Annotated in this window: 53 protein-coding genes, 1 tRNA gene and 1 pseudogene (1 of these 55 running past the window's edge); 22 read left to right on the top strand and 33 right to left on the bottom strand. The window is 70.9% G+C overall.

Annotated features, from left to right (window positions below):
- Positions 1–351: 351 nt before the first annotated feature.
- From ACFYPM_RS00445 to ACFYPM_RS00480, 8 genes are all read left to right on the top strand, one after another.
- Positions 352–1,356: a LacI family DNA-binding transcriptional regulator gene (locus ACFYPM_RS00445; RefSeq protein WP_357243619.1), complete on the top strand. Its 1,005-nt coding sequence runs from the start codon at positions 352–354 to the stop codon at positions 1,354–1,356.
- Between the two features lie 368 nt (positions 1,357–1,724).
- The gene (locus tag ACFYPM_RS00450) at positions 1,725–3,104 is read left to right on the top strand and encodes an ABC transporter substrate-binding protein (RefSeq protein WP_387189653.1); all 1,380 of its coding nucleotides are present in this window, start codon (positions 1,725–1,727) and stop codon (positions 3,102–3,104) included.
- An 87-nt stretch (positions 3,105–3,191) separates the two neighbouring features.
- The gene (locus ACFYPM_RS00455; RefSeq protein WP_387189656.1) at positions 3,192–4,148 is read left to right on the top strand and encodes a carbohydrate ABC transporter permease; all 957 of its coding nucleotides are present in this window, start codon (positions 3,192–3,194) and stop codon (positions 4,146–4,148) included.
- An 11-nt stretch (positions 4,149–4,159) separates the two neighbouring features.
- Positions 4,160–5,047, top strand: a complete 888-nt coding sequence (locus ACFYPM_RS00460) for a carbohydrate ABC transporter permease (RefSeq protein WP_387189658.1) — start codon at positions 4,160–4,162, stop codon at positions 5,045–5,047.
- A 140-nt stretch (positions 5,048–5,187) separates the two neighbouring features.
- Positions 5,188–6,795, top strand: coding sequence for a glycoside hydrolase family 13 protein (locus tag ACFYPM_RS00465; protein WP_387189660.1), 1,608 nt, complete (start codon positions 5,188–5,190; stop codon positions 6,793–6,795).
- Between the two features lie 139 nt (positions 6,796–6,934).
- Positions 6,935–9,880 carry a discoidin domain-containing protein gene (locus tag ACFYPM_RS00470; RefSeq protein ID WP_387189662.1) on the top strand — a complete coding sequence of 982 codons (2,946 nt, stop codon included), beginning with the start codon at positions 6,935–6,937 and terminating at the stop codon, positions 9,878–9,880.
- 188 nt (positions 9,881–10,068) lie between these two features.
- Complete coding sequence (locus ACFYPM_RS00475) at positions 10,069–13,758, top strand: discoidin domain-containing protein (RefSeq protein ID WP_387189665.1); 3,690 nt, start codon at positions 10,069–10,071, stop codon at positions 13,756–13,758.
- A 365-nt stretch (positions 13,759–14,123) separates the two neighbouring features.
- Positions 14,124–14,978 carry a DUF2231 domain-containing protein gene (locus ACFYPM_RS00480; RefSeq protein WP_387189667.1) on the top strand — a complete coding sequence of 285 codons (855 nt, stop codon included), beginning with the start codon at positions 14,124–14,126 and terminating at the stop codon, positions 14,976–14,978.
- 30 nt (positions 14,979–15,008) lie between these two features.
- On the opposite strand, the gene ACFYPM_RS00485 is transcribed toward ACFYPM_RS00480, so the two are convergent.
- Genes ACFYPM_RS00485 through ACFYPM_RS00540 form a run of 12 tightly spaced genes read right to left on the bottom strand, consistent with a single transcriptional unit; the run spans position 15,009 to position 24,414 of the window.
- A complete protein-coding gene (locus ACFYPM_RS00485; protein ID WP_387189669.1) occupies positions 15,009–16,442 on the bottom strand; it encodes a LysM peptidoglycan-binding domain-containing protein in 1,434 nt (477 codons plus the stop codon).
- Between the two features lie 14 nt (positions 16,443–16,456).
- The gene (locus ACFYPM_RS00490) at positions 16,457–16,903 is read right to left on the bottom strand and encodes a pilus assembly protein TadG-related protein (protein ID WP_387189670.1); all 447 of its coding nucleotides are present in this window, start codon (positions 16,901–16,903) and stop codon (positions 16,457–16,459) included.
- Positions 16,900–17,367, bottom strand: a complete 468-nt coding sequence (locus tag ACFYPM_RS00495) for a TadE/TadG family type IV pilus assembly protein (RefSeq protein WP_387189673.1) — start codon at positions 17,365–17,367, stop codon at positions 16,900–16,902. Before ACFYPM_RS00495 ends, ACFYPM_RS00490 begins: the two co-directional genes overlap by 4 nt.
- Entirely contained in the window at positions 17,364–17,810 is a 447-nt protein-coding gene (locus tag ACFYPM_RS00500; RefSeq protein ID WP_387189675.1) for a TadE family protein, read from the bottom strand. Before ACFYPM_RS00500 ends, ACFYPM_RS00495 begins: the two co-directional genes overlap by 4 nt.
- 5 nt (positions 17,811–17,815) lie before the next feature.
- A complete protein-coding gene (locus ACFYPM_RS00505) occupies positions 17,816–18,037 on the bottom strand; it encodes a hypothetical protein (protein WP_357373107.1) in 222 nt (73 codons plus the stop codon).
- A gap of 26 nt (positions 18,038–18,063) precedes the next feature.
- Positions 18,064–18,933 carry a type II secretion system F family protein gene (locus ACFYPM_RS00510; protein WP_387191391.1) on the bottom strand — a complete coding sequence of 290 codons (870 nt, stop codon included), beginning with the start codon at positions 18,931–18,933 and terminating at the stop codon, positions 18,064–18,066.
- A 58-nt stretch (positions 18,934–18,991) separates the two neighbouring features.
- Entirely contained in the window at positions 18,992–19,894 is a 903-nt protein-coding gene (locus ACFYPM_RS00515) for a type II secretion system F family protein (RefSeq protein WP_387189677.1), read from the bottom strand.
- A gap of 4 nt (positions 19,895–19,898) precedes the next feature.
- Positions 19,899–21,440 carry a CpaF family protein gene (locus tag ACFYPM_RS00520; protein WP_387189679.1) on the bottom strand — a complete coding sequence of 514 codons (1,542 nt, stop codon included), beginning with the start codon at positions 21,438–21,440 and terminating at the stop codon, positions 19,899–19,901.
- Positions 21,430–22,230 carry a ParA family protein gene (locus tag ACFYPM_RS00525; protein ID WP_387189680.1) on the bottom strand — a complete coding sequence of 267 codons (801 nt, stop codon included), beginning with the start codon at positions 22,228–22,230 and terminating at the stop codon, positions 21,430–21,432. The genes ACFYPM_RS00520 and ACFYPM_RS00525 overlap by 11 nt, the downstream gene beginning before the upstream one ends.
- A gap of 2 nt (positions 22,231–22,232) precedes the next feature.
- The gene (locus ACFYPM_RS00530) at positions 22,233–22,892 is read right to left on the bottom strand and encodes an SAF domain-containing protein (protein WP_357373099.1); all 660 of its coding nucleotides are present in this window, start codon (positions 22,890–22,892) and stop codon (positions 22,233–22,235) included.
- Positions 22,889–23,854 carry a hypothetical protein gene (locus tag ACFYPM_RS00535; RefSeq protein WP_387189682.1) on the bottom strand — a complete coding sequence of 322 codons (966 nt, stop codon included), beginning with the start codon at positions 23,852–23,854 and terminating at the stop codon, positions 22,889–22,891. The genes ACFYPM_RS00530 and ACFYPM_RS00535 overlap by 4 nt, the downstream gene beginning before the upstream one ends.
- A complete protein-coding gene (locus tag ACFYPM_RS00540; protein ID WP_387189684.1) occupies positions 23,848–24,414 on the bottom strand; it encodes a hypothetical protein in 567 nt (188 codons plus the stop codon). Before ACFYPM_RS00540 ends, ACFYPM_RS00535 begins: the two co-directional genes overlap by 7 nt.
- Positions 24,415–25,263: 849 nt before the next feature.
- On the opposite strand from ACFYPM_RS00540, the gene ACFYPM_RS00545 reads away from it, so the two are divergent.
- On the top strand, positions 25,264–25,944 hold the full coding sequence (locus tag ACFYPM_RS00545) for a prepilin peptidase (RefSeq protein ID WP_387191393.1): 681 nt from the start codon (positions 25,264–25,266) through the stop codon (positions 25,942–25,944).
- A 333-nt stretch (positions 25,945–26,277) separates the two neighbouring features.
- Here ACFYPM_RS00545 and ACFYPM_RS00550 read toward each other — a convergent pair whose 3' ends face one another.
- Positions 26,278–26,907 (bottom strand): phosphatase PAP2 family protein, encoded by a 630-nt coding sequence (locus ACFYPM_RS00550; RefSeq protein WP_387189686.1) that lies wholly within the window; start codon positions 26,905–26,907, stop codon positions 26,278–26,280.
- Positions 26,908–27,077: 170 nt separating this feature from the next.
- Here ACFYPM_RS00550 and ACFYPM_RS00555 point away from each other — a divergent pair, with 170 nt between their 5' ends.
- Positions 27,078–29,477, top strand: coding sequence for a glycoside hydrolase family 65 protein (locus ACFYPM_RS00555; RefSeq protein WP_387189688.1), 2,400 nt, complete (start codon positions 27,078–27,080; stop codon positions 29,475–29,477).
- Between the two features lie 77 nt (positions 29,478–29,554).
- Here ACFYPM_RS00555 and ACFYPM_RS00560 read toward each other — a convergent pair whose 3' ends face one another.
- On the bottom strand, positions 29,555–30,019 hold the full coding sequence (locus tag ACFYPM_RS00560) for a hypothetical protein (protein ID WP_387189690.1): 465 nt from the start codon (positions 30,017–30,019) through the stop codon (positions 29,555–29,557).
- Positions 30,020–30,209: 190 nt separating this feature from the next.
- On the opposite strand from ACFYPM_RS00560, the gene ACFYPM_RS00565 reads away from it, so the two are divergent.
- The 3 genes from ACFYPM_RS00565 (at position 30,210) to ACFYPM_RS00575 (ending at position 32,424) form a co-directional block, all read left to right on the top strand.
- The gene (locus tag ACFYPM_RS00565) at positions 30,210–30,575 is read left to right on the top strand and encodes a hypothetical protein (protein ID WP_387189692.1); all 366 of its coding nucleotides are present in this window, start codon (positions 30,210–30,212) and stop codon (positions 30,573–30,575) included.
- 10 nt (positions 30,576–30,585) lie between these two features.
- Positions 30,586–31,482, top strand: a complete 897-nt coding sequence (locus ACFYPM_RS00570; RefSeq protein ID WP_387189694.1) for a GNAT family N-acetyltransferase — start codon at positions 30,586–30,588, stop codon at positions 31,480–31,482.
- A gap of 201 nt (positions 31,483–31,683) precedes the next feature.
- Complete coding sequence (locus ACFYPM_RS00575; RefSeq protein WP_387189697.1) at positions 31,684–32,424, top strand: hypothetical protein; 741 nt, start codon at positions 31,684–31,686, stop codon at positions 32,422–32,424.
- On the opposite strand, the gene ACFYPM_RS00580 is transcribed toward ACFYPM_RS00575, so the two are convergent.
- The gene (locus ACFYPM_RS00580) at positions 32,421–33,293 is read right to left on the bottom strand and encodes a LysR family transcriptional regulator (protein WP_387189700.1); all 873 of its coding nucleotides are present in this window, start codon (positions 33,291–33,293) and stop codon (positions 32,421–32,423) included. The genes ACFYPM_RS00575 and ACFYPM_RS00580 overlap by 4 nt on opposite strands.
- Positions 33,294–33,422: 129 nt before the next feature.
- Between ACFYPM_RS00580 and ACFYPM_RS00585 the strand changes: the two genes are divergently transcribed.
- Positions 33,423–34,034, top strand: coding sequence for a dihydrofolate reductase family protein (locus ACFYPM_RS00585; protein ID WP_387189702.1), 612 nt, complete (start codon positions 33,423–33,425; stop codon positions 34,032–34,034).
- The gene (locus ACFYPM_RS00590) at positions 34,031–34,978 is read left to right on the top strand and encodes a GNAT family N-acetyltransferase (RefSeq protein WP_387189705.1); all 948 of its coding nucleotides are present in this window, start codon (positions 34,031–34,033) and stop codon (positions 34,976–34,978) included. The genes ACFYPM_RS00585 and ACFYPM_RS00590 overlap by 4 nt, the downstream gene beginning before the upstream one ends.
- Positions 34,979–35,064: 86 nt before the next feature.
- On the opposite strand, the gene ACFYPM_RS00595 is transcribed toward ACFYPM_RS00590, so the two are convergent.
- The 3 genes from ACFYPM_RS00595 to ACFYPM_RS00605 form a co-directional block, all read right to left on the bottom strand.
- Entirely contained in the window at positions 35,065–36,972 is a 1,908-nt protein-coding gene (locus tag ACFYPM_RS00595; RefSeq protein WP_387189707.1) for an ABC transporter permease subunit, read from the bottom strand.
- A gap of 125 nt (positions 36,973–37,097) precedes the next feature.
- Positions 37,098–38,528 carry an extracellular solute-binding protein gene (locus ACFYPM_RS00600; protein ID WP_387189709.1) on the bottom strand — a complete coding sequence of 477 codons (1,431 nt, stop codon included), beginning with the start codon at positions 38,526–38,528 and terminating at the stop codon, positions 37,098–37,100.
- 333 nt (positions 38,529–38,861) lie between these two features.
- Positions 38,862–39,629 (bottom strand): IclR family transcriptional regulator, encoded by a 768-nt coding sequence (locus ACFYPM_RS00605; protein WP_387189711.1) that lies wholly within the window; start codon positions 39,627–39,629, stop codon positions 38,862–38,864.
- Positions 39,630–40,189: 560 nt separating this feature from the next.
- Here ACFYPM_RS00605 and ACFYPM_RS00610 point away from each other — a divergent pair.
- Positions 40,190–40,264: transfer RNA gene (locus ACFYPM_RS00610), tRNA-Lys, on the top strand.
- A 221-nt stretch (positions 40,265–40,485) separates the two neighbouring features.
- Here ACFYPM_RS00610 and ACFYPM_RS00615 read toward each other — a convergent pair.
- Both ACFYPM_RS00615 and ACFYPM_RS00620 read right to left on the bottom strand, forming a co-directional pair.
- Positions 40,486–40,986 (bottom strand): cupin domain-containing protein, encoded by a 501-nt coding sequence (locus tag ACFYPM_RS00615; RefSeq protein ID WP_357243852.1) that lies wholly within the window; start codon positions 40,984–40,986, stop codon positions 40,486–40,488.
- 60 nt (positions 40,987–41,046) lie between these two features.
- Positions 41,047–41,263 (bottom strand): annotated as a pseudogene (locus ACFYPM_RS00620) (helix-turn-helix domain-containing protein); the annotation flags it as partial.
- A gap of 343 nt (positions 41,264–41,606) precedes the next feature.
- Here ACFYPM_RS00620 and ACFYPM_RS00625 point away from each other — a divergent pair.
- A complete protein-coding gene (locus ACFYPM_RS00625; RefSeq protein ID WP_387189714.1) occupies positions 41,607–42,689 on the top strand; it encodes an NAD-dependent epimerase/dehydratase family protein in 1,083 nt (360 codons plus the stop codon).
- Positions 42,690–42,699: 10 nt separating this feature from the next.
- On the opposite strand, the gene ACFYPM_RS00630 is transcribed toward ACFYPM_RS00625, so the two are convergent.
- From ACFYPM_RS00630 to ACFYPM_RS00665, 8 genes are all read right to left on the bottom strand, one after another.
- Complete coding sequence (locus tag ACFYPM_RS00630; RefSeq protein ID WP_387191395.1) at positions 42,700–43,899, bottom strand: hypothetical protein; 1,200 nt, start codon at positions 43,897–43,899, stop codon at positions 42,700–42,702.
- An 86-nt stretch (positions 43,900–43,985) separates the two neighbouring features.
- The gene (locus ACFYPM_RS00635; protein ID WP_387189717.1) at positions 43,986–44,243 is read right to left on the bottom strand and encodes a hypothetical protein; all 258 of its coding nucleotides are present in this window, start codon (positions 44,241–44,243) and stop codon (positions 43,986–43,988) included.
- A gap of 19 nt (positions 44,244–44,262) precedes the next feature.
- Positions 44,263–45,453, bottom strand: coding sequence for an enhanced intracellular survival protein Eis (eis, locus tag ACFYPM_RS00640; protein ID WP_387189719.1), 1,191 nt, complete (start codon positions 45,451–45,453; stop codon positions 44,263–44,265).
- A gap of 59 nt (positions 45,454–45,512) precedes the next feature.
- Entirely contained in the window at positions 45,513–46,205 is a 693-nt protein-coding gene (locus ACFYPM_RS00645) for a hypothetical protein (protein WP_387189721.1), read from the bottom strand.
- Complete coding sequence (locus ACFYPM_RS00650) at positions 46,202–47,047, bottom strand: ATP-binding cassette domain-containing protein (protein WP_387189723.1); 846 nt, start codon at positions 47,045–47,047, stop codon at positions 46,202–46,204. Before ACFYPM_RS00650 ends, ACFYPM_RS00645 begins: the two co-directional genes overlap by 4 nt.
- Positions 47,044–47,382, bottom strand: a complete 339-nt coding sequence (locus tag ACFYPM_RS00655; protein WP_179781709.1) for a PadR family transcriptional regulator — start codon at positions 47,380–47,382, stop codon at positions 47,044–47,046. The genes ACFYPM_RS00650 and ACFYPM_RS00655 overlap by 4 nt, the downstream gene beginning before the upstream one ends.
- Before the next feature lie 103 nt (positions 47,383–47,485).
- Positions 47,486–48,205 (bottom strand): protein phosphatase 2C domain-containing protein, encoded by a 720-nt coding sequence (locus ACFYPM_RS00660; protein ID WP_357243871.1) that lies wholly within the window; start codon positions 48,203–48,205, stop codon positions 47,486–47,488.
- Positions 48,206–48,329: 124 nt separating this feature from the next.
- The gene (locus ACFYPM_RS00665) at positions 48,330–48,896 is read right to left on the bottom strand and encodes a helix-turn-helix domain-containing protein (RefSeq protein ID WP_387189726.1); all 567 of its coding nucleotides are present in this window, start codon (positions 48,894–48,896) and stop codon (positions 48,330–48,332) included.
- Between the two features lie 56 nt (positions 48,897–48,952).
- On the opposite strand from ACFYPM_RS00665, the gene ACFYPM_RS00670 reads away from it, so the two are divergent.
- Complete coding sequence (locus tag ACFYPM_RS00670; RefSeq protein WP_387189728.1) at positions 48,953–50,194, top strand: benzoate/H(+) symporter BenE family transporter; 1,242 nt, start codon at positions 48,953–48,955, stop codon at positions 50,192–50,194.
- Between the two features lie 67 nt (positions 50,195–50,261).
- Here ACFYPM_RS00670 and ACFYPM_RS00675 read toward each other — a convergent pair whose 3' ends face one another.
- From ACFYPM_RS00675 to ACFYPM_RS00690, 4 genes are all read right to left on the bottom strand, one after another.
- A complete protein-coding gene (locus ACFYPM_RS00675; RefSeq protein WP_357243880.1) occupies positions 50,262–50,633 on the bottom strand; it encodes a hypothetical protein in 372 nt (123 codons plus the stop codon).
- Between the two features lie 245 nt (positions 50,634–50,878).
- Complete coding sequence (locus ACFYPM_RS00680) at positions 50,879–51,130, bottom strand: hypothetical protein (RefSeq protein ID WP_238678688.1); 252 nt, start codon at positions 51,128–51,130, stop codon at positions 50,879–50,881.
- Positions 51,131–51,212: 82 nt separating this feature from the next.
- Positions 51,213–51,686, bottom strand: a complete 474-nt coding sequence (gene mscL, locus ACFYPM_RS00685; protein WP_357373373.1) for a large conductance mechanosensitive channel protein MscL — start codon at positions 51,684–51,686, stop codon at positions 51,213–51,215.
- Between the two features lie 39 nt (positions 51,687–51,725).
- Positions 51,726–52,406 carry a FadR/GntR family transcriptional regulator gene (locus ACFYPM_RS00690; protein WP_387191396.1) on the bottom strand — a complete coding sequence of 227 codons (681 nt, stop codon included), beginning with the start codon at positions 52,404–52,406 and terminating at the stop codon, positions 51,726–51,728.
- A gap of 110 nt (positions 52,407–52,516) precedes the next feature.
- Here ACFYPM_RS00690 and ACFYPM_RS00695 point away from each other — a divergent pair, with 110 nt between their 5' ends.
- Complete coding sequence (locus ACFYPM_RS00695) at positions 52,517–53,797, top strand: MFS transporter (protein WP_387189731.1); 1,281 nt, start codon at positions 52,517–52,519, stop codon at positions 53,795–53,797.
- A gap of 13 nt (positions 53,798–53,810) precedes the next feature.
- Here the strand turns inward: ACFYPM_RS00695 and ACFYPM_RS00700 are convergent, their stop codons facing one another.
- Positions 53,811–54,167, bottom strand: coding sequence for an STAS domain-containing protein (locus tag ACFYPM_RS00700; protein ID WP_151492618.1), 357 nt, complete (start codon positions 54,165–54,167; stop codon positions 53,811–53,813).
- Positions 54,168–54,331: 164 nt separating this feature from the next.
- Between ACFYPM_RS00700 and ACFYPM_RS00705 the strand changes: the two genes are divergently transcribed.
- The 3 genes in view from ACFYPM_RS00705 to ACFYPM_RS00715 are tightly spaced (each overlapping or abutting the next) and all read left to right on the top strand, a layout consistent with a single transcriptional unit that may run on beyond the window.
- Complete coding sequence (locus ACFYPM_RS00705) at positions 54,332–55,195, top strand: STAS domain-containing protein (protein ID WP_387189733.1); 864 nt, start codon at positions 54,332–54,334, stop codon at positions 55,193–55,195.
- Positions 55,195–55,605: an STAS domain-containing protein gene (locus ACFYPM_RS00710; RefSeq protein ID WP_387189735.1), complete on the top strand. Its 411-nt coding sequence runs from the start codon at positions 55,195–55,197 to the stop codon at positions 55,603–55,605. The genes ACFYPM_RS00705 and ACFYPM_RS00710 overlap by 1 nt, the downstream gene beginning before the upstream one ends.
- Positions 55,602–55,850, top strand: partial view of an ATP-binding protein gene (locus ACFYPM_RS00715; RefSeq protein ID WP_387189737.1) — the 5' portion only. Its footprint extends 171 nt past the window's final position; the window shows 249 of its 420 coding nt (coding positions 1–249); its start codon is at positions 55,602–55,604; its stop codon lies beyond the right edge, outside the window. Before ACFYPM_RS00710 ends, ACFYPM_RS00715 begins: the two co-directional genes overlap by 4 nt.

Genomic DNA, 55,850 nt, shown 5'->3' on the forward strand with positions numbered 1-55,850 from the left:
GTGCCGCCCGTGCCGTGCCGCCCGTGCCGTGCCGCCCGTGCCGTGCCGCCCGTGCCGTGCCGCCCGTGCCGTGCCGCCCGTGCCGTGCCGCCCGTGCCGTGCCGCCCGTGATCCACTCGCCCTCATGGAAGTCGCGGTGTCCGTGGCCGTTTGACACCGCGACATCATGAAAGCCGAGTGGATCAAGGCTCGGGCGGTGCGACCTGGTGTCGATGGCGCGCGGACTCCGCCGCCGAGTACCGATTCAGCCCGTCGGAATGGTGGTGGATGGGAAGAGTGCGGCAGTCGGACAGCAAACGCTGCGCATTTTGCTGTTCATTTCTTTCATCGCGGTGACGTACGATTACGACCGTGACCAAGCGGTTGACTGAAGTTGCCAAGAAGGCGGGCGTCAGCGAGGCCACCGTCAGTCGGGTGCTCAACGGCCGTGACGGGGTTTCCGAGGCTACCCGGACCGCCGTGCTGACCGCGCTCGACGTGCTCGGTTACGAGCGGCCGACCAAGCTGCGTGGCGAACGCGCCCGGCTGGTCGGGCTGGTGCTGCCCGAGTTGCAGAACCCGATCTTCCCGGCGTTGGCCGAGGTCGTCACCGGGACCCTCGCCCAGCGGGGCTACACCCCGGCTCTCTGCGCCCGGACCATCGGCGGCGTGTCCGAGATGGACTACGTGGAGATGCTCCTCGACCACCAGGTCTCCGGGGTGATCTTCGCTGGTGGCTCGTACGCGCTCGCCGACGCACGACACGACCACTACCGTCGACTGACCGACCGGGGCCTTCCCGTCGTGCTTGTCAACGCGGGCGTGGACGAGTTGGGGTTCCCACGGGTCTCCACCGACGACGCGGTCGCGGTCGAGCAGGCGTACGGGCACCTGCGTTCGCTCGGGCACGAACGGATCGGGATGGTGCTCGGCCCGGAGGGGCACGTGCCGTCCCGCCGCAAGCTGGACGCGATGATCCAGGCCGCGGGTTGGGACGAGGCCGACGCCGAGTGTGTCGAGCGGTCCAGCTTCTCCATGGAGGGTGCGCGGGTCGCCGCGACGAAACTGGTCGAGCGCGGCGTGACCGGCATCATCTGCGCCAGCGACGTACTGGCGTTGGGCACGATCCGTGCGGCCCGGCGGTTGGGGCGTTCGGTGCCGGCCGACGTGTCGGTGGTGGGCTTCGACGACTCCGCGTTCATGACGTGCACCGACCCGCCGCTGACCACGGTGCGGCAGCCGATCGAGACGATGGGGCAGGCTGCCGTGGACCTGCTGGTCACCCAGATCGAGGGTGCCGGCGTGCTGCACGACGAGTTGCTGTTCGAGCCCGAGTTGGTGGTCCGCGGCTCGACCGCCCCCGCCCCCGGCCGCTAACGACCGCCCTGCCCCGCTGCCCACTCCTGGTCAGCGAACGTTTCACCCGACGCCTTCGGCCGTCGACCGCTCCGGGCGGTCGGCGGCCGTTCTCGTCGCTGTGAACGTCGAGCAGCATCGACCTGTCCGAATGCCCCCTCATAACGGGTCAAAGGCCGGTATTTCTGGCTGCTTTCACGACCTTGCCAACATCTGCCGTAATCACGTCGTGTCCTTTCGGAACAGGGTCGATACCTTGCTGAAATGAGTCCCCCTCGCTACAGTGACTCCACTCACACCTGGCTCCGACGCAGCTACTGGGCGTCAGGTCGTATCACCGCAGATCAGCGAAGGTCATTGGAGTCACCCGTTCCCGAAGGGATGGACAGATGTCCGTACCGCAATACCGAAAGGCTGCGGCGGTTGCGCTCGTGGCCGGCCTGGGGCTCAGCCTCACGGCGTGCTCCACGAAGAGCGACGACAAGGACACGACCGCCGGCGGCAAGGTCACCATCACGGTCGACTGCCAGCCGGTCGGCGCCCAGAAAGAGCTGTTGAAGAACTGGAACGACGACGTCGCCGAGTTCCAGCGGCAGAACCCGGACATCGTCGTCAAGAGCGTCAGCGTCGGGGAGCAGTGCAACAACCCGCCGGACTTCACCGCCCGCCTCGCCGGTGGCACCGTGACCGACGTGTTCTACGGCTACATGACCGACCTCCAGCAGGTGCTGGACTCGGGTCAGGCGATGGACATCACCCAGTACGCCAACAAGGACAACATCTCCACCTGGGACAGCGTCGACCCGGCGCTCAAGGAGGTCTTCACCGACGGCGGCAAGCTCTACGCCGTGCCGGTCAAGAACTACTCGATGGGTCTGGTCTACAACAAGGCCCTGTTCCAGCAGGCCGGGCTCGACGCCAACAACCCGCCGAAGACCTGGGCCGACGTCCGGGCCGCCGCCAAGAAGATCTCCGCACTCGGCAACGGCATCGCGGGCTACTCGGAGTACAGCGCCGGTAACACCGGCGGCTGGCACTTCACCTCCCTGCTCTACTCGCAGGGTGGCCGCGTGCTGACCGAGGACGGCAAGAAGGCCGACTTCAACAACGCCCAGGGCAAGCAGGTCCTGCAGAACATCAAGGACATGCGGTACGGCGACAACAGCATGGGTGCCCGTCAGCTGCTGCAGTGGGGCGACCTGCTGACGAACGCCGGCGCGGGCAAGGTCGGCATGTTCATCGGCGCTCCGGACGCCACCCAGGCGATCGTCACCCAGTTCCAGGGCAAGTTCCAGGACTGGGCGATGAGCCCGCTGCCGGGCCAGGACGGCGCGGCGAAGGGGACGCTCGGTGGCGGCGAGGGCTACTTCTTCAAGAAGGACCTCTCCCCCGAGCAGGTCAAGGCCGGCATGAAGTGGGTCGCGTACCAGAAGCTCACCCCGGGCAAGGGTCAGTTCGACTACGTCCGGGCCAAGCCGCAGAACTACCCGGTGGGTCTGCCCCAGCCGCTGCTCTTCGCCAACGGCACTGAGGCGCAGAAGCAGGAACTGGAACTGCGTAAGGCGAATGCCAACGTCGACACCGCGAACTTCGCGCTCTTCGAGGCCACCCCGGTGCCGATCAAGGGTGAGCCGCGTAACGCACAGGCGGTCTACGCGGTGCTCGACGCTGCGATGTCCGGTGTGCTGACCAACCCGAACGCGAATATCGACGCGCTGCTCAAGACCGCCGAGCAGAAGGTCAACCAGCTCCTCGCCGCGGAGAGCTGACCGATCGTGTGGGGGCCGGGACGCCGAGCCGGCCCCCACGCCATCCGCGGAACATCGTCGACGTCACCGACTCACCCAGGAGTTGCCTTGGCGATCACCACCGTCCCGGAGACCACCAGGAAACCGGGCCGCCCGCCGTCGCCGTACTCGGCGAGGCCGCAGCGCACCAGCCTCGGCCGCAAGGTACGGGACAACCTCACCGGGCACGCGTTCCTGATCGGCGCGGTGCTCTGCTTCGTCGTCTTCTCCTGGTACCCGATGGTCCGCGGCGTCGTGATGAGCTTCCAGCGGACCCGGCGCGGCGAGACGACCTGGGTGGGCTGGGACAACTACTCCCGCATCATCGCCGACCCCAGCTTCTGGACGGCCTGGCAGAACACCTTCTACTTCACGGTGCTCGCGCTCGTCCTCGGGTACGCTGTGCCGTTCTTCGTGGCGGTCCTGCTCAACGAGTTCCGGCACGCCAAGGGGTACCTGCGCATCCTGGTCTACCTGCCGGTGATGCTGCCGCCCGCCTCCGCGCTCTACCTGTTCAAGTTCTACGCGTACGACCCCAGCGAGGCCGGGCTCTTCAACGCGATCCTCAAGGCACTGCACCTGCCCACCTCGCAGTGGATGCAGTCGCCCGACATGACGATGCCGGCGACGGTGATCGCGTCGACCTGGATGAACATGGGCGGCGCGGTGCTCATCTACCTGGCGTCGCTGCAGGGCATCCCCGGCGAGCTCTACGAGGCCGCCGAGCTCGACGGCGCGGGGATCTGGAAGCGGATCCGTCACGTGACGATCCCGCAGACCCGGCTGATCCTCGCGCTCCTGGCGATGATCCAGATCGTCGCCACGATGCAGCTCTTCATCGAGCCCCTGATCCTCGCCAACGGTGCGGGCGCGGAGGACTCCGCGACCACTGTTGCGTACCTCATCTACCAGCACGGGTTCTTCCAGAACGACCTCAACGGCGCCGCCGCACTGGGCGTGATCATGCTCGTGGTGCTGGCCGGCTTCTCCGCCGTGTACCTGCGGCTGAGTGCGAAACAGGACTAGGACGGCGAGGAATGGCACAGGATTCCAGCACCCGGACCCTCATCTCCCATGCCCAGCTCAGTCGGGGGCGCGGCAGGATCATCTACTGGACGCTGCTGGTCGTCGTCGTGGCGGGGTTCACGCTCGTCTTCCTCGGGCCGCTCTACTGGATGGTGACCGGCGCGCTCAAGTCCGGCCAGGAGATCGCGCAGGCCCCACCGACGCTGTTTCCGAAGGACCCTCAGCCGCAGAACTACATCGACGCCTGGAACAACCTGGAACTCGCCAAGCTGCTCTTCAACACGTTCTACTACGCGATCGGCGCGGTGCTGTTCCAACTCGTCCTCGACGCGGCTGCCGCGTACTCGTTGTCCAAGCTTCGGCCGGTCTTCGGCAACGTGATCCTCGCGCTGATGCTGGGGACGCTGATGATTCCAGCGATGGTCCTCATCGTCCCGCAGTACGTAACCGTGATCGACCTGCCGATCGTGCACATCAACCTGCTGGACTCGCCGTTCGCGATCTGGCTGCCCCTGGTGGCTAACGCATTCAACATCTTCCTGTTGAAGCGGTTCTTCGACTCGATTCCGGAGGAGTTGATGGCGGCTGCCCTGGTGGACGGGGCGACATCGCTGCGTACGCTCTGGTCGATCATTCTGCCGATGTCCCGCCCGATCCTGGGCGTCGTCGCGATTCTGGCCATGACGGCGGTCTGGAAGGACTTCCTCTGGCCGAAGCTGGTCATGCCCTCGCCGGAGACCCGGACGGTGAGCGTCGGCATCTACTCCTTCGCGGGCGGAACGCCCGAGAACGTGGTCATCGCCGCGTCGGTCATCGCCGCGATCCCGACAGTTATCGTCTTCCTGATCTTCCAACGCAACATCATGTCCGGTCTGACCACGGGCAGCATCAAGGGATAGCCGGCACCGTAACCTCCCGCGCGGCGAACAACGACAGTTCGCCCGACACAAAACCAGGTCCGGCGAACCCGCCGACGTACTGACGCAGAAAGCAGGTGCTCGTGTCCACAGCTGACAGAAGTCCGTGGTGGCGTGGAGCCGTGATCTACCAGGTGTATCCCCGGAGCTTCGCCGACGGCAACGGCGACGGCATCGGTGACATCGCCGGCATCCGGTCCCGGCTGAACCACCTGTCCGCGCTCGGCGTCGACGCGATCTGGTTCAGCCCCTGGTATCCCTCCCCGATGGCCGACGCCGGCTACGACGTGTCCGACTACCGCGACATCGACCCGGTCTTCGGCAGCCTGGCCGAGGCGGAGGCGCTGATCGCCGAGGCACACGAGTTGGGCATCCGGACCATCGTCGACGTGGTGCCGAACCACTGCTCGGACGCGCACCCCTGGTTCCAGGCGGCGATCGCCGGTGGACCCGGCGCGCCGGAACGGGACCTGTTCTGGTTCCGGCCGGGCCGGGGCCCGAACGGCGACCAGCGGCCCACCGACTGGATCGGCGAGTTCGGCGGCGAGACCTGGACCCGCACCACCAACCCGGACGGCACCCCCGGCGACTGGTACCTGCACCTGTTCGCCCCGCAGCAGCCGGACTTCAACTGGGACCACCCCCGGGTACGCGCGGAGTTCGAGGACATCCTGCGGTTCTGGTTCGACCGGGGCGTGGACGGCATCCGGATCGACTCGGCCGGGCTGCTGGTCAAGGACGGGACGCTGCCCGAGGTGCACCCGGACCAGCAACACCCGTTCCACGACCTCGACGGGGTGCACGAGATCTACCGGGGCTGGCGTCGGGTCGCCGACGAGTACGCCGACCGGGCACTGATCGGCGAGGTGTGGCTGCCGGACCGGCAGCGGTTCGCCAACTACCTGCGCCCGGACGAGCTGCACGCCGCGTTCAACTTCGACTTCCTCGGCTGCGCGTGGGACGCCGCGGCGCTGCGCGAGAGCATCGACGGGACGCTGAGCGCGCACGCGCCGGTCGGGGCGCCGGCCACCTGGGTGCTCTCCAACCACGACGTCACCCGGCACGTCACCCGCTACGGTCGGGCCGACACCCGGTTCAGCTTCGCCGCCAAGCGCGAGGGGACCCCCACCGACCTGGAGTTGGGCACCCGCCGGGCCCGCGCCGCCGCGCTGCTCTCGCTGTCGCTGCCCGGCGCCGCCTACGTCTACCAGGGCGAGGAGCTGGGCCTCTACGAGGTCGAGGACATCCCGTACGCGTTGCGCCAGGACCCGATGTGGGAGCGGTCCGGCCGTGTCGACCCGGGTCGGGACGGTTGCCGCGTACCGCTGCCCTGGGCCGGTGACGAGCCGCCGTTCGAGTTCAGCCCCGACGGCGCGGCGGCGCCCTGGTTGCCCCAGCCGGCCGACTGGAAGGAACGGACGGCCCGCGCGCAGACCGGCGACTCGGCCTCGATGCTGGAGCTGTACCGGGCGGCGATCCAGGCCCGACGGGCCGACCCGGCGCTCGGCGACGGTGAGCTGACCTGGTTGCCCGCCCCGGACGGGGTGCTCGCGTTCAGCCGCGGCGGTGGCTTCAGCTGCCTGGTCAACCTGTCCGCCGAGGCGGTGCCGATGCCAGCACAGGGGGAGTTGTTGCTGGCCAGCGGGCCGCTCGACGACGGGTTGCTGCCGTCGGACACCGCGGTCTGGCTGCGTACCACGGAATCCGCGGACGGACCCGGCCCGACCTGACTCTGCTCGCGGTGGTGCCGGCGGTCCGTCCCGGCCGCCGGCACCACCTCACCCACGGAAAGGAGGACCGGGGGAAACGCGTTCCACCGCACCGACACGGGGGGATCTGGCCTGCCTGACGAAAGGGAGAGCGCAGCTCATGGCCAACCACACCACCGGCACCCCGCACCACCTCCGACACCCGGCCCGCGCAGGGTTGGCCGCCATCGCCGCCACCCTGCTCGCCGCCACAACGGTGACCGCCCTCGCGGTCACCGGCACCGCGACTCCGGCCTCGGCGGCCGGGTTGTCCCCCTTCGACATCTCCGGCCGGGGCGCCACCGTCCCGTTTCTCGAGCAGGAGGCCGAGGAGGCCGCCCACAACGGCTCGAAGATCGGCCCGGACCGGCGCTACGGCACGCTGCCGTCCGAGGCGTCCGGCCGGGAGGCGGTCACCCTCGACGCCGTCGGTGAGTACGTCGAGTTCACCCTCACCGCGCCGGCCAACGCGGTCACCTTCCGGTACAGCCTGCCGGACAGCCCGTCCGGCACCGGCCGGGACGCCGCCATCGACCTGCGGGCCAACGGGTCGCTGCTGAAGTCGGTCCCGGTGACGTCGAGGTACGGCTGGTACTACGGCGGTTACCCGTTCAACAACAACCCGGGCGACACCTTTCCGCACCACTTCTACGACGAGACCCGGGCGATGTTCGGCAGCACCCAGCCGGCCGGCACGAAGATCCGGTTCCAGGTCTCCTCGACCGCCCAGTCGCCCTCGTTCACCATCGACCTGGCCGACTTCGAGCTGGTCGCCCCGGCGATCACCAAGCCCTCCGGTGTGCTCGACGTGGTCACCGACTTCGGCGCGGACCCGAGCGGCGCGACCGACTCGACCGCGAAGTTCCAGGCGGCGGTCGACGCCGGCAAGGCCCAGGGCCGGGCGGTCTGGATCCCGACCGGCACCTTCACCCTCTGGGACCACGTGGTGGTCGACGGGGTGACCCTGCGCGGCGCGGGCCCCTGGTACTCGGTGCTCGGCGGCCGGCACCCCACCGACCGGAACCGGTCCGTCGGCATCTACGGCAAGTACGTCCCCGGTGGCGGCTACACCGGCCCGGTCCGCTCGCACGAGGCGAACGGGCCGAGCCGCAACGTGACGCTGCGGGACTTCGCCATCATCGGCGACATCCGCGAGCGGATCGACGACGACCAGGTCAACGCCCTGGGTGGGGCGATGACCAACTCGGTGGTCGACAACCTGTGGCTGGAGAACACCAAGGTCGGGGCGTGGATGGACGGCCCGATGGACAACTTCACGATCCGCAACAGTCGAATCCTGGACCAGACCGCGGACGGGGTGAACTTCCACACCGGCGTGACCAACTCGACGGTGACGAACACCTTCGTCCGAAACACCGGGGACGACGCGTTGGCGATGTGGGCGCAGAGCGTGCCGAACGTCAACAACTCCTTCACGCACAACACCATCGGCGTGACCCTGCTGGCAAACCACCTGGTCAGCTACGGCGGTCGGGACATCAAGATCACCGACAACGTGACTGCCGACTCGCTCACCAACGGCGGCGGCATCCACGTCGCGAACCGCTATCCGGGTGTGCAGGGCGACACCGCGGTCCGGGGCACCTGGACGATCGCCCGGAACACGTTGATCCGCAACGGCAACTCGGACTACAACTGGAACTTCGGCGTCGGGGCGATCTGGTTCTCCGCACTGAACGAGTCGTTCCAGCAGGCCACCATCAACATCACCGACACCGACATCCTGGACAGCTCGTATGCGGCGCTGCACTGGATCGAGGGCCAGACCAGCGGCATCAACCTGAGCAACGTGCGGATCGACGGCGCCGGCACGTACGCGCTCCAGGTGCAGGCACCCAGCCAGGTGTCCTTCACGAACGTGCGGGCCACCAACATCGCGCAGAGCAACCCGATGCACAACTGCGTGGGCGGTGGCTTCCAGATCACCCAGGGCAGCGGCAACTCCGGCTGGTACACGTCGACTCCGTACTGCGGTCCGTGGCCGAACCCGCAGTGGGGCGGCGGACCCACCACGCCGCCGCCGACCACCCCGGGGCCCACCACGCCGGCACCGACCACCCCGGCGCCGACCACACCGCCGCCCACCAGCGGGGGGAACCTGGCGCTGAACCGGTCGGCGACCGCGACCAGCACCAACCAGAGCTACACGGCGACCAACGTGGTGGACGGCAACGCGGCCAGCTACTGGGAGAGTGCCAACAACGCCTTCCCGCAGTCGGTCACCGTCGACCTGGGCTCGGCCCGATCGGTCGACCGAGTGGTGCTCAAGCTACCCAGCGGTTGGGAGCAACGCACCGAGACGCTGTCGGTGCTCGGCTCCACCGACGGCTCGTCGTACGCCACCCTGGCGTCGTCCGCCGGTCGGGTGTTCGCCCCCGGCTCGGGTAACGCCGTGTCGATCGGTCTGCCCTCCGGTGACCGCCGCTACCTCCGGGTGACGGTCACCGGCAACACCGGCTGGCCGGCCGCGCAACTCTCCGAGGTCGAGGTGTACGGCGGCACCCAGACCACCCCGCCGCCCACCACGGCCCCACCCACCACGGCCCCGCCCACCACGGCCCCACCCACCACGGCTCCACCCACCACGGCCCCACCCACCACGCCGCCGCCCACCACGCCGCCGCCCAGCGGCAACCTGGCGGCCGGGCGGTCGGTCACCGAGACCAGCCACTCCGACGTGTACGCCGCCGCCAACACCGTGGACGGCAACCCGAACACCTACTGGGAGAGCGCCAACAACGCCTTCCCGCAGTCGGTGACGGTGGACCTGGGCACCAACCGGACGGTGTCCCGGGTCGTGCTGAAACTCCCACCGTCGTCGGCCTGGCAGACGCGTACGCAGACGCTGTCGGTGCTCGGCTCCACGAACGGCTCGTCCTTCAGCAGCCTGAAGGCGTCCGCCGGCTACACCTTCAACCCGGCCAGCGGCAACACGGTCACCGCGACCTTCACGGCGACCAGCCAGCGGTACCTGCGGCTGACCGTCACCGGCAACACCGGCTGGCCAGCGGGTCAGCTCAGCGAGTTCGAGGTCTATTCCAGCTAGCCCGGGTCCCCCCGTCCGATCCGGGCGGGGGGCCACCCGATCCGGTGCTCCGGGGCGACGCGGCCCCGGCCCGCCGACCCCGTCCCACCCGCACCGTCCCCCACCTGTCGCGGAACGACGGGCGTACCCCTGCACCCGTCGCCGGGCAACGCACCCGCACCCACCCCCGAAAGAGGTGTAGCGACCCCATGTCCAGTATCGACACCAGACGAGGCACGCCCCCGAGCGGCGCGCCCAATCCCGTCCCCCGCACCGCCCGCAGCCGGCGGCTCCTCGCCGGCGCACTCGCCGGGATGCTCCTCGCCACCGCCCCGGTCGTCACCCCCGCAGCGACCGCGGCACCGGCGGCTGACCCGTCCGCGGCCGCCGCGCGCATGGCGCTGCTCGCCGGGCTCTCGGCCACCATGACCGCCAGCAGCTACAACCAGAACTACGTGGCGGGCAACGCCAACGACGGCAACGCCTCGACCTACTGGGAGAGCAACAACAACGCGTTCCCGCAGTGGATCCAGGCGGACCTGGGCGCCACGGTCAGCGTCGACCGGGTGGTGCTCAAGCTGCCGCCCGCGTCGGACTGGCAGACCCGCACCCAGACGCTGTCGGTGCTCGGCTCCACCAACGGCTCGTCCTTCAGCACCCTGAAGGCGTCCGCCGGCTACACCTTCAACCCGAGCAGCGGCAACACCGCGACCGTCAGCTTCACCGCCGCCAGCACCCGCTACGTACGGGTCCAGGTCACCGGCAACACCGGCTGGCCGGCCGCGCAGCTCTCCGAGGTCGAGGTGTACGGCGCCACCGGCAGCACCGACACCCAGGCTCCCAGCGCCCCCGGCAACCTGGCGTACACCCAGCCCGCCAGTGGGCAGATCCGGCTCACCTGGTCGGCGTCCTCCGACAACGTCGGGGTGGCCGGCTACGACGTGTACGCGGGCGGCGCGCTACGCGGCAGCGTCAACGGCTCGACGCTCACCTACACCGACAGTCAGTCCGACAGCGCCACCGTCTCGTACTACGTGCGGGCCAAGGACGCGGCCGGCAACCAGTCGTCGAACAGCAACACGGTGACCCGGACCGGCACCGGCAACCCGCCGACCGGGAGCAACCTGGCGGTCGGCAAGCCGATCACCGCCTCCGGGTACGTGCACACGTTCGTGGCCACCAACGCCAACGACAACAACGTGGCGACGTACTGGGAGGGCAACGGCAACCCGAGCACGTTGACCGTGCAGCTCGGCGCGAACGCCAGCCTCAGCCAGGTCGTGGTGAAACTGAACCCGGACTCGGCCTGGGGCGCCCGTACGCAGAACATCACCGTGCTCGGTCGGGACCAGGGCTCGTCGTCCTTCACCACTCTGGCCGGTGCGGCGAACTACAGCTTCAACCCGGGCAGCGGCAACACGGTGACCATCCCGGTCTCCGGTGCGGCGGCCGACGTCCGGCTCTCGATCGCCTCGAACACCGGCGCCCCGGCCGGGCAGGTGGCCGAGTTCCAGGTCTTCGGCACCCCCGCGCCGAACCCGGACCTGACCGTGACCGGCATGTCGTTCAGCCCGTCGGCACCCGTGGAGACCAGCACCATCACGCTCTCCGCGACCGTGCGCAACGCGGGCTCGGCGGCCTCCGGCGCGACAGGAGTCAACTTCTACCTGGGCTCCACCCGGGTCGGCACCGCGTCGGTCGGCGGCCTCGCGGCCGGCGCCTCGACCACGGTCAGCGCCAGCATCGGCACCCGGGACGCGGGCAGCTACCCGCTCAGCGCGAAGGTCGACGAGTCGAACACCGTCGTTGAGCAGGACGACACCAACAACAGTTACTCCAACCCCAGCCCGCTGGTGGTCAGCGCGGTCGCCACGTCGGACCTGGTCGCCTCGTCGGTGGCCTGGTCGCCGGGCAACCCGTCGGCCGGCAACACGGTCACCTTCTCGGTGTCGGTGCGCAACGCCGGCACTGTGGCGTCCGCGTCCGGCTCGCACGGCATCACGCTCACCGTGCTCAACGAGTCCGGCACCGTGGTCCGTACCCTGACCGGCTCGTACGCCGGGGTGATCAACGCCGGCGCGACGGTCGGCCCGGTCAACCTGGGCACCTGGACCGCCGCGAACGGCAAGTACACCGTCCGGGTGGTGCTCGCGGCCGACGGCAACGAGCTGCCGGTCAAGCAGGCCAACAACACCAGCGACCGTCCGCTCTTCGTCGGTCGCGGCGCCAACATGCCGTACGACATGTACGAGGCCGAGGACGGCGCGGTCGGCGGCGGCGCCAGCGTCGTCGGGCCGAACCGGGAGGTCGGCGACCTGGCCGGCGAGGCGTCCGGTCGGCGTGCGGTGACCCTCAACTCGACCGGCAGCTACGTCGAGTTCACCACCCGGGCCAGCACCAACACGCTTGTCACCCGCTTCTCCATCCCGGACGCCCCGGGCGGCGGTGGGATCAACTCCACGCTGAACGTCTACGTCAACGGCACGTTCCACAAGGCCATCGACCTGACGTCCCGGTACGCCTGGCTCTACGGCAACGAGACCAGCCCGGGCAACTCGCCGAGCGCGGGCGGGCCACGGCACATCTACGACGAAGCCAACGTCATGCTCAACTCGACGGTCCCGGCCGGCAGCAAGATCCGCCTACAGAAGGACTCGGCCAACACCACCAACTACGCGATCGACTTCATCAACACCGAGCAGGTGTCGCCGATCGCCAACCCGGACCCGGCGCGCTACACCACGCCGACCGGCTTCACCCACTCCGACGTGCAGAACGCCCTGGACCGGGTGCGGATGGACACCACCGGCAATCTGGTCGGGGTGTACCTGCCGGCCGGTAACTACTCCACCTCGTCGAAGTTCCAGGTGTACGGCAAGGCGGTCCAGGTGACCGGTGCCGGCCCCTGGTACACCCGGTTCAACGCCCCGTCGGGCCAGGACAACACCGACATCGGCTTCCGGGCCGAGAACTCGGCGGCGAACTCGTCCTTCAAGAACTTCGCCTACTTCGGCAACTACACCTCGCGGATCGACGGTCCGGGCAAGGTGTTCGACTTCTCCAACGTGTCGAACATCGTGATCGACAACATCTGGAACGAGCACATGGTGTGCCTCTACTGGGGCGCGAACACCGACTACATGACGATCAAGAATTCCCGGATCCGCAACATGTTCGCCGACGGCATCAACATGACCAACGGGAGCACCAACAACCTGGTCAGCAACAACGACGCCCGGGCCACCGGCGACGACAGCTTCGCGCTGTTCTCGGCCATCGACGCGGGCGGCGCCGACATGAGGGACAACGTCTACGAGAACCTGACCTCGACCCTCACCTGGCGGGCCGCCGGTGTGGCCGTCTACGGCGGCTACGGCAACACGTTCCGCAACATCTACATCGCGGACACGTTGGTCTACTCCGGCATCACCATCAGCTCGCTCGACTTCGGCTACCCGATGAACGGCTTCGGTGCCAGCCCGCCGACGAAGTTCGAGAACATCTCGATCGTGCGGGCCGGCGGGCACTTCTGGGGTGGGCAGACCTTCCCGGCCATCTGGGTCTTCTCCGCCTCGAAGGTGTTCCAGGGCATCCGGGTCAGCGATGTCGACATCGTCGATCCGACCTACAGCGGCATCATGTTCCAGACCAACTACGTCGGCGGGCAGCCGCAGAACCCGATCACCGACACGGTCTTCACGAACGTCTCGATCAGCGGGGCGCGCAAGAGTGGTGACGCCTACGACGCCAAGTCCGGCTTCGCCATCTGGGCCAACCCGATGCCGGAGGCCGGGCAGGGGCCGGCCGTCGGGTCGGTCACCTTCACCAACCTGCGGCTGAGCAACAACGCGGTGGACATCCAGAACCCCACGACGACCTTCACCATCAACCGCAACTGATCCAGCCGGCACCGGATGCCGCCGGGAGGTTAACCCCTCCCGGCGGCATCGTGCCGTGCCGACCCGCACCGGCCGCGAACCGGGCCGCGCCGGCCGCCGCGTCCGTGGCCGGCGAATCCATCCCGTACGCCAGCTCGGACGCCAGCGCCAGCGCCTCCGGCCCAGGCCGTCCGGCACCGACCAGCACCCCACCCCACCCCCACCCCCACCCCACCCTCCCCGTCGATCTTGCACTTTCGGTCGCCGTTTCGCGGCCTGTGTCACGAGTTGTCGGGTCAGGAAGTGCAAGATCGGCGGGGTGGGTGGGCGGCAGATTTGTCGTTGACGACCGGTTTGCGACGGCGATCGCCGGGAAGTCGGTACTCGTGCGAGCACTTTTGACGAAAGTTGAGCAGGACTCCCGGCTGGACCGCGCGGGTGACCGGTTGCAGAAGGTCGTCCTGGGGACGCTGCGTCCGCGGCGGCTGCGGGACCTGCTGCACGGGGTGACCCTCGGGCATCCACTGCACCCGGCGATGGTGCAGGTGCCGGTCGGCGCGTGGATCAGCGCCGCCGTGCTGGACCTCATGCCCGGACAACGTCGACCCGCCACCGTGCTCGTCGGCCTGGGCACGGTCAGCGCGGTGCCGGCGGCGGTCGCCGGACTGAACGACTGGGCCGCACTCGCCCGGGACCAGCGCCGGGTCGGCCTCGTGCACGCCGCCGCCAACACCGTCGGCCTGACGCTGTACGCCGGCTCGCTGGCCGCACGGCTGTCCGGTCGGCACGGCATCGGCCGCGCGCTCGGGTTCCTCGGGCTCTCGACCGTGAGCCTCGGGGCGTACGTCGGGGGTCACCTCGCGTACAAGCAGGGGGCGCAGGTCAACCAGAGCGTCTCCGAGCTGCATCGGATGACCGACGGCTGGCACTCGCTCGCCGACATGGCGACGTTGCCGCAGCGCACCCTGATCACCCGAGAGGTGGACGACGACATCTCGGTGATCCTCTACCGCCACGGTGACGAGGTGACCGTGATGTTGGAGCGTTGCCCGCACCAGAGCGGGCCGCTCGGCGAGGGCGAGGTGCAGGAGATCGACGGCCACGCCTGCGTTGTCTGCCCGTGGCACGGCAGCGCGTTCCGGCTCAACGGTGGCGAGGTCATGCAGGGTCCTTCTGGCAACGACCAGCAGATCCTGCCCACCCGGATCCAGAACGGCGTGCTCCAGACCCGCCTGCCCTGACCGGCGTCTCCAGACCCGCCCACCGGGACGTCAGCTGCGTCGGTGTCGACCGACCGACGGCCCCTCCGGCATCGAGTCCAGGCCGTGCCCACCGTCGAACAATCCGCCGTCAGCCCTGTCGCCAGCCCAACCGTCGTCGCCACCCCAGCCGGACGCACCGGTGTGCGCCGTTCCGCTGCCCGGAGGTGCGATCCCGCTGCCGTACGGCGCGGTACCGCCGCCGCGAGACGCCATGCCACCACCACCTGTCGGCGCCGTGCCGTCATCGCGTGTTGCTGGCGCTTCGAGGGCCGCCGCCGCCCGGCTGGCGGCCCAGGCGGCACCACTTCCCGCCGCCGCACCACCGGTCCGCCCCGCGCTGCTGCTCGTGCGCCCGCCGATGCTCCGGGCCGTACCGCCCCGGGTCGTGCGGGCCGCGGCCAGGCGGGGAGCCGCTCCGGCGGCGGCCGGACGTCGGCGCAGCCCCAGGACCGCGCCGATCTGCGCGCCGACAATGCTGGCCACCGCCAGTACGGCCGAGACGGCGAGCGGTCGGTTCACCCGGTCCTCGGTGCCGGCTCGGGCTGCCCCGACAGTCATCGCGGGTGGTTGGCCCGCCGACTCCGTACCGCTGGGTGGTGGTGGGGCCGGCCGCTCCGGTGCGGCCCGTTCGGGCGCCGGCCGGGGCGCGGGCGGCTTCGGTGCCGTCGGCCGGTCGACGAGCCGTCCGGTGGCGTGCTTCCGGTTGCCCTGGTCGGCGGCCTCCGCGGGCAACCGGAGCAGCTGACCGGGGCGGATGCGGTCCGGGTCGTCGAGCTTGTTCAGCTTGGCGAGCTGTCGGTAGTCGCCGAACTCGTCCAGGTAACGGTCAGCCACCTCGCCGAGGTAGTCGCCCCGCGCGACCCGGTACACCGGCGCGGCCTCGTCGGTGGCGCTCGTGCCACCGGGAGCGGCGGCCCGGCCCGCCAGCCCGCCCTGTGCCAGCGGGGCCGCCGTGTCGGGCGTCGCGCCCACCCGGGTCGGCGCGGCCAGGGTGGCGGCGGCCGGTGCGTTGGTGCTCGCGTACGCCGGAGCGCCGTAGACCGCCGCGGCGCTGGCGGCGGCCGGACTGGCCGCGAGGATCAGCGCGACCGAGCCGACAAGCGCGGCGGCGGCCTTCTGCTGGCGACTCATCCCGGGCAGCTTCGGCGCCGGGCGGCGCAGGGTCTGCGCCCCCAACTCCACGAGGACGGAGAAGGCGAACGTGGCCCAGCCGAACCAGCCGGCCACCGCCAGTGCCCGCAGGAAGAGCTGGCCGTCGTCCCTGCTGGTCAGCGCGGTGCCGATCTCGGCGACGGTGGGAAGGTGATCAGGCAGGGGATTGCCGGCGAAGGCCAGCAGTGCGATCGGCGCGCCAACCAGCAGCGCACACAGCACGGCCAGTGCGCCGAGGCCGGTGAGGACGCGTCCGGTCCGCCGTGCGACGGACCCAGCCGATACGGGCATGGCTGCCTTCCTTCCTACGGTGCTGCTGCGGTGATGGCGCGCGCGGTCGCATCGCCGGTGACGGTGACCGTCTTGTCCTGGACGAAGGGTCCGACCATCGTGCGGTCGTAGGTGATCGTGACGGTGACCCGGATCAGGGTCTCCCCGGCGACCTCGGGGAAGCTCACGGTGTGGCCGCTGGTGCCCTCGGCGGCCTCCAGGTAGTTGGTGACCGCCACGAGCGCCGCGTCCCTGTCGATCCGCGTCGGCCGGCCATCGATCGCGGCCCCCCGGTCGATGGCCTGACCGCCAGCGCGGGCGGCCTCGGCGGCCAGGTTCTCGGCACGTTGCAGGCTGCGTAGCTGGCCGGCGCCGTCGAAGGAGAGACCCACGATGGCCAGTACGCCGATCATCGCCACCGCCAGGAAGATGCTCACCCGGCCGTGGTCGCCCGAGAGGGGGTGGCGGGCGTCCGCGGTCATTCCCGCCCCCGGTAACGGTCAAGTGGCGAGGTGAACGTCGCGCTCACCTGCTTCTCGCCCGGCATTCCGGGCAGGACGCCGAGTGAGATGTCCCGGAGCGACACCAGGCAGACCACCGTCACCGTCACCGTCGCGTCCGCACCGACCGCGCTGCTGAAGGCATCGTCGAAGTTGCTCGATTGGCCAGCCACCGTGGCGGTGAGCTCCGGCTTCAGTTCGTTGGCGCAGGCCAACCCGCGCCAGTCCAGCTGATCCTGGACGGCCTTCAGCGCCGCTGCTCGGGCCGTGGTCGAGTCCCGGGAGATCGAGGCGGCCCGGGCGGCATCGTGGGCCGCGGCCTCGATCGCCTCCGCCGCCACCGCGGTACGCCCGGCGACGCCGGCCAGCACCATCAGCGCGATGAACGCGGGGGCGAGCACCGCCACCTCGATGGAGACCGAGCCCCGCTCGGCGGTGCGGCTCATGGCTCGGTCAACCTCTCCACCGTCCCGTGGGCGCTCTGCCGCACCGCGAAGTCCACACCCGGCACCACCGACAGGGACCGGCCGCTCACCGTGCAGGTGACCTCGGCCTCGTCGATGATCACGCAGGTCGGGTCGGTGCTGTCCCAGCCCACCAGCCAGCCGCCGGCGGCCTCGAGGAAGCGGGTCGCGCTGTCCACGCCGGCACCGTTGGGCGCCTGGTACGGCCGTTGCGCGTTGACACCGCTCTGCGCGGCGTGCAAGGCGGTCGAGCGGGCGAGGAAGACGGCCGCGATCTGGACCGAGGCGAAGAGCAGCACCAGGATCAGCGGCATCATCACGGCCAGCTCCACCGGATTCGCGCCCCGCTCCCGGTCGCCGCCCGTGAGGCGGCGCCGGGTGGCGCTGACCGCCCGGCGCCACCTGGGGAACGGGGCTCGGCGCATCCCGGCTACTCGCCTTCGCCGCCGGTGCCTGCGCCCGGGGGTTCCGGGATGTCGTTCATCCAGTTTTCGGCCTTGGTCAGGGCCAGGGCGGTGACGGCTACGGCGACGGCGACCAGGCCGGCGATGATCACCGCGGTGGGCACGGGGCTGTCACCGCGCTCACCGTGGCGGCGCAGCTCGGCCAGGCGCGTCGTCAGCACGACGTGCAGGTAGCTGAAGATGGACATGGCGTAACTCCTTCAGGGGGAGGGCATCAGACACGGGCGACGAACGGGTAGAGGACGAAGCCGAGCAGCACGAACACGAGCAGCGCGCCCGGGATGTCGAGTCGGCTGGTCACCCCCTCGGCGTGGGCGAGGTTGTCGGTGCGGATCTGGTCGCGGAGCGAGTCGGCCCGGCTGCGCAGGGTCTCGTGCACCTGCGCGCCCTCGCTGCCGGAGGAGCGCATGATCGCGCCGACGTCCCCCAGCTCCGGAATGCCGATCTCGTCGGCGAGGTCGCGCAGCTCGTCCCACGGCGCGTGCATCTGCATCTGGGCGATCCGCAGCGACTCCTGGAGCCGGTCGAACACCCAGCCGTCGCAGACCGCCGCGGCGCGCTCCAGCGACTGCACCGGCCCGTGCGCGGCGGAGAGTTGCAACGCCACCAGGTCGAGGTAGGTGCAGACGGCGGCGCGGAACTCGGCCCGCGCGGCCTCGGCCTTGGTCAGTACGGCCCGGTGCGCCAGCAGCCCGCCGATCAGTGCCAGGCCGAGGCTGCCGAGCACCGGTATGACGAGCGGAAACGAGACACCGAGCACCAGCAGCGCCACCCCGAGCAGGGTCGGCGTGGCCAGCCCGACAAGTGCGGAGAGCAGCACCGACAGCGCGTACTGCTCGGGGGTCTGGCCGATCAGGGCGAGCTGCTGGTGCGGCGGTCGCAGCCAGCGGGACAACCCGGTCAACGAGTCCAGTCGCCGGGAGGCGGGTGTGGCGAGCCGGCCGGTGCCCGGCGGTTGGTGCAGCCGGCGCAGCGCCGGCCCGAGCGCCGGGGTCGCCGGCACCAACTCCCGGACCACCAGGAACACGCCCAACCCGACGCCGGCACCACCGCAGACTGCCAAGGTGAGTTGCCAGTTCAGCATCATGGGAGCCGCCTTTCGTTCGCGACTGCGGGGCTCCGCTGCGCTGCACTCCTCGCGCTCACGCGATCACCTCACCCGGGTCGGGCGCCGGCAGGAACCGGGACGGCCGCTGTGGCTGGCTCATCGACCGCACCCACGCCAGCAGGCCCACGAAGGCGGCACCCAGGGCGGCCATCACCACCTGACCCACAGGCGTGCCGTACGGCTTGATGTACTCGGCGTTGAGCAGCCCGTACGCCAGGGTGGCCAGGGTCATGCCGGTGAGGAAGCGGACCGCGAACCGGGGTTGGGTCCGCTTGGCCTCGATCTCCCGGCGGGTGGCCACCTCCGCGGATGCCGCGCCGGCGATGGAGCCCAGCACGTCACCCAGCCGTTCGCCCCGGTCCGAGAGGTGCAGGATCAGCGCCGCGACCACCTGGTCACCGACCGGATCGGCGATCTCGTCGGCGAACGCCAGCAGCGCGGATCGGGCCAGCCAGCCGGCCTGTAGGCGGGCGGCGAGCAGTCGTACCTCGTCCTCGATGCCGGGTGGCACGCTGCCGATCGTGCCGATGATCGACTGTTGGAGGCCCTGCCCGGTGCCGGAGACGTCCTTGAGCCGGCGGGTCCACTCGCCCACCGCCTCGATCCGGGCGATCGCCCGCTGCTCGGCCCTGCCCACCCCGAACAGCCACGGGGTGCCGGGCACCGCCACCGCCACCAGCAGGCCCACCACCGGCAGCCCGGTCAGCAGGAACGCCAGTGCGCCGGCACCCAGCGCGGCGACCAGCAGCGTCTGGTAGGCCCGCTGCTCGGTCGGCGTGGCGCCCGGCCCGCGCCACAGTCGACCCAGACCCGGCCCGGCTCCCGGACGAGGCCCGGGTGGCCGGCGGGTGCCGACGAGCGCGACCACGGCCAACAGCAGCCCGGCCACACAGGCGGCCCCGGAAACCACCGCGATCAACTCGACGCTGGCCAGCATCAGGTCACCGCCGGGCCAGTCGGGTCTGCCGGGGTCGTCGCCAGGCGCCGGCGCCGGCCTCCACCCACCGGGTCAGCAACCGCGCGTCGTAACCCACTCGCAGCAACTGGTCGCGGACCCGTTCCGGCAGGTGCCGGGGGACCGCCCGACCGTCCGGGCCGGGACCGAACACCGTGGTGGTGGTGATCCGACCGGCTTCGCCGGCCCCGATCACCTCCTCCACATGGGAGACGAACCGGTGTTTCCGTCCGCCGATGGCGGTCTCGTCCTCGATGGTGACGTAGACGATCAGGTCGAGGGCGTTGCCGGCCATCCGGCGGGCCTGGTCGACTGTCATCTCGCGGCCGTGTGCCAACGCCAGCTCGACGATCCGTTCGCCCACCCCGGCGGCCGTACGGGCGTGGATGGTGCACATCGAGCCCCGGCTGGTGGTCATCGCCTGGAGCATCGGCACGATCTCCCGGGACCGCACCTCGCCCACGATGATCCGCAGGACGCCCATCCGCAGCGACAGGGGGATCAGGTCGGCGATCGTCACCTCACCGGCCGGACGGCCGTCGAACCCGCGCTCGCCGTGCCCCTCCCGGGCCTCGAAGCTCATCACCGCCCGGTGCCGCTCCCGGCGGCGGGCCGGCAGCAACTCGCGGCTCTCCTCCAGCAGCACGTACGGCTCGTCCGGCGGGATCTCGTTCATCAACGCCCGGATGATCGTGGTCTTGCCGGCACCGGCCAACCCGGCGACCATGATGTTCAACCCGGCGCGCATCGCCGCGCGCAGGAAGTCGCGCAGCAGCGGGTCGATCATCTCGTCGAGGTCACCACGGGTGCCCGCGATGTCGTCGAGGCTCACGTCCAGCGTGTTGTGCTTGCGGATCACCGCGTACGGGCGGTGGCTGACCAGGAACACCGCCGCCAGCCGGCTGCCGTCGGGCAGTTGCAGGTCGAGGGTGGGCTTCACGGTGGACAGCGACCGCTCGGTCGCGCCCGCCCGGCGGGCCGCCGCCTGGAGGATCTCCACCAGTTCGGCGTCGCTGTCGGCGATCGGCTCGGCCCAGTCCACCCCACCGCCGTGCCTGGTGATGCGCACCTGGTCGCAGCCGAGGATGTGCACCTCCTCGATGGTGTCGTCGACAAGCAGCGTCTGTAGCCGACCGAGCCCCACCAGCTCGGCGGTCACCTGGTCGAGCAGCAGGCGCTCCTCGCCGGCAGCCATCGGGGTGCCGGCCCGGCGGACGAAGTCCGCGTACTGGGCGACCACCGTGACGGCAAGGCGGGCCCGTTCGGTGTCCTCCTCGTCGGCGGTGAACTCCCGGCCGCGCTGCCACAGGGTGAGCCGTTCGGTGAGTTCCCGGCGCAACTCCCGGACCACCTGGAAGTCCATCCGGGGTCGCGGCGTCGATGCCGTCGGCGCTGCGGCCGTGGGCATCGGCTGCGGCATCGGCGTGGACTGTTGGTGCCGGCCGTTCGGTCCGGCCAGCGGCGGCTCGGTGGAGGTCACGCCCGGCGGCTGTTGGCGAGGATCCGCGGAGACCGGCTCAAACCGCATCCGGAACCCCCTGCTGCACGGGCCACGCCAGCCGGGCCTGCCGCCGTTCCAGGAGCGCGCCGATCGGCACCTCCAACGCGGCGGCCGCGCGCATCAGCGGCCGTCCGGTCCGCACGGTCCCGCCCAGGGTGAGCACCCCGGCGGTACGCGGATCGTGTGGCAGCCGCGCGACGACCGGCAGCTTCAGGGCGCGGCTGATCTCGGCTCGCCCGTGGCCGCCGCCGACCAGCAGCAGCCGCAGGGTGCCGGGTGGCACCCGGTGCTCGGCGAAGTCCCGTTCGATCGCAGTGATCACCGCCCGGGTGCCGGAGAGGTCCGGCAGGTGCGCCCGGGTCACCAGCAGCACCACCGAGGCCGCCCGCAGCACCGGCCACGGGGGTGCGGCCACGTGCAGCCGGCCGCAGTCGACAAGCACGTCGTAGCCGGGGATGCCGCGATCGAGGGCGTTGAAGTAGTCGGCGAACCGCTGCCAGAGCGGGGTGACGCTGCCGCCCTGGGCCGGATCGACGAGCCCGGGCAGCAGCAGTCGCTCCCGGTGGGGTGCGTCCAGGTCGACCAGTTGCGACCAGAACGCGGTCTCCAGGTTGCCGTCGCGCAGTTCCCCGACGGCCAGCTCGCCGATGCCGCGAGGGCCGTCCAACTGGCCGCCGAGATAGCCGGCGAGGATCGACCCGCCGGCCGGGTCGCACTCGGCGAGCACCAGCCGTCGGTGCCACGCCAGTGTGCAGGCCAGCGCGGAGGTCGTGACGCCGGGCGAACCCTTCGCGGACACCAGCGCGATGATCGCCATGCTCAGGCCGCTTCGGTCAGCACGACGGCGACGCGCGACTGCGCGGTGAGAGCCACCACCGCGGGCACGTCCCGCGTGGGCAGCGCCAGGTACAGCACCTTGTCGTTGTTGGCCGGACTGACCATGTCGATCACGATGGCCGGAAACCTGGTGCCGGCGGCGGCCGGGTCCCCGTTGGCGCTGCGGTCCGGGGTGCTGATCAGCAGCACCTTGTCCCCGGGGTGCAGTTGCCGGGCCGGCACCTGGGCGGTCTTCAGGCCGAGCGCGATCTGCTGCTGGTCGGGACCGAGCAGCGGATCGTCGGTGACGTGCCCCAGGGTGAGCAGGGTGCCCGGGACCAACTTCACCGCGGCCCGTTTGCCGACCACCTCGTCGAGCCGGCCGGCGGGCACCGGACGCAACCCCTGACCCCCGGCTACCTGCACGGTGATCAGGTCGGCGGCGCTGACCTCCCGACCCACCTCCACCGGCCGGGCGACCGCGAGATAGCTGCCGGTGGCCCGGACCGAGGTGACCGCGAACGCCGCGCCCAGCCCACCCAGGGCGATCAGGAGTACGGCGAGACCGAGCAACCCCGGGCGGACCCGACGCTGCCGGACCACCTTGGGCGGGCTGACCGGTGCGTCGACCGACCCGGTCCCGTTGTGCGTCGCGAGACTCATCGGGTCACCACCTGAAGTTCGTTGATCTGGATCTGCACGACGCCGCTGTTCCGGGTCACCAGGATTTCTCCGCTCTGCCCACCGCCGTTCCAGGTCACCTTCCAGTGCGTGGTGGCGGTGACGTCGTATTTACCGGCCTTCTGGTAGCCCTTGTGGTAGCCGCAGGTCGGGGAGGTGCGGCCGGCAAGGCTCTTGTCCGTTGCGACGTACGGGGTGCCGGCGCCGGGGCAGGGCACGTGATCGCCGTTGCCCATGTCCCAGACGATCTCGCTAACCTTCGCCGTGATCTCGACGGTGACGTCCCGATCGGTCGCGTCGGCGTGAAGCGGGCCGAAGTGGCCCGGGTCCTTGTCGTCGGACCACATCCAGACCGGCAGGCCGACCAGGCCGGGGCCGTTGTCCTTGCGGGGTGCGACAGCCAGCGGCGCCCGCTTCAGCGTGATCTTCGCCAGGGCGCGTCGGGCCAACTCCGCCGGGTTCGGGGGCGCGCCGAAGCCGGGCGGCGCCTCCCGCAACACCACTGTGACGTTGCCGACGTCCGTGCCGTCGTTGCAGGTCTGCACGTACCAGTGCTGGCCCTCGGGTGCCTCGTTCTGCGGCTCGGCCAGCTCGTAGTAGCAGCCGTCGCCGCTGTTGAACCAGCCTTTGAGATCGTCGTAGCAGGGGATGGTCCGCCCGTCCCACCGGCAGACGCCGCCACCGCCACCGCCGTCGTCGTCTCCGCCGTCGTTGTCCCCACCGCTGCCGGGGCCGCCGGGATCGCCGGGTTTGTCGTCCCAGACGCTGCAGTCGGGCTGGTCGGGCGGGCAACTGGTCCCGGGGCCGGCGCGCCAAGCGGCGGCTGCCGGCAGGGTCGTGCCGACCACCAGGAGGAGCGCGAGCCCGGTCCCGGCGAGGGTCCGCCGAGCCACCGAGACCCCGGGGGTACGCGCCGCAGCGCGCTTTCCTGCCATGGTCAGCATGGCTGGTCCCGGTGCAGCGCGCCGGAGTTGATCAGCCAACGGCCGTCGGGATACCGCGTCGCGGTGGCGGTGGAGAGGTGCCGGCCGCCCCCGCTGCCCGGGACGACGCGCTTGTCCTTGGCGTAGATCAGCCGGTAGCCGGTCAGGTCAAGGCAGTCCTGGATCTCGACGGTGGCCGGGTTCGCGTCCAGGCTGACGGCGGTCACGGTCGGGTCCGACTTCAACGTCCCGGTACGCACAGCACCGTGCTCCTTAGCGTCGCGAATGGACAATTGCACCCGGGTCAGAAGTGGATCAGCGAGGAAACGGGACAGTTCCGGCGCGCGCGGATCACTGCGTCCACTCGCCGTCCGCGAGGCCGCCAGATAACCGGAGTACGCGTCAAGCGCCGCCTTCTCAGCAGCGCGTCGGTCGACGTCGGGAGCCGCCGGTTGCCCGTCGTCCTGGGCTGCCGCCGGCCATTCGGCGGCCTCCTGCCCACTGGCGCAGGCGGTGACCGGCACCGCCGCCACGACCGCCAGCAGGCAGATCACCGCTCGTCTGAGCTGCCGTCCGCGCACCCTCGAGCCTCCTCGTGGTCGCCCGGCGGGGTGAAGGATCACCACCGCAGGGCATGCGGAAGCGCGCCCGGATCAGTGCATCCGGAACGATCATTACGCCTCTGCATTCACCGTTACGGATCTTCTACAAATGCAGGTCCCATGCACTCGGGTGGTTGAGGTGAGGCTTGCGTCACACCCAAGGGGCGAGCATAGGCTGACGTTCGCCGATGCAACAGAGGCAATTCAAGCGAATACTCTGCGTGATGAAGGGTGGTGGTGGCGGGTGTCCGTGCCGCGTCCCACACAATGGCCCGGCGGAAGGTCGTCCATGGTCCGGCGTCGGCGGGCCGCCCGGGGCCGGCGGCGTCCCGTCGGCGGTCCCGGGAGTGGGACATCGCCGCCTCATCCCGGCATCCGGGCGGAGTTGTCGACCTGTCGACGATCCGCCGCGTCCGACGGGGCGCCCGGCCCCGATCTCGCCGGAGGCACCCGCCGATGGTCGGCGGGGGAGGTCGCTTTCTGCGCCATCCGCCACACCGTAGCGATCGTCCAGTCACTATCCGTGTTCACCGTCCCGGTGGGACATCGGGGCGCCTTGGCGGTGACATGGCACTGACCGGCCCCTCTGCCGCCCTCCCTGGTCGGGAAAACCCACCCGATCGGAGTCCGGCGCCCCCGTCGTCCGGTGGCCCGACCGCGCCCGCCCGCCCGCCGGCAGCCGCATCCGGGACAAGCACGACGACATCCGGCGGCTCGGCGCGCACGACCTCCTCGTCCCCGGGGCGTCGGACCCCTTCGGCGGCACGCGCAGTGGTGGCGCACGTCCCGGTCCCGACCGTGCTCGCGTTCCTCACGGTCGGCCCGCTGATGCGGATGGCCGCGCTGCGCTACGGCGTACCTCCGGGTCTGCCGGACCGGACCTGCTGCGACGCCTGCGGCGCAGCGGTCGGCCTGACCCGGCCCTGGCCCGCGTTGGGTCCGGCGGCCCGGTGCGGTCGCTGTCGCGCACGTGTCGGCCCACCGCCGGGAACGGTCGAGCTGGCCGGGCTCGCCGCGGTGCTGCTGCTGGCACTGGTCGGCCCATCGGGCGGGGCGCTGCCGGCGCTGGCCTGGTGGCTCGGCTGGACGATCCCGGCGGTCTTCGTCGACCTGGCCGTGCACCGCCTGCCGGATCGGCTCACCCTGCCGGCGGCGGCCGGGACGTGGTTGCTGCTCGGCGTCGCCGCCGCCCTTGCCGGTGAGCCGGGGCCGTGGCTGCGGGCTGCCGTCGGCGGCACGGGGCTGGCGCTGTTCTTCGCCACCACCACGTTGCTGCTGGGCAACCGCGGCTTCGGGCTGGGAGACGCCAAGTTGGCGCTCGGTGTGGGAGCGCTGCTCGGCTGGTACGGCTGGCCGGTGCTGCTGCTCGGGCTGCTGCTCGCCTTCGGGTTGTCCGCGTTGGTGAGTGTGGGCCTGCTGGCCGCGCGTCGAGTCAACTGGAGCACACACCTGCCGTTCGGCCCGTTCCTGCTGCTCGGCACGGTCGGCGCGCTCCTGCTGGCCGGCTGACGCCGCCCGCCGCCCCTCGCCCCTCGCCCCTCGCGCTCGATCCTGGATCGAGTGGTACCGCGCGGCCCGGGAGACCACGACGCCGTTGCGTTAGGGCTGTGGCCGACGGGTCAACCCGCTGCGCTGACTGTCGGGACGTGTAGATCAAGAGGCGCCGAGCAGAAGAATCGCGCCGATCTTGCACATCCTGTCGCCGGTATAGGCGGGAATGCACCTTAATGTCGGGGCAGGAAGTGCAAGATCGCGATGCAGGATCGGTTGACGAACAGTCATTCCGCCTGACGCAACGGCGTTGACAGCCAGGACCGAGCGTGATCTTTTACGCCGCGGAGGTCACTGGCGGGTGCGGCTCGCCAGCTTCGGGACCGGGGGGTCGGCGCGGTCGCCCCGACGGCGGAGCGCCTCGGCGGCCGGGCGGGCCAGCAGTGGGGCTGCCACCACCGCGACCAGCGCACCGAACAGCACGCCCGCGATCACGTCGTGCGGGTAGTGCACGCCCACGAAGACCCGGGAGAAGGCGCCCAGCGCGGCAAGCGGCAGCGCGACCAGGCCGAGTCGACGGGAGAGCAGGAGCGTGGTCACCGCCAGCGCGCCGGCGATCGTGGCGTGGTTGCTGGGGAACGACCAGTCGCCCGGGGGTGGGCAGGTGCCCGCGATGATCGCCCGGCCGACCGTCCGACAGGGGCGGTCCTGGTCCACCACTGTCTTGAACCATTCGCTGCCGACGTACGCGAGGATGGCCGGCAGCGGCGCGACCAGGGCGAGGGCCCGATCGTGCGGGCCGCCGGACCATCGGGTCAGCGCGGCCAGCACCAGCAGCGCGCCGAGAAGCAGGATCACCCCCTCGGTGGCGTGCCCGACGAACCACTGCACCGGCTCCGGGCTGCTCGCGGCGGCGTCGACGACATCGCGATACCACTCGGCACTGATCTCCGGAACGTCCACGCTGCCGTTGGCGGCCATGCATCACCTCACCTCTCGTTCATACCCTGTTCACCTGGGCGACACCCTAGGAACGACGCAGCGGGTAGCGGAGCAGTCGAAGGTCGGCCGGGATCCCTGACCTTCGTCCAGGATTCGTTCAGGCGGCTCTGCTTGGCTGGTCGAGGACGTCGGCATTCACAGGAGGCTTTGTGCAGACCAGTTCGGCCACCGACCAGCCGCCGCCCGCCAGCGAGACGGTGGACGACGAGACCTGGTGGATCCGGCGTACGAAGGCCGACCTGGACCGGCTCGGCGAGACCGAGTCGATCTTCGCGGTGGGCAACGGGTGGGTCGGTTGGCGTGGCGTGCTCGACGAGGGTGCGCCGTGCGGGATGCCCGGCAGCTACGTCAACGGCTTCCACGAGCGGCGCGAGCTGAGCTACCCCGAGGAGGGGTACGCGTTTCCGCGGGCCAGCGACACCGTCATCAGCGCGCCGAACGCCGCGCTGATCCGGCTCTGGGTCGACGACGAGCCGCTGGACATCCGCACCGGGACGCTACGCGGCCACGAACAGGTGCTCGACCTGCGCGCCGGCGTGCTGCGCCGGGAAACCGAGTGGATCTCGCCGGGCGGGCGGGGAGTGCGTATCCGCAGCACCCGGTTGGTGTCCCTGCCGCGCCGCCCGGTGGCCGCCGTCCAGTACGAGGTCGAGCCGCTGGACGCCCCGGTGGAGGTGCGGGTCTGCTCGGATCTGCTGGCCAACGAGACGGTGCCGGAGCGCTCGGACGACCCCCGGGCCGCCTCGGTGCCCGACAACCCGCTGACCGCCGAGGCGTACCGCGCGGCTGACCTCGACGGGGTGCTGGTACACCGCACCGAGCGCAGCGGCCAGCGTGTCGCGGTCGCGGTCAGTCACCTGGTGGACGGGCCGGACACGATCACGGTCACCGGTGACTGCACCCCGGACCGGGTACGGCTGACCGTGGCGGATCGGCTGCACCCCGGGGAGCGGCTGCGGCTGACGAAGTTCGCGGCCTATGAGTGGGCGATGATCGACGGCACGTCCGTCGACGAGCTGGCGGCCCTGGTCACCGCCGAGGCGGACGCGGCGCGTGCGGACGGCTTCGACGCCCTGCTCACCGACCAGCGGGCCGCCCTGGACGCGGCCTGGCAGGTCGCCGACGTGCAGCTCGACGGTGACCCGGGCCTCCAACAGGCGATCCGGTTCGCGATGTTCCACCTCATCCAGGCCGGCCGCCCGGACTCCGATCGGACCATCGCGGCGAAGGGGCTGACCGGCAACGGCTACGACGGGCACGTCCTGTGGGACACCGAGACCTACGTCCTGCCGGTGCTCACCTACCTGGCCCCGGCGGTGGCCCGTTCGGCGCTCAGGTGGCGGCACACCCACCTGCCCGAGGCCCGCGAACGGGCCGCGGAACTGCGGCTGACCGGCGCGACGTTCCCGTGGCGCACCATCGGCGGCCGGGAGTGCTCCGGCTACTGGCCGGCCGGCACGGCCGCGCTGCACGTCAACGCCGACATCGCCGACGCGGTGCTGCGCTACCTGGCCGCCACGCACGACGAGCGGTTCCTCGCCGAGGCGGGGCTGGAGTTGCTCGTGGAGACGGCCCGGCTCTGGCACGGCTTCGGGCACTGGTCCGGCGAGGGCACCTTCCACCTGCACGGGGTGACCGGCCCGGACGAGTACGCCGCGCTTGTCGACGACAACGTCTTCACCAACCTGATGGCCCGGCGCAACCTGCGGGGAGCGGCGGACGCCGCCGAGCGCAACCCCGACGTGGCCGCTCGGCTCGGTGTGGAGCCCGACGAGGTGGCCGGCTGGCGGGCCGCGGCCGACGCGATGTTCGTCCCGTACGACCACGAGCGCGGTGTGCACCAGCAGGCCGCCGGGTTCACCGAGCAGCCCGAGTGGGACTTCGCGAACACCGACGACGACGACTATCCCCTGCTCCTGCACTTCCCCTACCTGGAGTTGTACCGCAAGCAGGTGGTGAAGCAGGCCGACCTGGTGCTCGCCATGCAGCTCTGCCCCGGCGAGTTCACCGCCGCCGAGAAGGCCCGCAACCTGGCCTACTACGAGGCTCGCACCGTCCGTGACTCGTCGCTGTCGGCGGCCCCGCAGGGGGTGCTGGCCGCCGAGGTCGGGCACCTGGATCTGGCGTACGACCTGTTCGCCGAGTCGGTCCTGCAGGATCTGGCGGACCTGGGGGACAAGACCGCCGACGGGCTGCACCTGGCGTCACTGGCCGGTGCGTGGTTGGCACTGGTGCAGGGCTTCGGCGGGCTGCGCGACGACCGGAGTGTGCTCTGCTTCGACCCCCGGCTGCCGCGACGGATCGACCGGCTGGCGTTCAGCCTGCACTGGCGTGGCCACCGGCTGCGCGTCACGGTGACTCCGACCGAGACCCGCTACGAGCTGCCCGGCGCCGGCCCGGACGCCGAGGTCGAGCTGTGGCACCACGGTGAGTCGCTGCGGATCACGGAGGCCGAACCGGTCACCCGGCCGATGCCGGCGGTGCCCGATCCCGGGCCGGAGCCGCACTCCCCGCCCGGCCGCCGCCCCGCCCGCCGCTCGGCCGACTGAGCCACGGGCGGCCAGTCCGGCCTTCGCGCGGCGCGGCTCAGGTCCGCGCGGCCGGCCCGGCGTTCGCGCGGCGCGGCTCAGGTCCGTCCGGGGTGGCCGGCCATGCGCTCGCGGACGGCCTCCAGCGCCTCGAAGGCGTACGCCCAGTTGTGGCATTTGAAGCTGCGCAGGCCGTCGATCGCGGTGTGGCAGTCGGCGCAGCGGACCCCGGCGATGGCTGCCGGAATCCCGGTGTTGACGTACTTGCGCTCGCCGAGGATGACGGTGGCGATCATGGCCTTGTCGTGCAGGCCGGAGAGTGCCGACGACACGATGTCGTACCAGGTGACGCGTCGGCCACACTTCGGGCAGTCGGGTTCGTCGCCGCTGACCCAGAGCGGGGCGCCGATGCTGCGCGCCGGCATGCCGAGCAGCTTCTCCAGCCGCCGGACGTCCGCCTCCGGGGTGGTCCAGCGGTGTCGGCCGGGCAGTGCCGCGGGCGAGTCGTACACGGCGCGGAACAGGTCGTGGTCGACAGGCACGGTCTCCCGCTGAGCGGTCATCGTCGTCCCCCCTCGTTGAGTCGGTGCCCCCACCGTGGTCACCGACGACCTCCGGCGCTGCCGGATCAACGACTCGGGGGGTCGACGGGTCGTCGTCGAACGGCTCGGCCGTCGACCGTTTCCGCCTCCGGTGGCCGGCCTCGGGTGGTACGACGAAGGCCTGACGTGCGGGCCACCGGGAGGAGCGCCGATGGCGAGCAGGCCCGAACGGCTGCTGCGGGGCGATGACGCACCGCTGAGCGCCTCGTTCCTGGAGCTGTTTTTCGACCTGGCGTTCGTGCTCGCCCTCACGAAGGCGAGTGACCTGACCGCGGCCGTCGTCATCCTGGGAGGTCCGACGCTGTTCCTCCTCGGGCGGACCCTGTTCTCGGTGGCGATCCACCGGCGACTGTCCTGGCCCCGGGTCGCCGCCCTGTTCGTGATGTCCGGTGCGGCGGCCGTCCTGCGACTGCCGTTGCTGGCGGTCAGCGCGGTCGCCACCGGGGTGGTGCTCACGGTGGTCGTCCTGGACCACGCCGGCAACCGCTCCTATCGCCGCATCAAAAATCCTGACTAAAGTCAGGCGTATGGACTCCGCGCTCATCGCCGCCGTGCGGCGGTTCAACCGGACGGTCACCCAGCGCGTGGGTGCGCTCGACGACGAGTACATGGCACAGGGGCGACCCCTCGGGCAGGCGTGTGTGCTCTGGGAGATCGGCCCCTCCGGCGCCGAGGTCGCCGCGCTACGGGCCCGGCTCAACCTGGACTCCGGCCACCTCAGCCGGCTCCTGCGCACCCTGGAGAACGACGGCCTGGTCACCGTGGGACCGGCCGACCAGGCCGGGAGCGACGGCCGGGTCCGCACCGCCACGCTCACCGCCGCCGGTCGTACGGCGTGGGCCGATCTCGACCAGCGCTCGGACGACCTTGCCGCCTCGATCCTCGAACCGCTCACCGAGCACCGTCGGGAACGACTCGTCGCGGCCATGGCGGAGGTCGAACGGCTGCTCATCGGCTCGATGGTTGTCATCGAGGCGTGCCCGCCGAGCGACCCGCGGGCCCGCGCCTGCCTGCGCGCGTACGCCCGGGAGATCGGGCGACGGTTCGACGACGGGTTCGACCCGGAGCTGAGCAACCCGGTCCCCGACGAGGCACTGGTCCCGCCCGCCGGTGTGCTCCTGCTCGCCACCCTCAACGCCGAACCGATCGGCTGCGGCGCGGTCAAACTCCTCCCGGACGGCCAAGCCGAACTCAAACGCGTCTGGGTGGCCGACGCCGTACGCGGGCTCGGCATCGGCCGGCGGCTGCTGGGCGAGTTGGAGCGGTACGCCGCGGAGCGTGGCGCGACGGCCGTCCGGCTGGACACCAACCGCAACCTCACCGAGGCGATCGCCATGTACCGCGCGAGCGGTTATGTGGAGATCGAGCCGTACAACACCGAGCACTACGCCCACCACTGGTTCGGTAAGCGGTTGGAGCGCTGAGGGCCACATCGGGGCTACTACAGCCGCTCGAAGCTCTCCATGCCGGCGAGTTTCAGCACCTCGGTCCGGGTCGCCGGGCACTCCGGCCGGGTCTGGTCGTCGATCTGACGGCCGGTCGGCACGGGACCCTGCTTCTCGTACCAGGAACAGAGATTCACGGTGCGGCGCGAGACATTGCCGGGCATCGCTACGGTCGGAGGGGTGGCAGAGGAGGCTGGTCCCGGTGGGTGGCGAGATCGCGCCCTGGGGTTCGGCGCCGCCCTGGCCGTCGCCGCTGTCTGCGGGGTGTCGTCCATCGGTCTGCTGCTTCTCGGCGCGTATCTGGACGGGGTGATACTTCTCGGTGCCATCCTGCGCCTGATCGGGATCCAAGTCGCCTACGCCGGAGTGATGCTCTGTGCCTTCTGCCTCCTCCTCTCCCTGTTGGGCGCGGACCTGTTCGCAAAACTGTTCCTCGTCCGCGACAAGGCCATCACTCCCGAGGTCGAGCGTGAGTTGACGGCGATGCGGGAAGCGCCCGCCACGGTGCCGACCACCGCTGGACAGGGGGTGCTGCGGATCATCGCCGTCAAGCCCCTGTTGTGGCTCGACCCTGATGCCTACGGCGACGACACCACCCCGGTCGTCGTCGTCAACGAGGTCGCGCATCGGTTGTCCGGCTGGGATCCGTACGACATCCTGGTTCCCGCCGGGACCGTCGAGGTGGCGACCTGGCTGCCGCTTCACACCGGCCGGTCCGGGCGGCAGGTCGGCGGCCCCTTCTCGGTGGCGGAGGGTCAGGTCACCGCTGTGGTATATCGACCTTCGTCGCTTCCCGAACTCCCCGGCACGTTGGCGACGGTGGCCCGCGAGGTGGAGGGGCAGGTGTCACTGTCCCGCTTGAGCTGGGTGACCGCGCTGCTCATCGGGCTCGGCTTCGTGGTGTGGTTGGCCGTCGGCTAGCTGAGGTGTTCAGCGGTGTCGGCGAACGAGCGGATGAGTTCCGTCTCGGTGCCGGTGCGCCAGACCAGCCCCCACCGGCCCGGCGGGGCGTCGCGGATCGGCACGTACGCGATGTCCGGGCGCGCGTAGTAGCGGGCGGCCTGGGCGTGGACCGGCGAGACGGCTTCGCCGGTGACGAGGATCGGGATCATCTCCTGGAAGTTGGAGACGGACGGGCCGATGCGGATCAGACGCCCACTGGGTGTGCGCAGGGGCACCAGGATCTCCCGCCAGTAGTCCGGCCGGACACCGCCCATCACCGTCACGTCTGCCAGGTCCTCGTAACAGACCGACTCCCGAGCGGCGAGCGGATGGCTCGCGCCGACCGCCAGCACGATGGGTTCGGTGTAGATGACCGGGCCGACGGTGAGGTCCGGCTCCCTGACGGGCAACCACACGATCTGTACGTCGATGTCGCCGGCGCGCAGCTGACCGAAGGGGTCGCCGAAGTCGACGTGCCGCAGCTGCACCTCGCACTCGGGGTGGCCCTGCGCGAACGCCGTGAACAGATCGCGGAGATCGTGGAGGTTGACGGCGATCGACCCGACCCGCAGCACCCCGGTCTTGCCGCGGGCGGCGAGCCTGGCCCGGTCCATCCCCTCGCACAGTCCCCGGTACACGGGCTGGATGTCGTCGAAGAGCCGTTGACCGATCGGTGTCAGCGCCACCCGTCGGTTGTTCCGCTCGAACAGGGCAGCACCGATCCGCCGTTCCTGCTTCTTGATCGCCTGGCTGACCCGGGCCTGGGTCACGTGCAGTCGCTGCGCGGTGCGGGTGAAATGCAGCTCCTCCGCCAGGGTGAGGAAGATTTCGATGTCCCGGAGTTCCACCGCTGATCCCGTTCGTGAATTAGTGAAGGGTTATGGCACGTTACCAGATGTGATCTTGTGGACCGGCCGGTCACCGCGCACGCTGATCTGCGTCGGAGCGAGGAACACGCCTCAGCCAAGGAGATGCTCGTGCGCAAGCTCGTGTACTACATCGCGGCCACCCTGGACGGCTTCATCGCCGGTCCCGACGGCGCCGACCCCACCGGACCGGACGGATTCTGGCCCATCCCGGACGACTACCTGCGCCACCTCGTCGCCGAGTATCCGGAGACCCTGCCCGGTCCGGCCCGGCAGGCGTTCGGCATCACCGGCGAGGGCAGCCGGTTCGACACCGTCCTGGAGGGGCGGCACTCCTACGAGGTGGGTCTGCGGGCCGGCGTGACCGACGCGTACCCGCACCTGCGCCACCTGGTGTTCTCCCGCACGCTCGGTGACCGCCCGGACCCGGCCGTCGAGGTCCTGGACACCGACCCCATCGCCACGGTACGAGAGCTGAAGCGGCACGACGGCAAGGACGTCTGGGTGATCGGCGGCGGTGCCCTGGCCGGTGCCCTCTACCCCGAGATCGACCAGCTGATCGTCAAGCTGGCCCCGTTGACCATCGGCGCCGGCATCCCGCTCTTCGGCCGCGACGCCGTCTTCGCACCGCGTACCTGGCGTCTGACCGACCACACCGTCCTGGACAGCGGCGCGCTGTTCCTCACCTACACCCACACCCAGACCGGAAACGAGTCCGCATGAGCACAACCCCCGACACCGTCACGATCCGTCCCATCACCGGGCCGGACGAGGTGGCGCTGTTCAACCGTCTGCCGTACACCATCAACCACGAACTCGCCGACGACCTGGCCGCGCACCGTCGCCGACCGGAGTGGATGTGGGTGGCGCTGCACGGGGATCGCCTGCTCGCCAGGGTCGCCTGGTGGGGCCGCGGCGGCGACAGCAGCCCGCTGCTCCTGGACATCGTCGACGTCGACGACGGCGCCGAAGACCTGACCGAGGTGGCGCGGACGCTGTACGAGACGGCCGCGAAGCAGGTCCTGCCAGCGGGTGCCAACCCACCGGAGTACGGCCGCTTCATCCCGGCGAACTGGCGCGAGGACCCGGACGCGTACCGGGCGGTGCGCACGAGGATGAGCGTCCTGGAGAGCACCGGTGCACGCCTGACCGTCGAACGACTGCGCCTTCAGTGGCAGCCCGACGGCGGCCTGCCCGCGCCCGACCCGCGTCTGGCCTTCCGCTCGGCTCTCGACAGCGACGAGCTGATCGCCCTGATGACCCGCGCCCTGGACGGCACCCTGGATGCGCACAGCCGTACCGACCTGGCGCGGATGTCGCCGCACGAGGCCGCCGTCAAGCACTACGAGGAGGAACTCGCCACGTACTCCAGCCCTCGCGAATGGTGGCGGATCGGCACGGTGGGTGAGGACGGTGAGCCGGTCGGGTTCGTCATCCCGGCGCGCAACGCCTACCACCCGGTGATCGCCTATCTCGGCGTCGTACCCGAACACCGGGGTCACGGGTACGTCGACGGCCTCCTTGCCGAAGGCACCCGACTCCTGGCCGCCGAGCACGTCCCCCGCATTCGCGCCGCCACCGACCTGGGCAACGTGCCCATGGCGGCCGCGTTCACCCGCGCCGGCTATGTCAACTTCGAACGGGCCATCAACATGGCCTGGCAGTGAGCCGCCGACTGCGGGAGCCGTCGTGGCGTCTCCGTTGCCGGGCCGCTGGTGCCCGATCGACACCAGCGGCCCGTCGGTCCGCTCGATCAGCCCTTCACCGCGCCGGCGGTGAGCCCTTCGGTGAGGAAGCGCTGCCCGAAGGCGTACATGATCACCACGGGGATGCTGACGAGCAGCGACGCGGCGGCGAGCTGTCCTTGCGGCACCACGTCTCCGGCGATCATCGACTGCATCCCCACGGGGAGCGTCTTGTACTCGTCCTTCGTGATGAACACGAAGGCGAAGAGGAACTCGTTCCAGGCATTGGTCAGGGTGAAGAGCGCGACCGCCAGCAACCCTGGCTTGGCCAGCGGCAGCACCACCCGGCCGAACGCCTGGACGCGGGTGCAGCCGTCCACGAGCGCGGCCTCCTCCAACTCGATGGGGATCGACGAGAAATACCCCACCAGCAGCCAGGTGGCGAACGGAAGCGTGAAGGTCGGGTACGTCAGCACCAGGGACCACAGCGAGTCGGTGAGCCGTACGCCGATGAGCATCTGGTACAGCGGGATGAACAGCAGCGCGCCCGGCATCACATAGGTGAGCAGCACCGTGACGGTGAAGCCCTGCGCCCCCCGGAACCGCAGCCGGGCCAGCGCGTACCCCGCCAGTGCGGCGCAGACAAGTGCCACCGCGGTGGACGCCACGGACACCAGCAGGGTGTTGAGGTACCAGCGGCCGAACGGCTGGTTGTCGAACAGGGCGCCGAACTGCTCGAGCGTCCACGGCGTCGGCCACAGGTCGTCGGTACGCATGACGACCTGGCCCTCGGACTTGAAGGCCGTGACGGCGATCCAGTACAGCGGGCCCAGCACGAAGAAGAGCAACCCGGCCAGCGCGACCCAGGAACCCAGGCCCGACACCACTAACGACGACCGGCGACCACCTCGGGACTGGAGGGTCGAGACCACCCGGCCGACCGCCGCAGCGATCAGCAGGATCACCCCGAGGACCACCGCCGCCTTCCAGAAGATCTGCGGTGACGCCCAGGCCAGCAGACCGGTGACCAGCGCGGCGACGACCCACGGCAGGGCCTTGCGCACCGTCGGAGCCCACAGTTGTTTCCCGATCCACCGCGCTGTCCGGCGTCGCCCGGGCAGTTTGATGTTGGTGTCCTGACGCAGCAACCGGACCAGGACGAACACCAGCCCGCCGATGATCGGCAGCATGACGAGCGTGACCGCCGCGCCCGCGCCGTACTGGAGTTGCAGGATCGCCTTCGAGTAGGCGACGAGCACGTACGGCGCGGTCACGTCGCCCGGACCGCCCTGCGTCAGCAACCAGACGAGGTCGAAGTTGTTGAACGTCCAGATCGACGACAGGGTCACCGTCACCGTGATCACGTGGCGCAGTCCGGGCAGCGTCACGTTACGGAACCGCTGCCACGCCGAGGCGCCGTCGATGGTCGCCGCCTCGTACAGGTCCGCCGGGATCGCCTTCAACCCCGCCAGGAAACAGACGGTGAAGAACGGCACCCCCTTCCAGACGTTGACGAGGATGACCGACGGCATGGCCAGCGACGGGTCGGACAGCCAGCCCGCCGGCCAGCTGTCGACCAGGTGCGCGCTGGCCAGCAGCGGCCCGATCCCCGAGGCGGTGAGCAAGATGTTGACGCTGCCGAAGATCGGGTCGAGCAGCGCGCGCCAACTGAACGCCGTCACCACCGTCGGCACCACCCACGGCAGCAGGAGCAGCCCGGCGAGCACGGCCCGCCCGCGACGTCGATGGTGCAGCAGCAGGGCCGCGGCCAGCCCCAGCACGACCTTGAAGACCTCGGCGTACGCGGTGAAGACGAACGAGTTCACCACGCCGGTGTGGAACTGCTCGTCGCTGGCGAGGGCGAGGTAGTTGTCCAGGCCGACGAACACGGAGTCCTGCCCGTGCCGTTCCGTGGTGCTGGTGATGATCGATCGGACGATCGGCACGAGAACGAGACCGCCGACCAGCACGGCCATGGGTGCCAGGAACAGCGCCCCCAGCCGCCAGTCACGACCCAGCCGCCGCTGGGTCGCGGTGAGAGAGCCGGGTCCCGGCGGCCGGGAATTCGTCGCCGCCGGGACCCGCGCAGGACGGACCGACCTCACTGCGGCAGCCCCTGCTGGTTGAAGATCTGCACCATCTTCGCGTGGGCGGCCGTCACGGCCTGCGCCGGCGCCGCTCCCTGCACGACCTGCTGCATCATGTCGGTGAGGACGTAGGCCGACCCCACCGCCTGCTGGCCCGCGCTGGCCTTCTGCGGGAAGGCCAGGCCGTTCTTCGTGTTCAGCGGCAGCTTCAGTTCGGTGATCCTGCGCAGCATGGGGAACGCCGGGTCGCCGCTGGTGAAGAACGGGTCGGCGTCCCAGACCTTCTGCCAGGCGGGCAGCACCAGGCCGGGCGCTTCCTTCGCCACCCCGAGCAGCGCGGGAGCGCTGACCAGGTACTGCGCCAGGAGCTTGGCGAGCGCCGGATTCTTGGCACCCTTGAAGACGACGAAGCCCTGCGACTGGCCGAGCAGCAGCGGATTGTCGGTCGCCGGCCCGATGCAGTCGGAGAACACGTGGGTGTTCGCGTGCACCGGGTTCTTCTTGGTCCGGGAGTCCGCGTAGACGCTGAACTGGTTGCGGGTGTAACCGAGGACCCCGGCGAGCCAGTTCTCGTTGTTGCTGGTGTCGGTCCAGCTGGCCACCCCGGGCGGCAACATCCGCTTGTACCTGGCATTGGTGTAGATGTCGCCCAGGAAGGTGACTGCCTGCACTGTCTCGGGGGAGTCGAACGTGACCTTCCGGCCGTCATTGGCGGCGATCGACCCGCCGTAGGCGTTGATCAGTGCCTCGATCATGCCGTTGCCGTCACCGGACCGGTTCACCGTCATGCCCCAGCCGAACCGGCGCTTGGCCGGATCGGAGATCTCCAGGCACAGGTCTCGCAACTCCTCCCAGCTGTAGATGTCCTTGGGGGAGATGCCCTTGTCCTGCATCCAGTCCTTGCGCAGGAACGAACCGATCCCGATGAAGTGGTACGGGATGGCGAACCACCTACCGTCGAAGACGCAGAAGTTCTTGGCCTCGGCGCAGGGTTCGCCGTACTTCGCGGTCAGCGCCTGGACGACGTCCGTCACGTCCTCCAGGTCGCCCAGCGCCTGGAACTGCGCGACGAACCGGGAGTCGGTCATGAACGCCAGGTCACGCGCGACCCCGCCCTTGACCTCGGCGTCGATCTTCGCCACCACGTCGCCGGCGTCGGCCTGGACCAGACTGTTCTCGATCTTCGTCCCGGTGCTGTCGGCGAACTTCTTGATCGAGCTGTCGAGAGCTTCGTTCGCCGCCGTCGAATACAACTTCTGCGACAGCATCCCCATCGAGGAGCCCTTCATCGCCGCCGCGGCGTCGATCAGCTCCTGCGGAACCTCCGGCTGCACCTTGCTTGGTGACTCGGAGGTGCCTCCACAGGCGGCCAGACCGGCCGCGCCGAGCACCCCCACCCCCATCCCGAGAAAGCCGCGCCGGGACCACGCCGGGTTGTCCTGCATGGACGTTCGCCTCCTTCGTTTTCGGCACCGCCGGACGCCGAAGAAGCTCATGGCGAACAGTGCGATGCTCGTGCTCCAAGGTGTGTCTCTGGTCGGCGACCGCGGGAGAGATGTCGCATGCCGCTCGCCGGGTGACGCGCCGAAGTGGAGGTGATCGGCGACCGGGCCGAGGAACTGGCGCTGACGTTCAGGTTCGGCCGGGCCACGGGACCACCACCGTTCGAGATTTCGAACTGAGTTCGAGATACCGCATCGAGTGGTCGCGACGCTAGAGCAGCATTCTGACGAGTGTCAATGTTTCGATGGTGTTTCGAACCGAAAGCGCGATGCTGGCTACCGAGCCTGAGCCCGGTAGCCCATCCGGGCGGACAGTGCGGCGGCACCCTCACGAACCAGCCCGGTCCACCGCACCTGCGCCTGGGGCGTCCAGCGGATGATCGGCGCGGACAGGCTCATCCCGGCGATGGTCGTACCGGAATGATCTCGGATGGCCGCGGCGACGCAGCGCATGGCGCTGTCCGACTCGCCGACGTCGACCGCCACGCTCTCCGCCCGGACCTGGTCGAGGTGGACGCGGAGGCGGTCCGGGTCGGTGATGCTGTCCGGCGTCATGCCCGGCAGGTCACCCTTCAGGACTTCGTCCAGAGCCGCCTGGTCGAGGCCCGACAGCAGGATCTTGCCGACCGCCGTGCAGTGCGCCGGCAGCCGCCGCCCGACCGCGGAGACCATCCGGACCGGGTGCGTGCTGTCGAACTTGACGAGGTAGATGACATTGGCGCCGTCGAGCACGGCCACGTGAACCGCCTCGTCGCACGCGGCGGCCACGTCCCGCGCGACGCACTGCGCCTCGCGGACCAGGTCAAGGCGGCCGGAGAACGCCGCGCCGAGCTGAAAAAGCGGCATGCCGAGCCGATACTGCACCGGCTGGCCCGGGACGGAGATCAGGTACGAACGGGCCTCGAGCGTGACGAGCAGCTCGTGGACGGTGGTGCGGGGCAGGTCGAGCCGCTCCATCACCTGGCGGGCCGACAGTTGGGGATGGTCCAGGAACAGTTCGAGGATGTCGAGTGCGCGGATGACCGCCGATACCACACGGGGCATGTCGATAGTCCCTTCGAAATGCCGGACTCGTGTCAACGCGCCGCACGCGGACGAGCACCTGACGAGGATAACTGCGTCAGCCCCGGCACGGGACGCGGCGACGAGCGTGCTGCCCGCCACCGACGGCGCGTGACGTCCTGGCCGGCGCTCGCGATCATCGCGCCGGCTGGCCTGTTCATCGAGTGGGACTACTGGTCCTTCGTGCCGGATCTGATCGACCCGAAGCAGTACCGGATCCAGCTCTCCTGGTTCCTCCGCCTTCCGCCGGTCCGATTCATCGGGCGGCGCGGCTCTCGCCTACCTGCGGTGGACTTCGGACCGGCGCTCGTGGCGACGCCGGATCGGGGGTCGCCGCCAGTGTGGTCGCCTTCTTCGGCGGTCTGGTGGCTGCCGCCGCGCCGTTCATCGTCACCTGGCTGGCGTCCGGCAGCGAGTAGGCCTAACCTCAGCCGCCGATCAGCACCTCTCCGAAGTCGTGGCGGGCGTAGATCAGCATCGCTCGTCAGGGCGGGGGCGGACATCAACCCGGGCGCAGGTGGTCGGGTAGCCTGAGGCGCAGAGGGCCGTTAGCTCAATGGCAGAGCTGAGGACTTTTAATCCTTAGGTTCTGGGTTCGAGTCCCAGGCGGCCTACCACGGCAGGTGAGCTGGGAAAACGCAGGCGTCTCCGGTGACAGGGCGTGTTCATGCCATGACGGTCGCGCGCCAGACCGCACGGCCCGAAACGACCGAGTACGCCTGGCCGTTCGCAACGAGCGAGGGGTCCCAGCCGCGCGCAGGCGGCTCGGACCCCTTCCGCAGTCAGCACGACGGCTGCCCTCCGGCTCGATATCGCCGGAGCGCCGGCGGTTGGCTGGTCACAGGAACTCGCTGCGGTAGGCCGAGGCCAGCTCGACAGAGCGGCGGCGGCGTTCGGCGAGTTCGTCCGGTGAGAGCTGCGGCGGCGGTGCGTCCTTGCCCGCGACGACGTCGCCGATGCGGGTGAAGTACTCGTCCTGCCCGGCCGGGGTGCACATGCAGAGCATGTGGGCCGGCGCACCGGAGGTGTTGCGGAAGTTGTGCGGCGCGTTGGCCGGGATGTTGATCGTGGAGCCGGCCCGCACGACGTGCTTCTCGCCGCGGAAGGTGAACTCGATCTCGCCCTCGAGGATCGTGAACATCTCCTCGAAGTCGTGCCGGTGCGGCGGCGGGCCGCCGCCGTCGGGGATGCGCATGTCGATCAGGCAGTACGCGCCGTTGGTCTGTTCGCCCGTGATCAACATGCCGTAGGTGTTGCCCACCAGGGAGATGTAGGTCGTGTCGGGATCGTCGGGGTTCGCCACGGTCAGCGAGCGGGTGGGATCGTCGTCGGGAATCATCGTCGTCGTCTCCTGGGTGTGTGCGGACGGTTGGTTCGATCGGCGCGGCGACGGCGGGTACCCGGAGGCAACTCGACAGGGCCGCCACCCCCGCGGACGGATGGCTGCGCCCCTGCTCCAGCCGGCGTACGTAGTCCGCGGACATCCCCGCCAGCTCGCCGAGCTCCTCCCGCCGCAACCCCCGCACCCGCCGACGCCCGATCGGCAGCCCGACAGCCGCAGGCGCCCTACTCTCTAGCAACTGGCGCACCGGGGTACCGAACTCGTGACGCTCCACGGCCCAATTGTGCCCGGCCGGTCCGGGCAATGCGGCTCCTCTCACCCTTGGTCGACTCGGGATGCCGAAAAGCGGGCTGTCCTGCCTGCGGTGACACCGCGACCTTCCGGAAGCCGAGTGGATCAAGCCGCGCGGCCGTGGATCAAGCCGCGCGGCCGTGGATCAAGCCGCGCGGCCGTGGATCAAGCCGCGCGGCCGTGGATCAAGCCGCGCGGCCGTGGATCAATCCCGCGCGGCCGTGGATCAAGCCGCGGGGCTGCCGGCGATGCGCGGATCGGGAGTTCGTCGCCCGCGAGGGCGGCGTGGGCGATTGAGCGGCCGCTGGGCGGGTACGGGGTCGAGCATGCGGATCGTGGTGGTGGGTGCGAGCGGCAATGTCGGCACGGCGGTGCTGCGGCGGCTGCGCCAGGAGCGGAACGTGGAACTGGCCGGGGTGGTCCGGCGGTTGCCCGGCCCGGATGCCGGTGAGCCGTACGACCAGGTCCAATGGCACTCCTGCGACATTGGCGCCCCGGGCGCGGCGGGGCAGCTCGCCGAGGTGTTCGCGGGTGCGGACGCGGTGGTGCACCTGGCCTGGCAGATCCAGCCCAGCCACGATCAGCGGGTGCTGCGACGGACCAACGTCGAGGGCAGCCGGGCGGTGTTCGACGCGGTGGTCCGGGCCGGTGTGCCGGCGTTGGTGTACGCCTCGTCGGTCGGCACCTACGCCTCGGGCCCGAAGGACCACCCGATCAGTGAGCGGTGGCCGGCCACCGGAGTGCCCGGTTCGTCGTACAGCGAGCACAAGGCCGAGGTGGAGGCGGCGCTGAACCGGATCGAGCGAGATCACCCGACGCTGCGGGTGGTGCGGATGCGACCCGGGCTGATTTTCCAGCGGGCCGCCGGTGCGGAGATCACCCGCTATTTTCTCGGCCCGCTGGCGCCGGTGCGGCTGTTGCGTTTCGGTCGGATCCCGCTGGTCCCGACGAACCGCCGGTTGCGGATGCAGGCGGTGCACGCCGACGACGTGGCCGACGCGTACGCCCGGGCGGTCATGAGTGACGTGCGCGGCGCTTTCAACGTCGCTGCGGACCCGGTGCTCACCCCGGAGCTGGTGGCTCGGCACTTCCACGGTTGGACGGTGCCGGTCGCCGCGCCGGTGCTGCGGGCCGCGGCGGCGCTGACCTGGAGGGCGCGGCTGCAACCGGTGGACGCGGGCTGGGTGGAACTGGGTCTGAACGCCCCGCTGATGTCCAGCGAGCGCGCGGAGACCGAGCTGGGCTGGCAGCCCAAGATCAGTGCGCTGACGGCGCTCAAGGAACTCTTCGCCGGGATGGCCGACGGCGACCACACGCCGAGCCCACCGATGTCCGGCGCACGGGACCTGCCCGGCCGCCCCGCCGCTCTCCTGCACGCCCGCCCGCCCGGCGCGGGGAACCCCTACTGACCTCCTCCGGTCAGGAGAGCTTGGAGTTGGTCACCGTGGGGTTCTGGGCGCCCAGGAAGAAGATGCCGGGGAAGCCTCGGGTCTCGAATTGTCCGCTGGGGTTGCGGCGCAGGGTCGAGCCTTCGATCCGCATCGTGCCGGTGCGGTTGTTGCTGACGAAGAAGACCGCGCCGCCGCCCTCGTTGGCCTTGTTGTTCTCGATGATCGTGCCGGCGATCCGTACGGTGAACTCGTTGCCGTCGCAGTAGATCGCGCCGCCGCTGCCGCCGCCGGGCGTGCCGGACTTGGCCGGGTTGGCGCCGCTGCCGATCGCCTCGTTGTGGCTGAGCACGCTGTTCAGCACCACCCAGGACACGCCGATGCTGCTCAACGCGCCCCCGTTCGAGCAGGAGCCGCCCTGGCCGGACGCGCCGCCGAAGGTGCTGCTCACGACGTACACCGGCTTGTTCTCGAACTGGCTGAGCACCCGGATGGCCGCGCCGCCCAGGTCGGGGCCGTTGCGGTCGCAGCGGTTGCGGACGAAGCGCGAGTTGACCACCTTGAACCGCCCGCCGCGAACGAAGATCGCCCCACCGCCGCCGCCCTCGGCCTTCTCGGCTGTGGAGTTGCCGTCGGCAAAGGTGAGGTTCTGCACGGTGAGCTGCGGGTGGTCCTGGTTCTGGCAGTGCGCGGTGGTGAAGCCCTGGGCCTCGTCGCAGGTGTTCATATAGAGGATGCGGCGCTGCCCCTGGCCGCTCAGGGTGACCTTGCCGCCGCCGTCCAGCACGATCTTCGGCCCGTTGGCGTTGCGGACCTTCGCGGTGGCGGTCATCTTGATCGTCAGCGGGGCAGGTCCGCAGTTGAACGTGATGACACCGCCGGCAGCGACGGCCTTCACGACCGCCGCGGAGGTGCAGCTCGCCGGGGTGCCGGTGCCGATGGTCCGGGTCGGCTTCGAGGCGTCCACCGCCCGTGCCTCGGCCGGCACGGTGGCCCTGCCGTTCGGGTTGCCGGCCGCGAGCACCTTCGCGGCGGGCTTCGGGCTCGCGCTGGCCCCCGGGCCGCCGAGACCGTCGCGGGTCTGCGGTGCCTCGGTCGGGGCCGTGGTTGGCGTGGCCACCGGCGAGGCGGACGCGCCGGGTTCGAAGGCGGGGGCCGGCTCGGTGGGCGCGCAGGCGGGCAGGGTCGCGGTGGCGACACCGAGGACGAGTAGAGCGGCAAGCGACATCATGCGCACCCCGTGATGCTAGGAGTCGCACCGGCGTCGCGACGAATCCACCGTGCGGGATTAATGCCTGGTTAAGGCGGGGCCGGCGGTCAGGCGTGGGAGAGAACGAACGCGGTCAGGAAACCGGCGACCGTGATGAGACCGACAAGCAGGTGGGCGTTCTCGAACGCCTCCGGGACCATGGTGTCGGTGATCATGGCGAGGATCGCTCCGGCCGCCAGCGCCGTGATTGCGGCCAGCACCTCCGGCGGCGCACCGCCCAGCAACGTGTTGCCCAGCAGCGCGGCCACCCCGCTGATCAGCGCGATCCCGTTCCAGAGCGGGAAGACGTAGCGCCGGGGCGACAAACCCGGTTGTGCGGAAGGCTCAGAAGTCGGCGAAGACGTACGGCACCCGGCGCGGGAAGATGCTGCGCAGCTCCGCGGCGGCGTCCACCGGCACCACACCGAGGTCCCGCAACGGCAGCTCGGCCGGATCCAGCACCCCGTACGCCAGGGCGGAGAGCCCGGCCGCCGTGAGGGTGGCGGCCGGCGCGCGGCCGGCGGTGTCGGCGGTCAGCTCCAGCGCACCGCTGGTGCCGTCCAGCAGATGGGTGCCGGCCAGCCAGCGGTCCCCGGTCAGCTCGACCCGCACCCGACCGGGACCGGCCGGCAGCCCGCTCAACGCGTCAAGCGACAACAGCCGGGCCATCGGGGCGGACGAGCCCGGCACGGCGATGCGTGCCTCGACGTGCATGTCCAGGTCGGTCAACCACAGCTCGGGCAACTCGTCGGGCGGAACCTGAACGGTGACCCGCTCGACCTGGTCGACGTGCCGGGCGAAGAACTGCAACAGCAACACGCGCGCGAGCGGATCGCTGACCAGCAGTTCGTTGCCGTGCAGTGTGCCGCCGTGCTCGTCGATCCGGTAGGTCACCGCGCCGGTGACCTCACCGTCGACGCGCGCGGTGAGCAGCCAGTACTCGTCGCGGTCGCGCATCCCGTCCGCCCGGTAGTCCGGGAAGAGCGCGAAGCCGTGCCGTTCCCGCAGGCAGCGCTCGGTGAACGCGCGCCACGCCGGATAGCCCGCGGCGACGCGCTCCCACCCCACCTCGCCGGGCAGGTCCACGCGCAGCAGCGAGCCCAGGTGGGCCGGGGCGAAGGTGGCCCTGCGCGCCTTGGGCAACCCGACGTAGCCGAACCGGGCGTAGAAGCTGGGCCGGAACGGGTAGAGCGCGCTGAGGGAGTGCCCCTCGTCGCGTACCTCGTCGAGAAGTTGGTGCAGCAGCACCCGTACGTGTCCCTGCCGGCGGGCCAGCGGGTGGGTGGCGACCCCGGCGACGCCCGCCATCGGCAACACCGCCCCGCGCAGGTTCTGTCGCATCGGGATGGACGAGACGGCGGCCAGCGTGATGCCGCCCTCCTCGGCGACAAGCGTCCGGTTGCCCTGGTTGTAGGGCAGGTAGTCGCGGAACTCCTCGGTCCGGGAAGCACTGAGCGGCGACGACTCGAAGGCGTACGCGGCCAGCGGGAAGCTGGTGGTGAGACGCTCGTCGGCGGCCACTCGGCGGATGGTCATCCGCCCATCTCAACCTGCCGTGCTGGCCCCGGCAACCGAATTGGCGGTATCCGCCCCGGTCATCCGACCGGGAGGTGCCGCAGGTGCCGGCGGCGGCGCAGGCGGACGCTGACCACGGCGGCCACGCCGACGACCAGCAGGGCGGTGACGACGAGCCCGTGCAGCACACCACGGGAGAGGTAACCCTGGTCGGTGTGGTCCACCGCCCAGGTGGCGATCTCCCGGGTCGACCAGAACGGTGTCAACTTCGCCCCGGAGCCGGCCGGGTCGATCAACATCTGCACCGTGACCACGGTGAGCAGCAGCAGCGTCCCCTCCATCTCGCGGGGCAGCAGCGCGCCGACCAGCATCCCGAACGGCGCCGCCACCGCGACGGAGCAGAGCAGCGCGGCGGCCAGGCCGCCGTACCGCAGGTCCGCGCCGTCGATCATGGGAAGCAGGAAGAACGGTACGGAGATGATCAGCCCCACCGTCCACAGGCCGAGCACCCGGCCGAGGTAGAGGTGGTGCGGACGATAACCGGCCAGCCGCAGTCTCGGCTCCAGCTCACGAGCCGCGGTGGTGGCGAACAGCGCGGCGGTGCTCACCGCCCAACCCACGCCGAGGAGCAGCGACCGGACCGACTGCCCGAGGTAGGCGTCCCGTCGGATCAGGTAGAAGGTCAACGGCATCAACAACAACAGCAGGAGTACGCCCCGACGCCGCAGCAACTCCCGCAGGGTCATCTCGGCGACGACGACGAGCCGGTTCACCGGTGGCCTCCCTGGACACCTGGCGCGTGCCACCCGGTCACCTGTGCCGGGGTCAGGTCGAGCACGATGTCCACCTGGTCGAGTTGGTTGAGCAGGTGGGTCACCACGACGATCGCCGCGCCGGCGTCGCGCAGCCGGTTGAGCTGGTCCCAGAAGTTGACGTAGGTGCCCTGGTCGAAGCCCTGGTACGGCTCGTCGAGCAACAGCACGTCCGGGGCGCTGAGGGTGGACATGGTCAGGTTGAGCTTCTGCCGGGTGCCGCCGGACAGGTGGCGGGCCTGCACATCCCCGCCCGCCTCCCAACCGAGCTGCCGAGCCGCCGCCCGACCGGCCCGGCGGGCCGGCCCTCGGGCCACGCCCTGACCTGCGCCGACAAGCACGAAGTGCTCGTCGGCGAGCAGAAAGTCGGCGGTGCCGCCGGACTGTGGGCAGTAGCCGAGCCGCCCGGAGACGGTCACCGCACCGGCGTCGGGCGACATCAGCCCGGCGCAGATCCGCAGGAAGGTGCTCTTGCCGCAGCCGTTCGCGCCGACGACGGCGGCGATCTGTCCGGCCCGGACGGTGAGCGTGGCGTCGCGCAGCACCGCTCGCCGCCCGTATCGCTTGGTGATGCCCTCCGCGTGCAGCCGGACCTGCCCGGGACGCGGTCCGGGCGCGGTGCCGATGCTCTCCACGACCGCTCCCGCGTACTGCTGGGGTGGACCGAAGACGACCCAGGGGTCGCCACCACCCTCGCGCAGGTGCGTGGCCGCCTCGGCGACCACGTGCCGGGCGGCGTCCGCCGCGACCCGGCGCTGGTGCAGCTCGGTGGTGAGCGTGCGCAGCCAATCGTCGGCGTTCACCGGGTGACCCCCTTCGTGACGATGTCGTTCACCGGCTGGACGAAGGTGAGCCAGGCGCTGCCGCCCGCGCGGAGTGCCGCGTACCCGTCGTCGGTGAGCCGGTAGTACTTACGGGCCGGCCCGGCGCTGCCCTCCCGCCACTGCGCGGTCACCAGGCCGGTCTTCTGCAGGCGCAGCAGCACGGGATAGAGCGTGCCGCCCTGGATGGGCCCGACGCCCGCGGCGTCGAGCGCCTGGGCGAGCTGGTAGCCGTAGGACTCGCGGTCGGACAGCAGGGCCAGCACGCAGATGTCGAGCACCCCTCGCAGCCACTGCCCGCGCCGGTCGGAATCCACGCGTTGGACAGTAGCGGCGCAACCTAGATGGCACAACCACCTACTGCGGCCGGCGGAACCCGAACCGGTTGGTTCGGGCGAGCCGCCGGGGGAGGCGTACCGGTCAGCGGGCGACGACGTCGGAGACCACGACTGTCACGTTGTCCGGTGCGCCAGCGTGGTGGGCGAGCTTCACCAACTGCTCACCACACTGCTGGCGGTCGGCGTACATGCCGAGCGCCGCCGCGATGGCGTCGTCCTCGACGTAGTCGGAGAGCCCGTCGCTGCACAGCAGCAGCCGGTCGCCGGGGGTCACGGTGAGCACCCCGATCGCGGGTGGGGTGTCGGCGCCCTGCACGGCCCGGGTCACCAGGGACCGCTGTGGGTGGTGGCGGGCCTGCTCCGGGGCGAGGGTGCCCTGGTCGACCAGGGCCTGGACGAACGTGTCGTCCCGGGTGAGCTGGGTCAGCTCGCCGTCGCGCAAGAGGTAGCAGCGGGAGTCGCCGACCTGGGCCAAGACCAGCGTCTCGCCGGCCAGCAGCGCCGCGGTGAGCGTGGTGCCCATCCCGTCGCGGCTCGGGTCGACGGTGATGGCGGCGTGGATGCGCTGGTTGGCGGTGCTGACCACGGCACGCAGGGCGTCGGCGGCACCGTCGGGATCTGTGGGCGGGGCCAGCTCGTCCAGGATCCGGATCACGATCTCGCTCGCCACCTCGCCCGCGGGCAGCCCGCCCATGCCGTCGGCGACGGCGATCAGGCGGTCACCGGCGAGGGCGGAGTCCTCGTTGTTGGTGCGGACCAGGCCGATGTCGTTGAGGATGACCGAGCGGAGGATCAGCGTCATGGGGTCAAGCTTGCCAAGAACACCCCGCCTTCGTCTCTACGGCTCCTGCGTGCGTCGAGAAATGATTGCGATTTTCGTCGACGGACCCGACGGACCCGACGGAGCGTGACCGGTCGGCCGGGCCTCAGTGCCGCGGATAGCGCAGCAGGAGGCTGGCGGCGACCTCCTCGTCACCCACCGCCGCGTAGCTGTGCGGCACGTCGGACACCCAGCGGAGGTGACCGCCGGCCGGCACGGTCAGCGGCGCGTCGGCCGGGCCGGCGCGCAGCATCCCGGCGAAGACGGTGATGTGCTCGGTGACCCCCGGCTGGTGGGCGGGGGAGAGCTGCGCCGGGCCGGGCGCGACCCGCATCCGGTACAGCTCGTAGGTCGCGTCGGTGTCCGTGAACACCTCCAGCAGGGTGGCGGTGACCGCGGTGCCCTGCGCGGTGGGGCCGGCCCCGGCGGTCGACTCAGCCAGCAGGGCGGTGAGCGGCACGCCGAGTTGCGCGGTGACCGCCCAGAGCGTCTCCAGGGTCGGATTGCGGGTGCCGCGCTCCAGGCCGGAGAGGGTGGCCTTTCCGACGCCGGCGAGCCGGGCCAGTGTGGACAGCGAGATTCCCCGCTCCTCGCGCAGGGCACGGACCCGGCGGCCGACGACGGTGGGATCCACGTCGAGGCCCGGACGGCGGGCTGGTGGCGGCTGCGGCACCCGACTATCGTGCTACACACTGTCGTTCCGCAAACGGAACACCCCGGGAGGGTGGCATGGCCGGACGCGTCCAACCGGTGTTGGCCGGCGTGGTGACCGCCCTGGTCGGCTTCGCCAGCTCGTTCACCGTCGTGCTGGCCGGGCTCCGTGCCGCCGGCGCGTCGGACGAGCAGGCCGCCTCCGGCCTGCTCGCCCTCTGCGTGGCCTGCGGGCTCGCCGCCGCCTGGCTGGGCTGGCGGCACCGGATACCGATGAGCGTGGCCTGGTCCACACCGGGCGCGGCGCTGCTGGTGGCCACCGGAGCGCCGCCGGGCGGTTGGCCGGTCGCGGTGGGCGCCTTCCTCGTCTCCGGTGTGCTGATCGTGGCGGCCGGGCTGTTTCCGCCACTCGGCCGTGCGGTGGCCGCCATCCCCAAGCCGGTGGCCGGCGCGATGCTCGCCGGGGTGCTGCTCCCGTTGTGCACCGCCCCGGTGCGCGCACTCGTGGAGTTGCCGGTGGTGGCGGGTCCGGTGGTGGTCGGCTGGCTGCTGCTGCACCGGTTCGCCCGCCGCTGGGCGGTGCCCGGTGCGTTGCTGGTGGCGGTGGTCGCGATCGCTCTCACCGCGCCGCCGACCGGCCTGACCGGTGCCTCGCTGGCCCCGTCGATCACCGTGACCGTGCCGGCCTGGGACGCGTCCGCGCTTGTCGGCCTCGCCCTACCGCTGTTCCTGGTCACCATGGCCGCTCAGAACGTGCCCGGCATGGCGGTGCTGGTCGGCTACGGCTACCGGCCGCCGTTCGGCTCCGCGCTGCGGGCCACCGGCCTGGCCAGTCTGCTTGCCGCCCCGGCCGGCGGGCACGCGGTGAACCTCGCGGCGATCACCGCCGCGCTGGCCGCCGGCCCGGACGCCCATCCGGATCCGGAGCGACGATGGGTCGCCTCGGTCACCGCCGGTGCCGGCCTGGCCCTGCTCGGTCTGGGCGCTGGCGTGGCGACCGCGCTGGTCGCGGTCGCCCCGCCGATCCTCATCGAGGCGGTCGCCGGGCTGGCCCTACTGGGTGCCCTCGCCAGCGCGCTCGCCGCGGCGGTGACCGACCCGGCGACCCGGGAGGCCGCCGTGGTCACCTTCGTGGTGACCGCCTCCGGGGTGACCCTGATCGGCGTGGGCGGGGCGTTCTGGGGTCTGGTCGCGGGCTGCCTGATGCTGCTGCTCTTCCACCGCCGCCGACCCGCTGCGCCCGCGCCGGACCAGCTCACCCCTGCCGCGCCGGACCAGCTCACCCCTGCCGCGCCGGAAAGATCCACTCGGGTGTCCTGAAGTTGGGCGGTCCCGAGGCTCCGGACGCCCCGATTTCCGTGAACCCGAGTCGATCAGGGCGGTGGGGTCACTCCTCGGGCGGCAGGTCCGCCACGCCCACGGCGAGGAGGACCCGGCCGTCGGCCACCGACCCGATCCGGTCGGCCGGTACGTAGACCGCGCCCGTGCGGGTCAGCTCGGTCGAGACCTTCAGGTAACCGCTGTGCAGCAGCCGCGCCGCCAGATCGGCGGGAACATCCGGCTCCTCGACCGCGGTCGCCTCGATCAGCTCGTCCAGGCTACTGCCCGGGTCGGCATTCGGTGTCTGGACGGTCACCGCGTTCGGGTCACCCCGCTGGACGAGGTCCACGGTCCCGACCTCGGTGCCGGCTGAGTCGATCACCGGCATCCCGGTGGTGATCCGCGCGATGGTCGCCTGCTGCTCGTCCTGCTGGTCCATCCCATTGCGGTTCCCGGGGCGGTACGCCGCTAAACGCCGCCGCCCGCCCGCCCGCCGCCCGCCCGCCGCCCGCCCCTCGCGCGCCGCCCGCGCGCTGCCCGCGCGCTGCCCGCCCCTCGCGCGCCGCCCGCCCGCGACCCGACGCGCGGCCGCAGCCCCGGCGTGGGTCGGAACCGTGTCCCAGAGCAGCGGCTCGCAGCCGACAGGTCCGGCGCCGATGGCGAGAGGCGACAGGTCGGAGGTGCTCAGCCGTTCGGGAGGGTCCAGCCGCCGGGCGGGCGGGGGGACAGCTCCCGCCAGGTGTCCGGACCGTCGAGAAGCGCCCGGACGGTGTCCTCTGCCTCGTCCGCACTGCCGTACTCGTAGAACCGGGAGATGCCCTCGGCCCCGCCGGCCCGCTGCTCGACGTGCCACCGGTCGGCGTCCACCCGGAGGAAGACGTCCCGTCGGGCCAGCCGCCCCCATTTCCCGTTCCACCAGTGCTTACGCTGCTCCATGGCGGGACTCTATCGAACACACGTACGAGAAGGTGCGGCCCCTGCGGGAATCCCGCAGGGGCCGATGTGCATCCGTTTGGTGTCAGCGCTGCGTCGGCGGCTCCGGGCGGCGGCCCAGCACGTCGTCCAGCGCCCCGCGCTGCTGACCGGGGGTGGTGTGGCCGGCGGAGACCAGCGCGTCCCGGATCTCGGTGAGCAGCTTGACCTCCTCGCTCGGTGCCGCCGGCGGCGGCTCCTCGCCCCGACGCCGCCGCTCGGCCAGCTTGTTCATCGGGTACACCACGAGGAAGTAGAGCGCGGCCGCGGTGAGCAGGAAGGTGATCAACGCGTTGACGAAGCTGATCCAGTCGAAGTCGACGCCCCGGATCGTCCAGACGGCTCCCTCCAGGCCGTTGTCCTTGCCGGTGATCAGCAGAACGAAGAGCGTGATGAGCGGTTTGAGGAACGCGTTCGTCAGCGACGTGACCACCGACGTGAACGCGGCGCCGATGACGACACCGACCGCTAGGTCGACGACGTTGCCGCGCATGATGAAGTCTTTGAAGCCCTTGAGCATTCGTACTCCCGAGGTGTCCGCTTTTCTGTCGGGCACAACCTATGCCCGTTCGGCGGGTTCCAGAAAAGCGCCGGCTTCGAACGCCGCCCGGCCCGGATCGCCGGCCCGGATCGCCTCGACCAACCGGGTGTGGTCGACGTAGCGCTCGGACGTGAGCGCGCCCCCCATCGCCTGGGCGACCGTGCTGCGCAGGGCGGTGCCGACCGAGGCGTACAACTCGGCGAGCATGGCGTTGTGCGCGGCGGCGACCACCGCGACGTGCAGGGCCGCGTCGGCCTCGACGAACGCGTCGACCCGGCCACCGCGCCAGGCGGCCTCGCGTTCGGCGAGCACGCCGTCGAGCGCCGCCAGGTCCTCCGGGGTACGTCGCAGCGCGGCGAGCCGGGCGGCCTCCACCTCGAAGGCGCGCCGCACCTCGATGACCTCGGTCATCCGGTCGTCACTGAGGTGGCGGGCGACCACCGGTGCCAGCTCGTCGGTGGACACCACGTAGGTGCCGGAGCCCTGCCGGCATTCCAGCACCCCGGCGTGCACCAGGGCTCGGACGGCCTCCCGAACGGTGTTGCGCCCCACGCCCAGCGCGGCGACGAGCTGCGGCTCGGTGGGGATGCGCCCGCCGACGGGCCACTCGCCGCCGAGGATCCGGGCGCGGAGCTGCTCGATGGTCTGCCGGACCCGGTGGCCGCGAGGCGGCACGGCGGGCTGGCCGCGAGGCGGCACGGCGGGCTGGCCGAGGGGCGGCACCTGCGGTGCGGTGGGGGAATCGCCAGACGGTGGCACTGGTTACATCACCGGCCCATAATTCATCCCATGATTGTAGGTTAGCGGTCATGACCCCGCCACCCACCGCAGCGCCGGCGCCTCCCGCTCCCGTCCTCGTCGACCCACCCTCGACGCGTGACCCCGGCGCGGGCCGGCGGACGCACCCGGCGACCGGTGGCGCGCTCGTACTGGTCGGGATGCTGCTGGTCGCGCTCAACCTGCGCGCCGTGGTGACCAGCCTCGGCGCCCTGCTCGACGAGGTCCGCGACGGGCTGGGGCTCTCCGGCACCATGGCTGGTCTGGTCACCACCCTGCCGACCATCGCGTTCGCCGGACTCGGCGCGCTCACCCCGTGGCTGGTCCGCCGGGTGGCACCGGCCCGGGTGCTGGTGGTCGCCATGTTCGCCCTCGCCGCCGGTCAGGTGCTCCGGGCCACCACCGACTCGGCCTGGATCTTCGTGCTCACCAGCGCTCTGGCGCTGGCCGGCATCGCGGTCGCCAACATCCTGCTGCCGATGCTGGTCAAGCAACACTTCCCGGACCGGACCGGGCTGGTCACCGGGGCGTACACGATGGCGTTGACAGTCGGCACGACGGTGGCCGCGGCCTCCGCGGTGCCGATCGCGCACGCCTTCGGCTCGTGGCGGGCCGGGCTGGGCGTCTGGGCCGCGATGGCCGCGGTGGCCGTACTTCCGTGGGTGCCACTCGCGCTGCGGACCCGGGCGGGCGCGCGGCGCTCGACCCCGGCGGCGGCCGTCGCCGCGCCGGTGCGGGTCCGGCCGGCGCGGACCCGGCTCGGCTGGGCGATGGCCGTCTACTTCGGGGCACAGTCGCTCAGTGGGTACGCGATCATGGGCTGGCTGGCCCAGCTGTTCCGGGACGCCGGCTACCAGCCGGAGTCGGCCGGACTCCTGCTCGCCGGGGTGACCGCGCTCGGTGTGCCGATCGCGCTGCTGATGCCCACCCTGGCCGGCCGACTCGGCAGCCTGCGGCCGCTGGTGCTCGGGTTGACCACCGCGTCGGCGCTCGCCTACCTCGGGTTGGCGTTCGCCCCGCGCGGTGCCGCGCTGCTCTGGGTCGCCCTCCTGGCGATCGGCCAGGGCGCGTTCCCGATGATCCTGACCGCCATCGGTCTACGCGCCCGCACCGCCGAGGGGACGGTCGCGCTCTCCGCGTTCGCGCAGAGCACCGGGTACGTGATCGCCGCCCTCGGCCCGCTGATGGTCGGCATCCTCTACGAGGTCACCGGCGGCTGGACCGCGCCGCTCGGGTTCCTGCTGGGCGCGCTCGCCGTGCAGACGGCGGCGGGTATGGCGATCGCTCGTCCCCGCTACGTCGAGGACGAGTGACGAACGGCAGAGCTCAGGAGGAGGCCGGCGTCGGTTCGCCGGCGACTGCCTCGTCCACCGTCGGGTAGGTGTGCAGCACCTCGACCAGCCCGCTCACCTCGAGGATGCGCAGCACACCCCGCTGCGGGGCGGCCAGACGCACCACGCCGCCGGCCTCGTCGCAGCTGTTCTTGGCGCGGACGAAGACCGACAGACCCGTCGAGTCGCAGAACGAGACGTTCGCCAGGTCGAACACCAGCCGGTTGCGACCCTTGTCGAGCAGGTCGGTGATCTGGTCCTGCAACTGCGGTGCGGTGGCCATGTCCAGCTCGCCCGCGACCGACACGACGACCACGTCGCCGCGCTGTTCCGTGTGCACCGTCAAGGACATTTGCCAGACCTCCTGTTATCGGGGGAACGGTATCCCACGACCGGGGTCGTACGCAGGACGGGGAGCCGGGATCCGGTGGCCGTCGTCATTCCGTTGCTGAGGGGCAAGTAGTTGGTCAGGCCCCGGTGATAGAGTCCGCCCGGTCCAGGTCAAGGGGGTTCCAAATGGCGTTGAGCACCGAAGAGAGTGGTCGGCTCGCCGCGCTGCTCAGCGGGCAGGCCGAACGGGTCACGACTCGGTGGACCGAGATCGTCACCAGTTCGTTGCGGGGCCGGCTGAGCCAGGCCGAGCTGCGCCGGCAGGTCCAGGACCTGCACAGCGCCATCCTCATCACCAGTGAGCAGGGCGACATCGACCTGTCCGCCGACAACGCCGCCGAGTTGCGCGCCGCGCTCAGCGAGCTGTCCCGTGGCCGGGCCCGGCAGGGCTTCTCCGCCACCGAGACCACGGTCAGCATCTTCGCGCTCAAGGACGTGCTGGCCGAGCTGGTGCAGGAGGCCGGCGGCGACACCGCGCTGCCCGACTACGTCGCCTTCTCGAAGCTGGTCGACGAGATGGGCCTGTTCACCTTCGAGAGCTTCGTCCGCACCCGGGAGAGCCTGATCGCCGACCAGGCCGAGCAGCTGCTCGAACTCTCCACGCCGGTGGTCAAGCTGTGGGAGGGCGTGGTGGCCGTCCCGCTGGTCGGCACGCTGGACTCGGCCCGGGCCCAGGTCGTGATGGAGCGGCTCTTGCAGACCCTGGTCGACACCGGCTCCCCGTACGCGATCATCGACATCACCGGCGTCCCGGCGGTGGACACCCAGGTCGCCCAGCACATCCTGAAGACCGTGGTGGCCGCCCGGCTGATGGGTGCCGACTGCATCATCTCCGGCATCCGACCGCAGATCGCGCAGACCATCGTGGCGCTCGGCATCGAGTTCGGCGACATCGCCACCAAGGCGAGCCTCGCCGACGCGCTGCGTCACGTGCTGCGGCTCAACGGGGTGGAGACGCCCCGCCGCCAGCAGCCACGCCGGGGCGTCTGATGGAACGTGTGCCGATCCTCAAGATCGGCGACATCCTGCTCGTCTCGATCCAGCTGGACATGTCCGACCAGACGGCGGTTCAGCTCCAGGAGGATCTCGCCGAGCGGATCGTCGACACCGGCTGCCACGGCGTCATCATCGACATCACCGCGCTGGACATCGTCGACTCCTTCGTCGGGCGGATGCTCTCCACCATCGCGTCGATCTCCAAGGTGCTCGACGCGGAAACGGTGGTGGTCGGGATGCGTCCCGCCGTCGCCATCACCCTTGTCGAACTGGGGCTGTCGCTGAACGGCATCCGTACCGCGCTGAACGTCGAGCGTGGCATGGAGCTGATCGCGGCGGCCCACGCCGACGAGTTCGACTACCAACTCGACGACGATCCGGACGCCGAGACGGCCACGACGTGACCGCGGGCATCGACCTGGGTCAGCCGCAGACGCAGGCGGTCCAGAGCGACGAGGACGTGGTGCGCGTCCGGCAGTTGGTCCGCGCCGTGGCGGTGGCCGTCAAGCTGTCCCTCGTCGACCAGACCAAGGTGGTCACCGCGGCGAGCGAGCTGGCCCGCAACACCCTGGTGTACGGCGGCGGCGGCTCGGCTGAGGTGACAACCGTGGAGAACGGCCGGCGCAAGGGCGTGCGGATCGTGTTCGCC

This window comes from Micromonospora sp. NPDC005203, from assembly GCF_042872705.1.
GTDB lineage: Bacteria > Actinomycetota > Actinomycetes > Mycobacteriales > Micromonosporaceae > Micromonospora.

Bases quoted from the DNA above. Each gene is read 5' to 3' on its own strand.
- ACFYPM_RS00630 (WP_387191395.1), bottom strand. From the start codon at position 43,899: ATGATGTCGCTTGCCGCTCTACTCGTCCTCGGTGTCGCCACCGCGACC.
- ACFYPM_RS00660 (WP_357243871.1), bottom strand. From the start codon at position 48,205: ATGACGCTGATCCTCCGCTCGGTCATCCTCAACGACATCGGCCTGGTC.
- ACFYPM_RS00495 (WP_387189673.1), bottom strand. From the start codon at position 17,367: ATGAGCCGCACCGCCGAGCGGGGCTCGGTCTCCATCGAGGTGGCGGTG.
- ACFYPM_RS00600 (WP_387189709.1), bottom strand. From the start codon at position 38,528: ATGCAGGACAACCCGGCGTGGTCCCGGCGCGGCTTTCTCGGGATGGGG.
- ACFYPM_RS00490 (WP_387189670.1), bottom strand. From the start codon at position 16,903: ATGACCGCGGACGCCCGCCACCCCCTCTCGGGCGACCACGGCCGGGTG.
- ACFYPM_RS00675 (WP_357243880.1), bottom strand. From the start codon at position 50,633: ATGGACCAGCAGGACGAGCAGCAGGCGACCATCGCGCGGATCACCACC.
- ACFYPM_RS00615 (WP_357243852.1), bottom strand. From the start codon at position 40,986: ATGATTCCCGACGACGATCCCACCCGCTCGCTGACCGTGGCGAACCCC.
- ACFYPM_RS00530 (WP_357373099.1), bottom strand. From the start codon at position 22,892: ATGAGTCTCGCGACGCACAACGGGACCGGGTCGGTCGACGCACCGGTC.
- ACFYPM_RS00510 (WP_387191391.1), bottom strand. From the start codon at position 18,933: ATGCTGAACTGGCAACTCACCTTGGCAGTCTGCGGTGGTGCCGGCGTC.
- ACFYPM_RS00570 (WP_387189694.1), top strand. From the start codon at position 30,586: ATGGACTCCGCGCTCATCGCCGCCGTGCGGCGGTTCAACCGGACGGTC.
- ACFYPM_RS00485 (WP_387189669.1), bottom strand. From the start codon at position 16,442: ATGCCCGTATCGGCTGGGTCCGTCGCACGGCGGACCGGACGCGTCCTC.
- ACFYPM_RS00560 (WP_387189690.1), bottom strand. From the start codon at position 30,019: ATGACCGCTCAGCGGGAGACCGTGCCTGTCGACCACGACCTGTTCCGC.
- ACFYPM_RS00520 (WP_387189679.1), bottom strand. From the start codon at position 21,440: ATGCGGTTTGAGCCGGTCTCCGCGGATCCTCGCCAACAGCCGCCGGGC.
- ACFYPM_RS00670 (WP_387189728.1), top strand. From the start codon at position 48,953: ATGGCCGGACGCGTCCAACCGGTGTTGGCCGGCGTGGTGACCGCCCTG.
- ACFYPM_RS00695 (WP_387189731.1), top strand. From the start codon at position 52,517: ATGACCCCGCCACCCACCGCAGCGCCGGCGCCTCCCGCTCCCGTCCTC.
- ACFYPM_RS00475 (WP_387189665.1), top strand. From the start codon at position 10,069: ATGTCCAGTATCGACACCAGACGAGGCACGCCCCCGAGCGGCGCGCCC.
- ACFYPM_RS00535 (WP_387189682.1), bottom strand. From the start codon at position 23,854: ATGCTGACCATGGCAGGAAAGCGCGCTGCGGCGCGTACCCCCGGGGTC.
- ACFYPM_RS00700 (WP_151492618.1), bottom strand. From the start codon at position 54,167: ATGTCCTTGACGGTGCACACGGAACAGCGCGGCGACGTGGTCGTCGTG.
- ACFYPM_RS00550 (WP_387189686.1), bottom strand. From the start codon at position 26,907: ATGGCCGCCAACGGCAGCGTGGACGTTCCGGAGATCAGTGCCGAGTGG.
- ACFYPM_RS00680 (WP_238678688.1), bottom strand. From the start codon at position 51,130: ATGGAGCAGCGTAAGCACTGGTGGAACGGGAAATGGGGGCGGCTGGCC.
- ACFYPM_RS00515 (WP_387189677.1), bottom strand. From the start codon at position 19,894: ATGCTGGCCAGCGTCGAGTTGATCGCGGTGGTTTCCGGGGCCGCCTGT.
- ACFYPM_RS00565 (WP_387189692.1), top strand. From the start codon at position 30,210: ATGGCGAGCAGGCCCGAACGGCTGCTGCGGGGCGATGACGCACCGCTG.
- ACFYPM_RS00525 (WP_387189680.1), bottom strand. From the start codon at position 22,230: ATGGCGATCATCGCGCTGGTGTCCGCGAAGGGTTCGCCCGGCGTCACG.
- ACFYPM_RS00500 (WP_387189675.1), bottom strand. From the start codon at position 17,810: ATGCGCCGAGCCCCGTTCCCCAGGTGGCGCCGGGCGGTCAGCGCCACC.
- mscL (WP_357373373.1), bottom strand. From the start codon at position 51,686: ATGCTCAAGGGCTTCAAAGACTTCATCATGCGCGGCAACGTCGTCGAC.
- ACFYPM_RS00605 (WP_387189711.1), bottom strand. From the start codon at position 39,629: ATGCCCCGTGTGGTATCGGCGGTCATCCGCGCACTCGACATCCTCGAA.
- ACFYPM_RS00460 (WP_387189658.1), top strand. From the start codon at position 4,160: ATGGCACAGGATTCCAGCACCCGGACCCTCATCTCCCATGCCCAGCTC.
- ACFYPM_RS00590 (WP_387189705.1), top strand. From the start codon at position 34,031: ATGAGCACAACCCCCGACACCGTCACGATCCGTCCCATCACCGGGCCG.
- ACFYPM_RS00595 (WP_387189707.1), bottom strand. From the start codon at position 36,972: ATGGCCGTGCTGGTCGGCGGTCTCGTTCTCGTGCCGATCGTCCGATCG.
- ACFYPM_RS00505 (WP_357373107.1), bottom strand. From the start codon at position 18,037: ATGTCCATCTTCAGCTACCTGCACGTCGTGCTGACGACGCGCCTGGCC.
- ACFYPM_RS00470 (WP_387189662.1), top strand. From the start codon at position 6,935: ATGGCCAACCACACCACCGGCACCCCGCACCACCTCCGACACCCGGCC.
- eis (WP_387189719.1), bottom strand. From the start codon at position 45,453: ATGACCATCCGCCGAGTGGCCGCCGACGAGCGTCTCACCACCAGCTTC.
- ACFYPM_RS00710 (WP_387189735.1), top strand. From the start codon at position 55,195: ATGGAACGTGTGCCGATCCTCAAGATCGGCGACATCCTGCTCGTCTCG.
- ACFYPM_RS00705 (WP_387189733.1), top strand. From the start codon at position 54,332: ATGGCGTTGAGCACCGAAGAGAGTGGTCGGCTCGCCGCGCTGCTCAGC.
- ACFYPM_RS00450 (WP_387189653.1), top strand. From the start codon at position 1,725: ATGTCCGTACCGCAATACCGAAAGGCTGCGGCGGTTGCGCTCGTGGCC.
- ACFYPM_RS00625 (WP_387189714.1), top strand. From the start codon at position 41,607: ATGCGGATCGTGGTGGTGGGTGCGAGCGGCAATGTCGGCACGGCGGTG.
- ACFYPM_RS00545 (WP_387191393.1), top strand. From the start codon at position 25,264: ATGCGGATGGCCGCGCTGCGCTACGGCGTACCTCCGGGTCTGCCGGAC.